50 protein-coding genes (1 of these 50 cut by a window edge) are annotated in these 57,671 nt (G+C 65.3%); 30 read left to right on the top strand and 20 right to left on the bottom strand.

Going from position 1 to position 57,671, the window contains the following annotated elements:
- Positions 1–25: 25 nt before the first annotated feature.
- The 4 genes from WDO72_12975 to WDO72_12960 form a co-directional block, all read right to left on the bottom strand.
- Positions 26–3,214 carry an efflux RND transporter permease subunit gene (locus WDO72_12975; GenBank protein MEJ0086593.1) on the bottom strand — a complete coding sequence of 1,063 codons (3,189 nt, stop codon included), beginning with the start codon at positions 3,212–3,214 and terminating at the stop codon, positions 26–28.
- Positions 3,211–4,356 carry an efflux RND transporter periplasmic adaptor subunit gene (locus WDO72_12970; protein ID MEJ0086592.1) on the bottom strand — a complete coding sequence of 382 codons (1,146 nt, stop codon included), beginning with the start codon at positions 4,354–4,356 and terminating at the stop codon, positions 3,211–3,213. Before WDO72_12970 ends, WDO72_12975 begins: the two co-directional genes overlap by 4 nt.
- Before the next feature lie 80 nt (positions 4,357–4,436).
- Positions 4,437–5,303 carry a methylated-DNA--[protein]-cysteine S-methyltransferase gene (locus WDO72_12965; GenBank protein ID MEJ0086591.1) on the bottom strand — a complete coding sequence of 289 codons (867 nt, stop codon included), beginning with the start codon at positions 5,301–5,303 and terminating at the stop codon, positions 4,437–4,439.
- Between the two features lie 40 nt (positions 5,304–5,343).
- Positions 5,344–6,498, bottom strand: coding sequence for a serine hydrolase domain-containing protein (locus tag WDO72_12960; GenBank protein MEJ0086590.1), 1,155 nt, complete (start codon positions 6,496–6,498; stop codon positions 5,344–5,346).
- Positions 6,499–6,554: 56 nt separating this feature from the next.
- Between WDO72_12960 and WDO72_12955 the strand changes: the two genes are divergently transcribed.
- Positions 6,555–8,063 (top strand): glycogen synthase, encoded by a 1,509-nt coding sequence (locus WDO72_12955; protein ID MEJ0086589.1) that lies wholly within the window; start codon positions 6,555–6,557, stop codon positions 8,061–8,063.
- Here WDO72_12955 and WDO72_12950 read toward each other — a convergent pair.
- Both WDO72_12950 and glgC read right to left on the bottom strand, forming a co-directional pair.
- Positions 8,001–8,465 (bottom strand): LEA type 2 family protein, encoded by a 465-nt coding sequence (locus WDO72_12950; protein ID MEJ0086588.1) that lies wholly within the window; start codon positions 8,463–8,465, stop codon positions 8,001–8,003. The genes WDO72_12955 and WDO72_12950 overlap by 63 nt on opposite strands.
- Complete coding sequence (gene glgC, locus WDO72_12945; GenBank protein MEJ0086587.1) at positions 8,458–9,720, bottom strand: glucose-1-phosphate adenylyltransferase; 1,263 nt, start codon at positions 9,718–9,720, stop codon at positions 8,458–8,460. Before glgC ends, WDO72_12950 begins: the two co-directional genes overlap by 8 nt.
- A gap of 48 nt (positions 9,721–9,768) precedes the next feature.
- Between glgC and WDO72_12940 the strand changes: the two genes are divergently transcribed.
- From WDO72_12940 to WDO72_12930, 3 genes are all read left to right on the top strand, one after another.
- A complete protein-coding gene (locus WDO72_12940) occupies positions 9,769–10,380 on the top strand; it encodes a hypothetical protein (GenBank protein ID MEJ0086586.1) in 612 nt (203 codons plus the stop codon).
- A complete protein-coding gene (locus WDO72_12935; GenBank protein MEJ0086585.1) occupies positions 10,358–10,858 on the top strand; it encodes a DUF192 domain-containing protein in 501 nt (166 codons plus the stop codon). Before WDO72_12940 ends, WDO72_12935 begins: the two co-directional genes overlap by 23 nt.
- Positions 10,859–10,933: 75 nt before the next feature.
- The gene (locus WDO72_12930; GenBank protein MEJ0086584.1) at positions 10,934–12,217 is read left to right on the top strand and encodes an OmpA family protein; all 1,284 of its coding nucleotides are present in this window, start codon (positions 10,934–10,936) and stop codon (positions 12,215–12,217) included.
- Here WDO72_12930 and WDO72_12925 read toward each other — a convergent pair.
- Positions 12,214–13,863, bottom strand: coding sequence for a sulfotransferase (locus WDO72_12925; GenBank protein MEJ0086583.1), 1,650 nt, complete (start codon positions 13,861–13,863; stop codon positions 12,214–12,216). The two genes, WDO72_12930 and WDO72_12925, sit on opposite strands and share 4 nt — an antisense overlap.
- A gap of 260 nt (positions 13,864–14,123) precedes the next feature.
- On the opposite strand from WDO72_12925, the gene WDO72_12920 reads away from it, so the two are divergent.
- Positions 14,124–17,102, top strand: a complete 2,979-nt coding sequence (locus tag WDO72_12920; protein MEJ0086582.1) for a TonB-dependent receptor — start codon at positions 14,124–14,126, stop codon at positions 17,100–17,102.
- A gap of 69 nt (positions 17,103–17,171) precedes the next feature.
- Positions 17,172–17,831: a putative 2OG-Fe(II) oxygenase gene (locus tag WDO72_12915; GenBank protein MEJ0086581.1), complete on the top strand. Its 660-nt coding sequence runs from the start codon at positions 17,172–17,174 to the stop codon at positions 17,829–17,831.
- 10 nt (positions 17,832–17,841) lie between these two features.
- Here WDO72_12915 and WDO72_12910 read toward each other — a convergent pair whose 3' ends face one another.
- Entirely contained in the window at positions 17,842–18,327 is a 486-nt protein-coding gene (locus WDO72_12910) for a hypothetical protein (GenBank protein ID MEJ0086580.1), read from the bottom strand.
- A gap of 164 nt (positions 18,328–18,491) precedes the next feature.
- Here WDO72_12910 and WDO72_12905 point away from each other — a divergent pair, with 164 nt between their 5' ends.
- Positions 18,492–18,869: a hypothetical protein gene (locus WDO72_12905; protein MEJ0086579.1), complete on the top strand. Its 378-nt coding sequence runs from the start codon at positions 18,492–18,494 to the stop codon at positions 18,867–18,869.
- Between the two features lie 96 nt (positions 18,870–18,965).
- On the opposite strand, the gene WDO72_12900 is transcribed toward WDO72_12905, so the two are convergent.
- On the bottom strand, positions 18,966–21,968 hold the full coding sequence (locus WDO72_12900) for a TonB-dependent receptor (GenBank protein ID MEJ0086578.1): 3,003 nt from the start codon (positions 21,966–21,968) through the stop codon (positions 18,966–18,968).
- Positions 21,969–22,379: 411 nt separating this feature from the next.
- Here WDO72_12900 and WDO72_12895 point away from each other — a divergent pair, with 411 nt between their 5' ends.
- Complete coding sequence (locus tag WDO72_12895) at positions 22,380–24,602, top strand: PAS domain S-box protein (GenBank protein ID MEJ0086577.1); 2,223 nt, start codon at positions 22,380–22,382, stop codon at positions 24,600–24,602.
- A gap of 119 nt (positions 24,603–24,721) precedes the next feature.
- On the opposite strand, the gene WDO72_12890 is transcribed toward WDO72_12895, so the two are convergent.
- Entirely contained in the window at positions 24,722–26,248 is a 1,527-nt protein-coding gene (locus tag WDO72_12890; GenBank protein ID MEJ0086576.1) for a fumarate hydratase, read from the bottom strand.
- Positions 26,249–26,326: 78 nt separating this feature from the next.
- On the opposite strand from WDO72_12890, the gene WDO72_12885 reads away from it, so the two are divergent.
- The 6 genes from WDO72_12885 to WDO72_12860 all read left to right on the top strand — a co-directional run bounded on the left by WDO72_12885 (position 26,327) and on the right by WDO72_12860 (position 31,014).
- Positions 26,327–27,601 (top strand): NAD(P)/FAD-dependent oxidoreductase, encoded by a 1,275-nt coding sequence (locus WDO72_12885; GenBank protein ID MEJ0086575.1) that lies wholly within the window; start codon positions 26,327–26,329, stop codon positions 27,599–27,601.
- On the top strand, positions 27,573–28,574 hold the full coding sequence (locus WDO72_12880) for a ParB N-terminal domain-containing protein (protein ID MEJ0086574.1): 1,002 nt from the start codon (positions 27,573–27,575) through the stop codon (positions 28,572–28,574). Before WDO72_12885 ends, WDO72_12880 begins: the two co-directional genes overlap by 29 nt.
- 14 nt (positions 28,575–28,588) lie before the next feature.
- Positions 28,589–28,945, top strand: coding sequence for a DUF4180 domain-containing protein (locus WDO72_12875; protein ID MEJ0086573.1), 357 nt, complete (start codon positions 28,589–28,591; stop codon positions 28,943–28,945).
- Positions 28,946–29,056: 111 nt separating this feature from the next.
- Positions 29,057–30,094: a DNA topoisomerase IB gene (locus WDO72_12870; protein MEJ0086572.1), complete on the top strand. Its 1,038-nt coding sequence runs from the start codon at positions 29,057–29,059 to the stop codon at positions 30,092–30,094.
- A gap of 201 nt (positions 30,095–30,295) precedes the next feature.
- Positions 30,296–30,484: a hypothetical protein gene (locus tag WDO72_12865; protein MEJ0086571.1), complete on the top strand. Its 189-nt coding sequence runs from the start codon at positions 30,296–30,298 to the stop codon at positions 30,482–30,484.
- A gap of 194 nt (positions 30,485–30,678) precedes the next feature.
- The gene (locus WDO72_12860; protein MEJ0086570.1) at positions 30,679–31,014 is read left to right on the top strand and encodes a UrcA family protein; all 336 of its coding nucleotides are present in this window, start codon (positions 30,679–30,681) and stop codon (positions 31,012–31,014) included.
- Between the two features lie 29 nt (positions 31,015–31,043).
- Here WDO72_12860 and WDO72_12855 read toward each other — a convergent pair whose 3' ends face one another.
- From WDO72_12855 to WDO72_12840, 4 genes are read right to left on the bottom strand one after another with little or no spacing between them, the layout of a single operon-like run.
- Positions 31,044–32,249, bottom strand: coding sequence for a DUF1343 domain-containing protein (locus WDO72_12855; protein MEJ0086569.1), 1,206 nt, complete (start codon positions 32,247–32,249; stop codon positions 31,044–31,046).
- 36 nt (positions 32,250–32,285) lie between these two features.
- Positions 32,286–32,858: a DOMON-like domain-containing protein gene (locus WDO72_12850; protein ID MEJ0086568.1), complete on the bottom strand. Its 573-nt coding sequence runs from the start codon at positions 32,856–32,858 to the stop codon at positions 32,286–32,288.
- A 49-nt stretch (positions 32,859–32,907) separates the two neighbouring features.
- On the bottom strand, positions 32,908–33,888 hold the full coding sequence (locus WDO72_12845) for a cytochrome c peroxidase (GenBank protein MEJ0086567.1): 981 nt from the start codon (positions 33,886–33,888) through the stop codon (positions 32,908–32,910).
- Between the two features lie 7 nt (positions 33,889–33,895).
- Positions 33,896–34,591: a tetratricopeptide repeat protein gene (locus WDO72_12840; protein MEJ0086566.1), complete on the bottom strand. Its 696-nt coding sequence runs from the start codon at positions 34,589–34,591 to the stop codon at positions 33,896–33,898.
- A 107-nt stretch (positions 34,592–34,698) separates the two neighbouring features.
- Here WDO72_12840 and WDO72_12835 point away from each other — a divergent pair, with 107 nt between their 5' ends.
- Positions 34,699–35,457 (top strand): methyltransferase domain-containing protein, encoded by a 759-nt coding sequence (locus WDO72_12835; GenBank protein MEJ0086565.1) that lies wholly within the window; start codon positions 34,699–34,701, stop codon positions 35,455–35,457.
- 73 nt (positions 35,458–35,530) lie between these two features.
- Here the strand turns inward: WDO72_12835 and WDO72_12830 are convergent, their stop codons facing one another.
- The gene (locus WDO72_12830) at positions 35,531–36,004 is read right to left on the bottom strand and encodes a cytochrome c (protein ID MEJ0086564.1); all 474 of its coding nucleotides are present in this window, start codon (positions 36,002–36,004) and stop codon (positions 35,531–35,533) included.
- A complete protein-coding gene (locus tag WDO72_12825; GenBank protein MEJ0086563.1) occupies positions 36,001–37,236 on the bottom strand; it encodes a PQQ-dependent sugar dehydrogenase in 1,236 nt (411 codons plus the stop codon). The genes WDO72_12830 and WDO72_12825 overlap by 4 nt, the downstream gene beginning before the upstream one ends.
- Before the next feature lie 467 nt (positions 37,237–37,703).
- On the opposite strand from WDO72_12825, the gene WDO72_12820 reads away from it, so the two are divergent.
- The 4 genes from WDO72_12820 to WDO72_12805 all read left to right on the top strand — a co-directional run bounded on the left by WDO72_12820 (position 37,704) and on the right by WDO72_12805 (position 41,050).
- Positions 37,704–38,315: a class I SAM-dependent methyltransferase gene (locus WDO72_12820; protein MEJ0086562.1), complete on the top strand. Its 612-nt coding sequence runs from the start codon at positions 37,704–37,706 to the stop codon at positions 38,313–38,315.
- A gap of 73 nt (positions 38,316–38,388) precedes the next feature.
- The gene (locus tag WDO72_12815) at positions 38,389–40,215 is read left to right on the top strand and encodes a glycoside hydrolase family 2 TIM barrel-domain containing protein (GenBank protein MEJ0086561.1); all 1,827 of its coding nucleotides are present in this window, start codon (positions 38,389–38,391) and stop codon (positions 40,213–40,215) included.
- Between the two features lie 307 nt (positions 40,216–40,522).
- Complete coding sequence (locus WDO72_12810) at positions 40,523–40,846, top strand: hypothetical protein (GenBank protein MEJ0086560.1); 324 nt, start codon at positions 40,523–40,525, stop codon at positions 40,844–40,846.
- A 66-nt stretch (positions 40,847–40,912) separates the two neighbouring features.
- A complete protein-coding gene (locus WDO72_12805; protein MEJ0086559.1) occupies positions 40,913–41,050 on the top strand; it encodes a hypothetical protein in 138 nt (45 codons plus the stop codon).
- A 38-nt stretch (positions 41,051–41,088) separates the two neighbouring features.
- Here WDO72_12805 and WDO72_12800 read toward each other — a convergent pair whose 3' ends face one another.
- Positions 41,089–42,723 carry a DEAD/DEAH box helicase gene (locus tag WDO72_12800; GenBank protein MEJ0086558.1) on the bottom strand — a complete coding sequence of 545 codons (1,635 nt, stop codon included), beginning with the start codon at positions 42,721–42,723 and terminating at the stop codon, positions 41,089–41,091.
- A gap of 558 nt (positions 42,724–43,281) precedes the next feature.
- Between WDO72_12800 and WDO72_12795 the strand changes: the two genes are divergently transcribed.
- The 7 genes from WDO72_12795 (at position 43,282) to WDO72_12765 (ending at position 50,930) form a co-directional block, all read left to right on the top strand.
- Positions 43,282–45,753 (top strand): DUF4394 domain-containing protein, encoded by a 2,472-nt coding sequence (locus WDO72_12795; protein MEJ0086557.1) that lies wholly within the window; start codon positions 43,282–43,284, stop codon positions 45,751–45,753.
- Between the two features lie 43 nt (positions 45,754–45,796).
- Positions 45,797–45,937 (top strand): hypothetical protein, encoded by a 141-nt coding sequence (locus WDO72_12790; GenBank protein ID MEJ0086556.1) that lies wholly within the window; start codon positions 45,797–45,799, stop codon positions 45,935–45,937.
- Positions 45,934–46,623 carry a hypothetical protein gene (locus WDO72_12785; GenBank protein ID MEJ0086555.1) on the top strand — a complete coding sequence of 230 codons (690 nt, stop codon included), beginning with the start codon at positions 45,934–45,936 and terminating at the stop codon, positions 46,621–46,623. Before WDO72_12790 ends, WDO72_12785 begins: the two co-directional genes overlap by 4 nt.
- A 12-nt stretch (positions 46,624–46,635) precedes the next feature.
- The gene (locus WDO72_12780) at positions 46,636–47,154 is read left to right on the top strand and encodes a demethoxyubiquinone hydroxylase family protein (protein ID MEJ0086554.1); all 519 of its coding nucleotides are present in this window, start codon (positions 46,636–46,638) and stop codon (positions 47,152–47,154) included.
- 27 nt (positions 47,155–47,181) lie between these two features.
- Entirely contained in the window at positions 47,182–48,750 is a 1,569-nt protein-coding gene (locus WDO72_12775; protein ID MEJ0086553.1) for an amidase, read from the top strand.
- A 64-nt stretch (positions 48,751–48,814) separates the two neighbouring features.
- Entirely contained in the window at positions 48,815–49,492 is a 678-nt protein-coding gene (locus tag WDO72_12770; GenBank protein MEJ0086552.1) for a winged helix-turn-helix domain-containing protein, read from the top strand.
- Positions 49,493–49,523: 31 nt separating this feature from the next.
- The gene (locus tag WDO72_12765) at positions 49,524–50,930 is read left to right on the top strand and encodes a HAMP domain-containing sensor histidine kinase (protein MEJ0086551.1); all 1,407 of its coding nucleotides are present in this window, start codon (positions 49,524–49,526) and stop codon (positions 50,928–50,930) included.
- Positions 50,931–50,988: 58 nt separating this feature from the next.
- Here the strand turns inward: WDO72_12765 and WDO72_12760 are convergent, their stop codons facing one another.
- Positions 50,989–51,216, bottom strand: a complete 228-nt coding sequence (locus tag WDO72_12760) for a PsiF family protein (GenBank protein ID MEJ0086550.1) — start codon at positions 51,214–51,216, stop codon at positions 50,989–50,991.
- A gap of 136 nt (positions 51,217–51,352) precedes the next feature.
- Between WDO72_12760 and WDO72_12755 the strand changes: the two genes are divergently transcribed.
- The 4 genes from WDO72_12755 to WDO72_12740 all read left to right on the top strand — a co-directional run bounded on the left by WDO72_12755 (position 51,353) and on the right by WDO72_12740 (position 54,448).
- The gene (locus tag WDO72_12755) at positions 51,353–52,099 is read left to right on the top strand and encodes a glutathione S-transferase family protein (GenBank protein ID MEJ0086549.1); all 747 of its coding nucleotides are present in this window, start codon (positions 51,353–51,355) and stop codon (positions 52,097–52,099) included.
- A 282-nt stretch (positions 52,100–52,381) separates the two neighbouring features.
- Positions 52,382–53,275 (top strand): LysR substrate-binding domain-containing protein, encoded by an 894-nt coding sequence (locus tag WDO72_12750; protein ID MEJ0086548.1) that lies wholly within the window; start codon positions 52,382–52,384, stop codon positions 53,273–53,275.
- Positions 53,276–53,363: 88 nt separating this feature from the next.
- Entirely contained in the window at positions 53,364–53,684 is a 321-nt protein-coding gene (locus WDO72_12745) for a hypothetical protein (protein MEJ0086547.1), read from the top strand.
- Between the two features lie 146 nt (positions 53,685–53,830).
- Positions 53,831–54,448: a lysophospholipid acyltransferase family protein gene (locus tag WDO72_12740; protein MEJ0086546.1), complete on the top strand. Its 618-nt coding sequence runs from the start codon at positions 53,831–53,833 to the stop codon at positions 54,446–54,448.
- 88 nt (positions 54,449–54,536) lie between these two features.
- Here the strand turns inward: WDO72_12740 and WDO72_12735 are convergent, their stop codons facing one another.
- Together WDO72_12735 and WDO72_12730 are read right to left on the bottom strand one after the other, a co-directional pair.
- Positions 54,537–55,439 carry a transglutaminase family protein gene (locus tag WDO72_12735; GenBank protein ID MEJ0086545.1) on the bottom strand — a complete coding sequence of 301 codons (903 nt, stop codon included), beginning with the start codon at positions 55,437–55,439 and terminating at the stop codon, positions 54,537–54,539.
- A protein-coding gene (locus WDO72_12730; protein MEJ0086544.1) for a circularly permuted type 2 ATP-grasp protein crosses the window boundary here: on the bottom strand, positions 55,436–57,671 show its 3' portion. 191 nt of this gene lie beyond the right edge of the window; 2,236 of the gene's 2,427 nt are visible here — the last part of the coding sequence; the start codon falls outside the window, past its right edge; the stop codon is at positions 55,436–55,438. The genes WDO72_12735 and WDO72_12730 overlap by 4 nt, the downstream gene beginning before the upstream one ends.

Raw genomic sequence — 57,671 nt, 5'->3', positions numbered from 1 at the left:
CGGGCTCGTGACGCCGCAGCTGCGCTCAATGCGCTTCTTGCTGAGCAGGGCTGGCCGTTGTGGCCGTGCCACGCGCGCCCGCGATTGCACCTTTGCCGAGCAGCCCCTCGATGAGCCGCGTCATGTATTCCGGCGAGCGCGTATTGCGCGCGATCAGCAGGTACAGCGCGGGCACCACGTACAGCGTCATGCCGAGCGAGACGATGGTGCCGAAGAACACCGCCGCACCGATCGACTGGCGGCTTTCGGCGCCCGCGCCATGGGCCAGCATCAGCGGAACGGCGCCGAATGCCGTGCACAGGCTGGTCATGAGCACCGGGCGCAGGCGGGTGGCCGACGACTGGATGATGGCTTCGAGGAACTCGACGCCGCGGTCACGCAGCTGGTTCGCAAACTCCACGATCAGGATGCCGTTCTTGCAGGCGATGCCGATCAGCATGATGCAGCCGATCTGGCTGAAGATGTTCAGCGTGGAATTGAACAGCCACAGTCCGAGCAACGCGCCGGAAAGCGCCAGCGGCACCGTCACCAGGATGACGATGGGGTGGATGAAACTCTCGAACTGCGCCGCCAGCACGAGGTAGACCACCAGCAGCGCGAACGCGAACGTGATCCACAACGCGTCGCCAGATTTCTTGTACTGGTACGTCTCGCCGTTGTAGATGAGCTGGGCGCCGGGCGCTTCCTCGTGAATCACCTTCTCCATGTAGGTCACCGCTTCGCCCAGCGTGTAGTCAGGCGCCAATGAGCCCGCGACCTCGATCGCGCGCATGCGGTCGGTGCGCCGCAGCTCGGTCGGCCCCGCGCGTTCCTCGATCCGCACCAGCGCCGACAGCGGCACCAGTTCGTCGTTCTTGTCGGAGCGCACGTACAGATTGTCGAGGTCGCCGATCGAGGCGCGCTGGGTGTTGCGCGCCTGGAGCATCACGTCATATTCCTCGCCGGCACGTTCGAACGTGGTGACGATGCGCGCGCCCAGCATGGTTTCGAGCGTGCGCCCCACGGTCTGCAGCGAAACGCCGAGATCGGCGGCCTTGTTGCGGTCGATCTGCACGATCACGCGCGGCTGCCGCTCGAGGTAGTCGGACTCGAGATTGAGGATCTTCGGATTTTCCGCGGCGACGCGCTGCATGACCTTGTCGCGCCATTCGACGATCTCCGCGTAGTCGCCGCCACCCATGGCGATCGCGAGCGGCCGCGTGCTGTTGCGCGTGAGCGGACTGCCCACCGGGTTCACGTTGATGCGTGCGCCGGAGATGCCCTGCGTCTCGTGGCGCAGGCGATCGGAGATCGCGCTGGCACTCTCGTCGCGCTGGTCCCAGAGATTGAGCGGCAGGATCACCATGCCGGTGGTGACATCGCCACCGCGGCCGAAGCCGCCGGTGCGTACGTTGACGCGGCGCGCGTTGCCGTTTGTCACTTCATCCGCCGCGATCTCCTCGACCTGGCGCAGTTGCCGGTCGAGATACCCGATGCTCGACCCTTCCGGCGCGGTGACGAAGATGCGCAACATGGCGCGGTCTTCCTGCGGCGCGAGTTCCGTCGGAATCCGCAGCGCCTCGGTCGGCCAGCCGCGCACCAGCAGCAGTACCAGCAGGCCGAACAGCGCGAGTGACGAACCGAGGATCCACAACGGACGGCGTCCCAGCAGCACGCGGCGCAATCCCGCCGCGTACCGGTCATCGAGATTGTGGAACACGCGGTCCACGCCGCCGGCCACGCGCGATTTCGGCATGCCGTTGGCGAACAGCTTCGACGCCATCATGGGTGTGAGGCTCAACGCGACGAAGGCCGAGAATCCGACGGCCGCGGCCACGGTCACGCCGAACTCGCCGAACAACCGGCCGGTGTCGCCCGTCATGAACGACACCGGGATGAACACGGCCATGAGTACGAGCGTGGTCGCGACGACCGCGAAGCCGATTTCCCGCGATCCGTTGATCGAAGCGAGCAACGCATTCTCGCCGCCCTCGATGCGCCGCACGATGTTCTCGAGCACGACGATGGCGTCGTCGACGACCAGACCGATGGCGAGCACCGCCGCGAGCAGCGTCAACGTATTGATGGAGTAGTCGAGCGCCAGCATCACGATCGCCGCGGCGATGATGGATACCGGGATCGTGACGGCGGGAATCAGCGTCGCGCGCGCGGTACCAAGGAACAGGAAAATCACGATCAGCACGAGGATCAGCGTTTCCGACAACGCCTTGACCACGTTCTGCAGCGACGCGGCGATGAACTCGCCGTTGTCGATGTTGATCTCGATCGTCATGTCCTTCGGCAGCGTGTTGCGCACCTGGACCAGCCGTTCTTTCACCGCGTTCGACGTCGCGAGCACGTTCGCCTTGGATTGCGGAATGATCGCCATCGACAGGCCGATGAGGCCGTTGGAACGCGAGATGCTGCGATCGTCGTCGGAGGCGAGGCGCACTTCGGCGACCTCTCCGAGCCGCACGAGATATCCGTCCGGACCCCGGCCGACTACCAGGTTGCGGAAGTCCTCCTCGGTGCGCAGGTTGGTGTCGGTACGCAGCGTGAATTCGCGTTCTCTCGATTCGAGCCGGCCGGCGGGAATCTCCACGTTCTCGCGCAGCAGCGAACTCTCTATGTCCGTCACGGTGAGCTGACGCGCCGCGAGGTTCTCGCGCGACAGCCACACACGCATCGCGTAGCGGCGCGCGCCGTTCAGGCGCACCGAGGCCACGCCTTCGAGCGTCGAGAACTGGTCGACGAGATAACGCGACATGTAGTCGGTGAGCTCGAGCACGTTGCGCTCGGTGCTCGTGACGTTGAGGAAGATGATGGGTTCGGCCGAGCTATCCACTTTCGTGATCTGCGGCGGATCGGCTTCGAGCGGCAGGCGCGCGGCCACGCGCGACAGGCGCTCGCGCACGTCGTTGGCCGCGCTGTCGAGATCGCGCTCGAGCGTGAATTCGACGTTGATCTGCGAGCGCTCGTCGCGGCTGGCCGAGTTCAACCGCTCCACGCCCTCGATGCCGGAGATCTCGTTTTCGATGATCTGCGTGATGCGCGACTCGACCACGTCCGAGGAGGCGCCGCGGTAACGCGTCTCGATGTTCACCACGGGCCGCTCGATGTCGGGAAATTCGCGCAGCGACAGGCGCGTGATGGCGCCGAGACCGAGGATGAACAACAGCAGCGACAGCACCGTCGCGAACACGGGCCGCCGCACCGATACATCCGAGAGCATCATTGCCGGATGCTCGCGGGCGTCGCGTTGGCCTCGTGTGCTTCGTTCGCCGCCACCGGTTCGGTGGGCGCGCGCTCGTTGGCGGTGACCAGCGAACCGTCGCGGATCTTCTGCGTGCCTTCGACGACCACGCGTTCGCCGGCCTCGAGCCCGGTGATGATCTCGACCGTGCCGGGCTGGCGCCCGCCGATGTGCACCTCGCGCCGCTCGGCCTTGCCGTCGGCCACCACGAACACGTACTGCCGCTCGGCTTCGGGAGTCAGTGCCTCCTCGGGAATGAGCAGCGCCGCGCGTTCATCGTTGGCCAGCGACACGTTGAGGAACATGCCGGACTTGAGCGCGCCGTCATCGTTGGCCAGCAGCGCGCGCACGGTGACGGCGCGTGTGGCCACGTCGACACGTGAATCGATGCTCGCGACCTTGCCTGCGAAACTGCGGCCCGGAAAGGCAGGCGCGGTTGCGCGTACCGACAATCCCTCGCGCAACGAGGCGAGGAAATTTTCCGGCACCGAGAAATCGAGCTTGATCACGCTGGTGTCGTCGAGCGTGGTGATCACGTCGCCGGGACTGATCAATGTGCCGACGCTGACGCGCCGCAGGCCGACGCGCCCGGAGAACGGCGCGCGGATGACGGTGTCTTCGAGGCGCGCGGTGGCGGCGCCGAGCCGCGCGCGGTTGGCCTTGAGCGTGCCTTCGAGCTGATCGAAATTCGATTTCGACAGGGCCTGCGTGTTCATCAATTCGCGGCTGCGGTTGTACTGGCTTTCACTTTCGGTGAGCACGGCCTGCGCCGCGGCGACGTCGGCGCGCGCCTGCGCGTCATCGAGCTGCACCAGCACCTGCCCGCGCTGCACGCGTTCGCCGTCGCGGAAGCGGATCGCGGTGACGATGTTCGAAATCTTGGTGCTGATGTCGACCGATTCGTTGGCGCGCGCGTTGCCGAGCGCTTCGAGCCTCTGCGAAACGCGTTCGCTGCGCACCGGCGCGAGCGTCACGCGCACCGCCGCGCTGCCGCGCGCGGCGCCGCCCGGCGTGGCACCCGCACCCGCCGCCGGCTTGTGCTGGGTCGCGTAGATAGCCCAGCCAGCGCACAGGACCGCCACGGCAATACTGATAGGCGTTACGAAATTGCGCTGCTCTGACATCGTGTAACCGGCGGGCCCTGTTTTTGCGGGCGGCAATTATGGCACCGCCAACATGCCGGCACATCAACGGAATCAAAAAGTTATGACACCCCGACGCGCCGTTCTTCCCAGCGGCGAATCATCTGTTTACGCGCGACGCCCCAGCGATATCCGCCGGGCGCACCACCCGTTCGCAGCACTCGATGACAGGGGATGACCCAGGCGATCGGGTTGGCGCCCACCGCATTACCCACGGCGCGTGCTCCCTTCGAAACTCCGAGCTGCCGGGCCAACGCGCTGTATGAGACCGTAGCGCCCGGTTCGAGTTCGAGCAATGCGCGCCACACCTGCACCTGAAAATTGGTACCGCAGACCGCGAGCGGCAAGGTTGCAGATTTGTTACCCCAGATGATCTGCGAGAGCTCTGCCGCGTGCGCGTCATCGCGCTCGAACCGCGCCTTGGGAAACATATCGCGCAACTCGCGCAGCTCGGCCGCCGCGCCGCGCCCGTCCACGAACGCCAGGCGGCTCAAACCTCGCGGAGTTTCCGCTACGAACACCGAGCCGAAGGGCGAGTCGGTAACTCCATGCCGGATGTGCACGCCCTCGCCATGCGCGCGGAATTCGCCCGGCGTCATGGCGTCCAGCGTCACGGTCAGATCGTGCAATCGTCCGCCGCCGGACAGGCCCACGGCGTGGGCGGCATCGAGAACCGAGGGCTCACTGTGCAAGGCGGAACGGGCCGCGCGGCTCGTGACCTCACCGAGATATTGCTTCGGTGTGAGTCCCGTCCAGCGGCGGAACAGCCGGTTGAAATGAAATCCGGAGAGGCCGACGTGTCTGGCGATTTCAGCGAGCCGGGGCTGGCGCTGGAATTCGTGCTCGATGAATTCGATGGCGCGCGTCATGCGCGCGAATTCGCGGCTGTCGACAAAACCATCGGTGACGGAAGTGGCTCTCATATCCATGGCCCACATTCTGCGGACCGGCGCGCCGGGGCGCGACCCGTTACTTGCGCAGCGCCCCGAGCAGCGGCGCAAGCAATGCGTCGCCCAGGCGTACGTCGCGATCCGCGAGAGCCACCACCGTGAGATCCCGCGATGGCACGATCCACACGGCTCCGCCGAGTTCACCGCCCAGATGCCAGATCTCCAGTTGCGCGCCGTTCATGCGTTCCAGCTGCAGGCCAAACTCCGGATTCGCGCGCGATCCCTTGAGCATTTCCTTCACCCAACCCACGGGCAACACGCGCCCGCCTTGCGCGGCCGCGCCGTCATTGCGCAACAGCTCGCCGATGGCGAGCACGTCGCGCGCCACCGCGCGCAGGCAGCAATGCGCGGCCGGCATGCCGCTGCGGCGGTCCATCTGCAACTGGATGTGGAACAGGTGGGCCGGCGCGAGCAGCCGCCGTTCGAGGAATCGTTCGTACGGCAGGCCCGCGGCGCGCTCGACGATGACGGCCGCGAGTTGCGTGTTCACCGCCGACAGGTTGAAGAATCCGCCGGGTTCGTGGTGCAGCTCGAATGCGAGCGCGGTGCTCTCGAAATCGTTGCCTAACAACAAGCGCACGCCGCGCGCGGTCGCGAAATCCGGCAGCCGCGACCAGTCGGCAAACGGATGCGATCCGAGCACCCGTGCGGCGTCGGCGCCTTGCGCGAGACCGCTGGTTTCGTTCAACAGCTGGCGCAGCGTGATGCGGCCGCGCGGATCGCCTTGCCACTCGGGCAGGTATTTCGCGAGCCGATCGTCCAGCGATTTGACGCGCCCATCGGCGAGCGTCATGCCCACCGCCAACGCGGCCAGCGGCCGGGCGAGGAAGTCGGCCGGCCGCAGCGCGCGCCAGCCGTCACCGCCCTGGAAATATTCCTCGTACTGCAGCTCCCCGCGCCGCGCGACTAACAAGGCGGCGGCGCCGGCCGCGCGCGCGGAGTCCGCCGCGGCCGCGAGGGCCGCGGGCTCCACCGAATTGCGCGCCGGGTCCACGGCCGTGACCGCGCCCGTGGCGGGCCGGCCGACATCGAGGGTCGGAAAGTAGTTCTCGCTCGACGCCAGCGGCAGATCGAAGGCGCGTCGCCAAAACGGCAGGTCTGCCGTCAGGGTACCGACGGCGAGAGAGCCCACCACGAGCACGATCGCCGTGAGGATTATGAGTACGCGATGCATGGGAAGAGACTTGGCGCCATGCTACCAGCGGGCTTACATGGCTAGAATGCCCGCCCGTGAAACTATCCATCTGCGCCATCGCGTCGGAAGTCGTTCCCCTCGCCAAAGCCGGCGGGCTGGCCGATGTCGCCAGCGCCCTGTCACGCAAGTTGACCGCCAATGGCCACGATGTACGGCTGTTCGTGCCGTTTTATGCGCAGATCGCCCGTGCCAATCTCGACGTCAGGCGCGTCGAGGGTCTGCAGGGCCTGGCCATTCGCACCGGCAGCCGGGAATACATCGTGGACATCTGGCGCGCCCTGCTGCCTGGCTCGGCCACGCCCGTCTACCTGATCGAATCCGACGCTTTGTACGCCCGCCCCAAGCTCTACACCAACGACCCTGACGAACATCGCCGCTTCCTGGTGCTGACCCGCGCCGCGCTCGAATGCTGCCGGCGCATGAATTTCAAACCCCACATCGTCCACTCGCACGACTGGCATGCCGCCTTCGCGCCGTTGTGGCTGCGCTCGAACTACCGGAACGATCCGGTGTTCGCCGGTACGAAATCCGTGATGACCATCCACAACATCGGCTACCAGGGCGGCTTCTCCGCCACCGACGTCGGCGATCTCGATCTCGGCGCCGATGTCTATCTACTGCACCAGGACGACCTCAAGGCCGGCGGCATCAACGCCTTGAAAACCGGCATCCTGCATGCCGATGCGGTCACCACGGTAAGCCCGACCTACGCGCGCGAGATCACCACGCCGCGTTACGGCATGGGGCTGGAACAGGCGCTCGCCTCGCGCGGCGGCGCGGTGCGCGGCATCCTCAACGGCGTCGACTACGAAGAGTGGGACCCGCGCCACGATCACTATCTGCCGATCCATTTCGATCCGGCAACCCTTGTGAAAAAGGCCGAGCTCAAGCGCAATTTCCTGCTGCGCCAGAGCATGACTCCCACGCGCGGCCGCGTGCCGCTGTTCGGCATCGTCAGCCGCCTGACGCCGCAGAAGGGTTTCGACCTGCTGACCGATACCTTGCCGAAGCTGCTGCAGGACAACGACGTGCGTGTCGCGGTGGTCGGCAACGGCGATGCCGTCTACGAGAAATTCTTCTCGGGCCTCGCTACCCGGTACAAGGGCCGCGCCTGGTTTTACGGCGGCTACGATGAAAGCCTGGCGCACTGGATCGAAGGTGCGAGCGACGCATTCCTCATGCCGTCTCAATACGAGCCCTGCGGGCTCAACCAGATGTACAGCCTGCGCTACGGCACGGTGCCGATCGTGCGCCACACCGGCGGGCTGGCGGATTCGGTGACGCACTTCGACCCGGCGACGGGCACCGGCACGGGCATCGTGTTCAACGACTTCGATGCGACGGCGATGGCCTGGGCGCTCGACACGGCAATGAAGTGGTACCTGCAACCCGCGTTGTGGGAACGCATGGTCCAGAACGCGATGGTCTGCGATTTTTCCTGGGAGACCCAGGCCGACGAATACCTGAAACTCTTCGCCGAGCTACTTCAGCTTGACGCTGCCGCGCTCATCGAACGGAATCCGCCGCAGCAAGCCGCTCGATAACGCGACGCTGCCGATCAGCCGGTAGTCGAGCGTGTCCTGCGATCCGCCGCGCCGCGCCAGGAACTTGGCCAGAGCGCCGGCGAGATTCGCGGTTACCTGCACATCGAACTCCGCCTCGCCCATCGCCGGCACCACGAAAGGTGTGTCGGTCAGGCCCTGCGCCAGCTGCGCATCGTTGACCTCGATCCGGTATTCGATGCCCTTGATCGGCAACTCGCGCGCGTTGGGATTCAGCACGCGCATGCGTACCTGCAGCCGTTGCGAAAAAATGTCCGCGCTCTGCATCTTCATCGACACCACCGAAAGCTTCGGCGCCTCGAGTTTGGGTAACGCACCGCAGCCGGCAAATGCAAGGCACGCGATCGCGAGCAGAGCCGCCCGGCGCGGCAGGCGATCACGCATGCAGCATGTCCGGCGTCACCAGCACGACACCCTTTTCGGTCACGAGAAAACGTTTGGCGTCTTCTGCGGGATCGAAGCCGATACGCGTTCCGCTCGCCAGTTCGCAGCCCGCGTCGATGATGGCGTTGCGGACCTGGCAGTTCTGACCGATCAGCACGTCAGGGAGGATGACCGAGCGTTCGACGACCGAGCGCTCCTCGACGCGTACACCCGAGAACAGCAGTGACTCGCGAACCGTGGCGCCGGAGATGATCGCGCCGCCCGACACCAGCGAATTGATCGCGACTCCGCGGCGGCCGTCTTCATCGAGCACGAACTTGGCCGGCGGCGTCTGCGCCTGGTAGGTCCAGATCGGCCAGTCTTCGTCATAGATGTTGAGTTCGGGATTGACCCAGACGAGCTCGAGATTCGCCTCGTAGAAGGCGTCGATTGTTCCAACATCGCGCCAATAAGACTGCGCACGCGTCTTAACGTCGCGAAATGGATAGGCAAAGACCTGCAGCTTCTCGATGGCCTTGGGGATGATGTCCTTGCCGAAATCGTGCTTGGATTTCTCGTCCGCGGCATCTTCGAGCAGCAGCTTCTCGAGCAGCTCCGGGTTGAACACATAAATGCCCATCGAAGCCAGGGCGACATCGGTACGGCCCGGCATGGGATCGGGAGTCAGGGATTTTTCGACGAAGCGCGTGACGCGATTCCACTCCGTCACGGTCAGCACGCCAAACTCCTTGGCTTCGACGATCGGCACCTCCACCACTCCGACCGTGATGTCGGCGCCCTTCTCGACGTGGTAGGCGATCATCGGACCGTAGTCCATCTTGTAGATGTGATCGCCGGCGAGCACGAGCACGTGTTTCGGCCGATGCGAATGCATGACGTCGATGTTCTGGTAGACCGCATCGGCCGTGCCCCGATACCAATGCGCGCCGGTCTTCTGCTGCGCGGGGATCACCTCGACGAACTCGCCGAACTCGCCGCGCATGTAGCCCCAGCCGCGATGGATGTGCTGGATGAGCGACTGCGCCTTGTACTGCGTGAGCACGGTGATCTGCCGGATGCCGGAGTTCACGCAGTTAGACAGCACGAAATCGATGATGCGGAACTTGCCGCCGAACGGCGTCGCGGGTTTGGCGCGATGTTCGGTGAGTCCCTTGAGGCGTTCACCACGACCACCCGCCATGATGACGGCGAGTGTGCCGCTGGTGAGCCGGCTCACGTAGCGGCCGGAAGTTGCGCGTGCGGGACGTTTGGCCATCTGAACCTCTGTTTTTTTGCAGTATAGAGCGCGTGCTACCGTACACGCATGCCTCATCGCGCTTGGTATCTCGGTCTCGCAGCGGCGCTCATTTTCACTCACGACGCGTCGGCCATTCCGCCTGCAAATTCGTCCGACGCGCCGGCCCCGGCGGCTGACAACGGCGGCTGTTTCGCGGCGGGCGACGGCTATCTGCGCGCGCGCATGCGCGGCGCGCTGACACTCGATCTCGACTGGCAGAACGCACAGATGCAATGCGAAGGCGGCCCGAGGCCTTCCGGCAATGGCGTACGCGTCAGCATCGCCGGCCCCGACCGGGGCGACGGGCGGCGCATCCGCATGGTGTTCGGCATCGGCGGCGTCGGCGAAGGCCGCGATGGCGAGGCGCTACGCACCAACGTCACCATTCTGTTCGAAGGCGAAAAACGCGTCTTCGCCACTCAGGGCGACGACAAATGCACGGTGGACAAACTGATGCAGCAGCGCGTTGAAACGCTCGGCGAGGGCCGGGCCATCTACCGCGTGGTGGCGCGCGGATTCTGCCTGGGGCCGGCCACGAGCCTGTCGCGCGGGGAGCGGGTCTTCCTCACCAGTTTCGATTTTGCAGGTCGCATAGAATTCGGAGACGATGACCGCGATGCGACAACCAAGACACCCTGATCTGCTGCGCCGCGCGCTGCTCGGCGCGTTCTGCCTCGTCCTGGGTGCGGGGGCCTTCGCGCAGAGCGGACCGATCGAAGACCTCGCGTCATTTCCGAGCGGCAAGCTCGAAATCAGCGAGGGCAAGAAGGTCAAACATGTTTTCCAGGTCTGGCTGGCGGACAATCCGCAACGGCAGTCGCAAGGACTCATGTTCGTACGCGGCCTGCCCGACCTGCGCGGCATGTTGTTCGTGCATGAGTCGCCGCAGCCCATCAGCATGTGGATGAAGAACACCTACATCCCGCTCGACATGGTGTTCATCGATGCGCGCGGCCACATCCAGCAGATAGTCGAACAGACGAAGCCACATTCTCTTGACATCATTCGCAGCAAGGATCCCGCGCTCGCGGTGCTCGAAATTGCGGGTGGTGAGGCGCGCAGACTCGGACTGCACCCGGGGCAACGAGTAATCCATTCCGCGCTCCTGACTCACTAGAGCTCATATCCCCTGCAAGGGGGTGTCGGATATGATCGCCGCCACTTCACCAGGGATTATTAGGGGAGCAAAACCATGAAGAGAATCGGCACTCTGATGCTGGCAGCGTGCGCCGCCGCATTCACGACCGGAACTGCATCGGCTGGCGCGCCGGTTGGCAGCTGGTACATCGCTCCCGAGGTCAATGCACTGTGGCTCGATGACGCACGCGTCGCGGACGACGACGCCGGTTACACGCTGGCATTCGGCCGCACGCTCAATCCGGACTGGGATCTGCAGCTGTCGGGCTTCGCGTCCAAACACGACCAGCCGGGGAACGCCTCGCTGGACCTGCGCGGCCTCGCGCTGTCGCTCAATCGCGTGTTCTATCGCGAAGGCCGCGTGAATCCCTTTCTCAGCGTCGGAGTCGGACACGTCAAGAGCGACGAGAGCCCGGGCGATGACGATTCCAATCTCGCCGCGCTGTACGGCGTCGGCCTGTTGATCGATCTCGGCGCTCCGCGCAGCGACGGCACGGCCATCCAGCTGCGCGCCGACCTGGGTGCGCGCCGCAGCATCACGGATCACAAGTCCTCGGTCGACAATCCCGTCGACTACGTCGCCGGTCTCGGCATCCAGTTTGCGTGGGGCGGTACACCCGTGCGCCGCGTGCTCGACACCGACGGCGACGGCGTCACCGACGATCTGGACAAGTGCCCCAACACGCCGGCCGGCACCGCGGTCGACAGCAACGGCTGCCCGCTGCCGCAGGATGACGATGGCGACGGCGTGACCAACGACATCGACAAATGCCCGGGCACATCCGCGGGCGCCAAGGTCGATGCCACCGGCTGCGAACTCGACAGCGACGGCGATGGGGTCGGTGACAGCCGTGACCAGTGCCCCAACACACCCGCCGGCGCGAAGGTCGACGAGAAGGGTTGCGAACTCGACAGCGACGCAGACGGCGTCGTCGACAGCGCGGACAAGTGCCCGGACACGCCCAAGGGCGATCGCGTGGACGCCATCGGTTGCTCGTTCAAGGAAGAGATCAAACTACCCGGCGTGGTGTTCGAGACCAACAAGGCCGACCTGCTGCCGGAAAGCATTCCGGTGCTCGAAGGCGCCATCGCGACACTCAAGCGATATCCGGATATCCGGATCGAGGTTGCCGGTCACACCGACAGCCGCGGCTCGGACGCCTACAATCTCGAGCTGTCCGCGCGGCGCGCCGCGACGGTGCTCAAGTACCTGCAGGATGGCGGCGTGGCGAACACGCTGACCTCGCGCGGTTACGGTGAGCGGCAGCCGATCGCGAGCAACACCACGGATGCCGGGCGCCAGGACAATCGGCGCGTCGTCCTGCGCGTGCTGAACTAACCAGTCGGCTTCGAGGGGGCGGCGCCCGTGGCCGCCCCGTAGCCGAAGTGCGCGACCCATCGCTCGAGCACCGGCAGGACCGGGGCGAGCTGCGTGGCATATCGGCGCCATTCACCCGTGCCCGCGGTGTTGAGCCCGCGCGCGATCTGCGCGCCGCTCGCCGTCGCCACGCCGCGGGCGCGTGCCGCGAATTCACGCATCTGCGGGTTGAATTCGAGGCCGAGGAAATCGCAAACACCCGCGGCTTCACGATCGAAGTCGGCAACCAGCGCTTCGAGCCGGATGGAATACGCGCGCAGCTGCAGCGCGGGAATCAATTCCTGGGTCAGATCCATCACCGCGTCATACAGACCGGCAGCTCCTTCGAGCGTGAGCAGTTCGTAGTACGGCGCGCTCATGCGGAAGCGCCGGCGAAAACAGCTCCAGACGACGTCGCGGGGATCGCGCAAGGCGACCACGATGCGCGCCCCGGGGAACAGCCGCGCGATGAGCGGTAGTTTGAGCCCGTTGAGCGGATGTTTGTCGACGAACACATTGCCCTGCAGGACGACACCGGCCTGCGCGACGCGCCGCCAGTAGTTTTCACGCAGCGGAGCAAGCTGCGCTTCGGTCGCGAGGCCGAGCCGCGCGAGGTCGGCCGGAGTCCGCATGAACTCGCGCACGGCCTCCGCCAATGTCTCGCGCTCCTCGAGCGCTGCCACGAACGGGTGGGCCGCCAGCACCTGCTCGAGCAGCGTCGTGCCGGATCGGGGGAATCCGATCAGAAAGACGTGTCCGCTCGCCGGCGAAGGCGGCAACTCGGGTGGCACCAGAGACAGCAGATCGCGCGGCGGATGTCTGCGGAACCAGGCACGCAGGTCATTGGCGTACTGCAGGGTGCCGCGTGCGCCGAACCTGGGTGCGTAGTGTGCGTGCCGCAGGCGGTTCGACTCCGCATACGTGGCAAACGCCTCTGCCTCGCGCCGTTGCCGGTCGAATGCATCTCCCAGGACGCTCAAGGCCAGCGAGCGCTCCACCGCGTCGAGTCGCGGATCCGCCAGCAGGCGCTGCAGCGCGGTTTCGGCCCGGGCGGCTTCGCCGAGCGCGATGTCGGATTCGGCCGCCACCAGCGCGGCGGGCGGATAGTTAGGCTGCGCGGACAGGACGCGATGCGCGCACTCGCGCGCCGCGGCATGCGCGCCGCGCCGCCCGAGAATGGCCGCGAGCCCCGCTTCGGCGAGCAGATTGCCCGGCTGCAACGCCAGCGCATGTTTGAACCGCGCCTCGGCCGCCGGCAGTAATCCCGCGGTTTCCAGTGCCTGGCCCAGGCCGACGTGGGCAGGCGCGAATTCCGGCCGCAGCTCGACGACCCTTTCGAAACAGGCGCGCGCCTCGTCCGGCTCCTCGAGCCGCAGCGCAAGCAGACCGAGCGCATGCAGGCAACCCACGTCGTCGTCGGCCAGCGCGAGACCGCGCCGCAGGTTCTCCGCGGCGTCTGACAACTTCCCGTCGGCTTCCAGTTGTAACGCGACCACGTTGAACAGGAACGGATGCACCGTGCCCTGACCGATGGCGCGTTGCGCCAGTTCGGCGGCAACGCTGGCGCCGGATTCCCGCAGCGCGTCCCTGACCGCGCGCAGCGTTCCGACATCGGTTGATGAATTCATCAGCGGCAATTCCGTTGGCAGGAAATCGACCGGTATGAGACGGCCGTGACGTCTATCTGATCGGCAAGAGTCGACGAGCCGTCGAACATTTGCGCCAGACCGAAGCGTTGTACCTTAACAACAGTGTTTACTATTTCGCCACTAGGATCGGCAATTAATGCATGCGTCGTACAAGGGGACTAGTTGTTGAAGCGCAACGACTGACCGTCGGCTGCGCGGCGACACGCTTTCCAATTCATCAAAAGTTTCAGGAGATTACCGTGACTCACAACTCCGAGATCGCCCGCGCCGTTCGCCGCGCACTCTTCATGGGTGCCTGCGTGACCGGCGGAATCACCAGCGCCGTGGCGCAGGATCAAGCCGCCGAAAATGCCGATGTGGTCGAAACCGTCGTCGTGACCGGATCGCGCATCGTCTCGCCGAATCTGCAGAGCATCAGCCCGGTCACGTCGATGACGGCCGAAGAGGTCGCGCGCACGGGCCGCAGCACGATCGAAGACATCATCAACGAACTTCCGCAGGTGTTCTCCTCGCAGGGCGCCAATGTTTCGAACGGATCGAACGGTACCGCGACCGTCAACCTGCGCGGCCTCGGCTCCAATCGCACGCTGGTGCTGATCAACGGCCGCCGTCTTGGCCCGGGCGATCCGGGTAGTTCGGGTACGAGCACCGGCTTCGCCTCGGACATCAACATGGTCCCGACGGCACTGGTGGAGCGCGTCGAGCTGCTGACCGGCGGCGCTTCGTCCGTGTACGGCGCCGATGCGGTCGGCGGTGTGGTGAACTTCATCATCAACAGGAAGTTCGAAGGCGTGCGGATCAACGGCGGCTACAGCTTCTACAACCACAGGAACGACGACAAGAAGTCGCAGGAGGTCGTCGAAGAGGCCGGCTATCAACTGCCGGGCGGCACCGTCAACCGCGGCTACGACAAGACGTTCTCTTTCACGGTCGGTTCGAATTTCGCGGACGACCGCGGCAACGCCACGTTCTACGCCACGTATCGCGATACCGACCCGGTGCTGCAGAGCTCGTACGACTACAGCTCCTGCACCTACAACTCGGGCGATACGTTCGAATGCGGCGGGTCGAGTACCGCGTTCCCGGTCCGCTTCCGCTCGGTCGACCCGAACGATCCGCTGCATCCCTTCGTCACGAACTACACGTACGACGAAGACTTCAACTTCGGCGAAGGCACTCCGATTCCGTACAACTTCGGCCCGTTGAATTACTACCAGCGCCCGAATCAGCGCTACACCGCCGGCACCTTCCTCAATTTCGAGATGAACGAACACGCTGAGGTTTACGGCGAGTTCATGTTCCTAAAGGACGAATCGAATTCCCAGATCGCGCCGAGCGGAATCTTCCTGCAGAAATACACCGTGAGCTGCGCCAACCCGCTGTGGGGCGACGCGGAATTCGCGGCATTCTGCGGCGACTTCGGCCTCACCGCAGACGACGATACGCAGATCGAATTCCGCCGCCGCAACATAGAAGGCGGCGGCCGCGCGCAGGAATTGAATCACGAGGCGTACCGCGGCGGCATCGGTGTCAAGGGAGCGCTGACCGGAGCGTGGACTTACGACGCGTCGTTGTTCCAGGGAACCTCGCGCATCAGCAACACGTACAACAATGACTTCTCGATCGCGCGCACGGGCCGCGCTCTCGATGTCATCACCGATCCGCTCACCGGCCAGCCGGCGTGCCGCTCGGCCGTGAACGGAACGGACCCGCTGTGCGTTCCGTACAACGTGTACACACCCGGCGCCATCGACCAGGCGCAACTCGACTACGTACAGATTCCGCTGATCTCGGTCGGTGAAGTCACCGAGCGCGTCGTGCAGACCTCGTTCACCGGCGACCTCGGTCAGTACGGCCTCAAATTCGGCTCGGCCGAGGACGGCGTGATGATCAACATCGGCGCCGAATACCGCGAAGTCGAAACCGACTTCCAGCCGGACGGCAACTACATCGCCGGCGATGGCGCCGGGCAAGGTGGCGCGACCCTGCCACTCGCGGGTTCCTACAACGCGAAGGAAATCTTCTTCGAGGGCCGCGTGCCGATCACCAAGTCGCTGTCGGCGGAGCTCGGTTATCGCTACTCGGACTATTCGGGTGGGTTCGAGGCGAGCACCAACACGTACAAGGCTGGCCTCGAATGGTCGCCGATCGACTCGATCCGCCTGCGCGGCAGTTTTCAGCACGCCGTGCGCGTGCCTAACATCTACGAGTTGTTCGCGACGCAGCAGGTGTCGCTCGACGGCACGATCGATCCCTGCACCGGCGATGACCCGGGCCTCACACCCGAGCAGTGCGCCAACACGGGCGTGACCGCCGGCCAGTATGGCAACCTCGAGGCCAACCCGGCCGCGCAGTACAACGGGTTCATCGGCGGCAATGCCGATCTGAAACCGGAGGAAGCGGACACGATTTCCTTCGGCATCGAATTGCAGCCGGACTTTGCGCCCGGGCTGCGCGTGAACCTGGACTGGTACTCGATCAAGATCGACGACCCGATCCAGCAACCGAACGCGGACCTGACACTGCTGACCTGCGCGTTGACCGCCGATGCGACGGCCTGCGGCAAGGTCAATCGCGATCCGCAGGGATCGTTGTGGGAGTCCACCGGGGGCTTCGTCGTCGACACGCTCGAGAATCTCGGCAAGATCGAAACCAGCGGCGTGGATGTCGACGTGAGCTACGGCTTCGAAATCGGGAATGCGGGCAAGCTGCGCCTGTCGATGGTCGGCACGTATCTCGACAAGTTCGAGACCACGCTGGGCGGCGGCTTCAGCTACGACTGCGTCGGTCTGTACGGCGGCATCTGCACTTCGGGCACTCCGAATGGCGCGCCGGTCGCCGAGTGGCGCCACAAGGCGGATGTCACCTGGACGACGCCGTGGAGCGGAATCGACGTGAGCCTGGGGTGGCGCTATTACGGTGAGGCGAAACGCGACATCGAGTTCAGCCCCGACCTCGCATTGTTCGGTGAGCTCAGCACAGGTCCGCTGCCCACCGACCAGGTGCTGGGAGCGCGCAGCTACGTCGACCTGTCGGCTGCGGTGACGCTGTTCGAGAAGTACACCGTGCGCCTGGGCGCGAACAACCTGCTCGACAAGGATCCGCCGCTCAACGGCAGCAGCACCTGTCCGACCGGTCCGTGCAACGGCAACACGTGGCCGCAGGCCTACGATGCGCTCGGCCGCCAGGTGTTCCTGACAATCGGCGCGGAGTTCTGACCGGGAATTCCTCGCTCGAACGGCGGGCTCCGGCCCGCCGTTTTTTCTCACTCTGGTTAAACTCGGTGCATGGCCGACATTGTCCCGTTTTTCGCCGTCCCCTTTGCGTTCGCGCGCCATCCCGATCCGGCGTCCCTGAATGCCAGGCTGCGTGCGCTGTTCCTGGAGCGCTCAAGCGGGGGCGCGACGTATGCGAACTCGCGGCCGATCACGCAGCGCAACGCGGCGGTTTTCGAAAGCCGTTTCGATCTGTTCCGCTGGCCGGACGAACCGGTGCAGGAACTCAAGGAATTCTGCTGGTCGGAACTGCTGCGAGTGGTCTGCGACCTCAACGGATATGACGCGGCCTTTCGTGCGCAGCTCCTCATCTACAACGATGCCTGGTTTCACGTCACGCGGCGCGGTGGCTTCTTCGGGCTGCACAACCATCCAAACGCAACTTGGTCGGGCGTGTACTGCGTCGATCCAGGCAGCTCGGGCGCGGAAAAACGCGACAGCGGAGCACTGACTTTCGTGAGCCCGATGCTGGCCGCGCACATGCATGTCGATGCCGGAAACGCGCGCTTCAGCGGCGGCTTTGCCAGCGGCTTGCGCAGTCTGCGCATGGAAGCCGGCCATCTGGTCCTGTTCCCATCCGGCGTGCTGCACGACGTCAAGCCGTTCGAAGGCGACGGCGAGCGCATCACCGTGGCGTTCAACTGCTGGTTCGGAACGAAGGAAACGCTTTGACCGTCGCGACCTAGCGCACGCGCTTCACTTTCGCCGTCCGGCCGTTGGGAGTCGACAGTTGAAACGATCCGAGCGCCGCGCGCCGGATCACCACGGCGTCGCCGATCTTGAGCAACAGCGTGGCGCTGCCGCTGATCTGGCGCCAGCTCTGGTTGTTGTCGAGCTCGAGGATGGCGGACCCATCGGCGGCTTTCGCGATCGCCACGACGCGTGCGCCCAGTGCTTCTACATCCGCGCGCGCGGGGCCGTCGGCATTCCCCTGCGTCCGCGCCTGCGCGAACAGTCCGAAACTCGATTCTGCGCCCGGTGCGTCAGCGCTTGCGATCGCCAGCCCCCGCAAGGCTTCGATGCCACGATCGAAACAAGCCAGTCGCTCGGTATTGCGCTTGATGGTGATGCAACTGCGCAGCTCCACCGGAACCTGCGCATCCGTCGCATCGGCCCTGGCGCCGGCAGCTGACAAGATCGCCGCTACTGCAATCGCGTGCTTACGCATGAAAACTCCCGCTACGCATGCCATCCGGCGCTGCGCGGCATGGTAGTCCGGGCTGCCCGGGACCACCAACCGCCCTGGTCGCGAGCCCACTGGTTTGCGCCCGTCGGGTCACACGTTGCGACGAGCCGTTCCCGGTCCTCTCCCGACGGGCGTACGCTGCGGAAATGCGTTCTTCCACGCACGTGGCGGTCTTGTTCCTGGGGCTCTGTATCACGCCTGCCGATGCCCTCGCGGGAGAAAATCCGCCCCCGGGTGTATTACAGCCGCGTACCGGGGAGGGCTGGACTCGCGAGGAGGCTCGCAAGGAAGAACGCGTGCCGTCGTTCACGGTCATTCCCGCGACGGTCGTGCAGTTGAGTGTGCGCAGCAACGGGCGGTTCATCGTCACTCTCGACAACGGTACGGTCTGGTCGCAGTCGCAGAACAAGAGCGACGTGCGCGTCGCGGTCGGCGACAACATCACATTGAGGAAGGCGACACTGGGCTCGTACGTGCTCGTCACGCGGGACGGCGTTTCGACCCGGGTCAAGCGCGACCGTTAGATGGACCGGCCAGTCCGCCGCGCGCGAGGAAGGCCGGGACAAAAAAAGGGGCGGCTCACTAAAGAGCCGCCCCGGTCAACATCAACTAACTATTGCTTACAGGTCGAACTTCACGCCGACGCGGAAGTAACGGCCCATGATGTTCGGGCCACTCCACGCCGGGTTGAACCCGAAGATGCCGTAAGCAGCGGCGGGATCGAAGTCCGGCTCGATGTCGAACACGTTGAGGATGTCCGCATACACCGTGTACTTCTCCTGGAACGTGTGACGAACGGTCAGATCTGCGTTCCAGATCGCCTTCGTCTTGCACGCCACGGGCGACCCGTCGGCATACCCTGCAGTCTCGGCGCCGATATTGCTCTCGCATTCACCCGGGATGCCGCCAAGGTCCAGCGCGACGGTGTCGACGCCGCTGGTGTAGTACCCCGTCAGCGTCACGTCAGTGCTACCGAATGACACCGTGTTCTGCCAGGTGGCGCGATATTTCGGCGCGCCCGAGCAGGACGTGATGTTGCAAGGACTCAACGTACCGGCGTACTCATCCGTTTGACCGTCATGCGTAAGGTCGAACTTCTGCAGGTAAGACACCTCGAGAGCGCTTCGCAGCGTTACCGTGTCGCCCAGCGGGAACGTGAAGTTCGCTCCGAGATCGATGCCACTGAGCTCCTCTTTGTTCTGGTTGGCAAACGACGTCTGGACGAAGCCGAGCAACGGCAACGCGTTCGGGAACGAAGGATCGGGAACGCCCGGACGGACTGAGATACCCGGGATATCCACCTGACCGTCGGTGCTCGAGTAGTACGCCTCTTCTGCAGGGGTCGTATCCGTAATGCTCGTAATCAAGTCCCTGACTTCGATACGCCAGAAATCAAGCGTGAAGCTCACGTTTCGGATCGGCTCGTAAACCAGGCCCGCCGTGAAGGACGTCGACTTTTCCGGATCGAGCTCGGGGTTGCCGACCGACGTCAGACCCAAGCTGTAAGTGCCGGTCACATACGGCGAATCGGGGCCTCCATGCGCGTCGCAAAACGCCGCATAAGCCTCGCAATCCACCGCTGCCGTGACGTATCCCGTCGTGGGCAGACCGAAGCTCTCATTGAAGCTCGGAATACGGAAACCCTTGGACCAGGTGCCACGAATCGCGAGCTGCTCGAACGGAGTGAACTTGAATCCGAACTTGGGCGAAAAGTTCGACTGGCCGCTCGAGTAGTCGTCGAAACGACCTGAGGCAGCCAGTTCGAGCTGCTTGAGGACAGGCGCGGACAACTCGAAGAAGCCGGACTTCACTTCGCGCGAACCCGCCGTACCCACCGCATTGACGCTGTAGTAGCGCGTATAGGGCGCCGACGGAGCTCCAGGATTGGCGCTCGGCTGATCAATGGATTCCTCACGATACGCGACACCAACCGCCGCCTGCAGCGGGCCTCCGGGCAGGTCGACGATTTCCTTGCTGATCGTGCCCTGGAGTTGCCAGAGTCTCGCCACGGAGTACGTGTTGTTCTCGGGTGCAATGTAATCCCAAACATCCTGCGGGGTGGCGTCGGGATCGGCGAAGTTGAACGTACCCTGTGCCGCCACGTCCCAGATCCGCTGCGGGATCATGTAGTTGTTCTGGATGAGCGTGAGACCCACCTCGGATGTGGTGAAAGTGCCCGAGTAGTGCCACGAATCACCGAAGGAACCATCGATACCCGCGACACCACGAACGGCGCGAGAGCTGGTTTCCACGGTGCGGCCATTCTTGTTGCGAAGCAGGATTTGCGCCCGTTCACCCGCCCCGGCGTAGGGGTTGTAAGGATTGAGCGAGCCGTTGGTTGCGTCGCAACCGGTGCCGACGGCGTTGAACGTGCCGACGCCCGCAGAGCAGACGTACGTCGGCAGGATCACATTGGCTGCGCCCGCGGTATCCGGGCTCGGCGGCGGTAACGCTCCGTTGAACGCCAGCGGCGTCAGCGACGCGAATGTGTCGGTCTTGTAGAAATTGCCCATGGCGTAAAACTGCGCGTCTTCGCCAATGTTGGTCGTGAAACGCATGGAGAGGCCTGTGCGTTTGATTTCCGGCTGCAGCATCAGGTAATCGTGTTGCTGGTCGAACGTGCAGACGATCGGCGGCGCAGGCTGAGTGCCCTTCACCGCAGTGATGTTCTGCGCAACCCCGCCTTCGCAGGCCGAATCGGCCGGATTCAGGAAAGCGTAGTCGCCCGCACCGACGTTACCGGCGGCCGAGGTCACGTGCCGGACCATGCTGATGCCCGGAACGGAAGTGAACAGGAATCTTCCGGTCTCGGCAGTGATGCCGTTGTAATTGAGATTGAGCATGCAGCTGCCGGTCGGTCCGCACTGGCGGCTCCAGTCGGTGCTGTTGAACGGGTAACCGCGGTCGCGCGCCCAGAGCACATCCTGCTTCTGGTACTCGCCGCTGATGTAGAAGTTGTAGCCGTCGCTCTCGAGGTCACCGTGACCCCAGGTGAGATCGATCCGGTTTTCGTCTCCGCCGCCGTCCTCGGACAACGCCGTCGAACCGCCGAAATGCAACCCCTGAACTTCTTTCTTCGTGATGACGTTGATCACGCCCGCGATCGCGTCTGCGCCGTAGGTGGACGATGCGCCGTCACGCAGGATTTCGATGCGATCGACGATCGCGCTCGGAATCGTGTTCAAGTCGACGAAGTTGCGCTGGCCGTCATCCGCGAACGGATAGGGCGCAATGCGCTGGCCGTCGAACACGGACAACGTCGACTGCACGGTCAAACCACGCAGGGCCGGCGCAGTCGCGCCGCTGGCGAAGTTGAAACCGGTGTTCCAGCCCGCCTGGATGGTTCCGGCGTTGTTGGCCGAAAGACGCTGCAGCGCTTCGGAGACGGTATTGATACCGCGCTCTTCGAGCGAGTCGGCGCTGATGACGGTGACCGGCGACGGGGTTTCCGCGTCGGTGCGCCGAAGGATCGAACCGGTAACGATGACTTCTTCGAGCGCCTGCTCCTGCGCGAAGACCTGCGAGGCAGGCAACGCGCCGGCAGCCGCGGCGGCTACCAGCAGCGCGCGGCGAACCCCGACGCTGACCAGTCGATTACGAGGGAAAGATTTCAGACTCTTCATTGTTTTCGTCCCCAAATTTTGTTCCCGGTGCGCACCGCGCACCGGGTTACAAGAGGGATTGAGCCGAATATGGATTTCCGAGAACCCGCACGGAATAGCTCACGCAGCCACCGCGTGATCGATGGCCTGCGTTTCGGAACCCACGAAACGCGTCAAACTCCTGCAATGGCGGCGAGACTAGCACGAGTTGCGCGGAGAACAACACACCCGGCAGATTTGCGCGCATGAATTTATCTAAGTTCATCCGTATACAAATCATGCAGTTGGTCGGCAAGGGCACCTTAATAGGGCATTCCCCGGCGGCACGTGTCGTAAGGAGGCAACCGGCATGATCCGCGTTGCCGACGCGATTTCAGAGGCCCGTAAGGCGCCCATTACCCATGGCGTTCATCGATAGAATTGCCGCACACCATGATCGCGCTCACGCCAGCAGATCTTCGCGCGGCTCCCCAATCAGCGGATGGGGCAGATGCCAGGCTGCGCGCGCTCACCGAATATGCCCTTGAAATCATCACCGTACAGGATGCGACCGGCGCGATTACCTATGCCAACGAGGCGGTGGGGCGTTATCTCGGCTACAGCGTCGCCGAGTTGTTAGGGCGGAACGCAATAGATTTTTTGCACCCGGATGATGCAACGCCCATGCGTGATCGTTTTCGCAGCATTCTGACGGCGAAGCACAACCAACCCGAGCTGAATCGTTTCGAATACCGGTTTCAGCATCGCAACGGAAGCTGGATCTGGCTCGAGAGCGTCGCGGTAAACGCGCTGGCCAATCCCGCGGCGCGCGGCGTGATCGCCCACTCGCGCGACATCAGCCGGCGCAAGGCCAACGAACGCATCCTCGCGCTGCACCACGCGCGTTATCGCAGCGTCGCCGACCTGTCGGCCGGTGCTGTGCACGAATATTTCGTCAACGCGCAGGGACAATACGAACTCGAGTGGACGCTGGGCGCGGAACGCGTCTACGGCTGCAGCGACGAGGAATACCGCCGCCGCGGCTGGCAGAGTTTCGTCGCCGGCGAGAATTGGGAAGCGCAGAGCCAGTCGCGCGCGCAACGATACCTGACCGGCGAGACCATCGAGTTCACCGCGCAGATCCGTCGCGCCGATGGGCTGGTGCGGTGGATAGAGGTGAAGAATCGTCCGATCGCGGACCCTGCCACCGGCAAATTCACGCGCCTGGTCGGCGTGGCGACCGACATCACCGAGCGGAAGCAGGCCGCCGATGCGCTGCGCGAGAGCGAATTCCGTTACCGCACGGTGGCCGAGCTCACATCCGGTTTCGTTTACGAAGCCACCGTGGATGAGAGAGGCGAGACGCAGATAGTTTGGGCAAGCCCGGGCTGGGACAAATTCTTCGGTGGCACTTTCGAGGATCTCAACCGGCTCGGCTGGCGGCACGTGTTCCTGCCCGCCGATTATGCCGGGGCGTTGCAGCGGCGGCAGAAGCTGCGGCGCGGCGAACGGACCGAGATGGAGTTGGCGCTGAAGACCATGTACGGCGCGACCCGCTGGGTCCACCTGGCCAACCAGCCGGTAGTCTCCGCCGACGGCCACGTGACACGATTCATCGGCGTGGTGCACGACGTCACGGACCGCAAGACCAGCGAAGAAGTGCTGCGCAGCCAGGCGCTGGCGATCGAGGTCATGCAAGAAGGCGCGGTGCTTTCGGACAGCGGTGGAGTCATCCGCATGACCAACCCCGCCTTCGACCGCATGTTCCGGATCGTTTCGGGTTCGTTCATCGGCAAACATCTCGACCAGTTGCCCTGCGATCCGCCGCTCGATCGGCGCATTGCCGAATCCGCGGATCAGGCCGGCGCGCGGTCCGGCGCGCCGCTAGTTAGCGAGCTCACCGTGCATGGCGCGCGCGAGGGCGAAAACGCATTGTTCGTCGAAGCGGCCATCACGTCGCTGGTGCTGCGCGGCGAACGCTTCTGGCTGACCATGTTGCAGGATGCGACGGCACGACGGCAGCTCGAACGCGAAGTGCTCGAAGCCAGCAACCGCGAGCAGCAACGCATCGGCAACGACCTGCATGACGGATTGGGACAGGAACTGACCGGCATCGCGCTGCTGCTGCGCGGGCTCGAAAATCGCGCCGAACGCGAAGCGGCCGCCTTGTCGCCCGCCATCGAGGAGGTGGCGCTGCTGGTGAACGACGCGATCTTCACAACGCGCGCGCTGGCGCGCGGTTTGTCGCCGGTCACTTTCGATCGCGGCGGATTGTCGATGGCGCTCGACGAATTGGCGCGCCGGCTCTCGGCGATGTTCCATATCGACGTTCGATGCGAAGCGGATGAAAAGCTCGATAGCGGGCTCGAATCGGTGAATGCGCTGCATCTGTACCGCATCGCGCAGGAGGCCGTGACCAACGCCGCCCAGCACGGGTCGGCGCAACAGGTGCACATCGCGCTGCGCTGCGATGGCGAGCGCGGGCTGCTGCGGATCGAAGACAACGGCGCGGGGTTCAATCCGGCCGTGCACCAGTCGAAGGGACTGGGCCTGCGCATCATGCATTACCGCGCGCAGATGATGGCCGGGTCATTGCGCATCGAGAGCGCGCGCTCGCACGGCACCGTGGTCAGCTGCTGGTTCCCGCGGCTGCACGATGTTCCGGAGGGTAGCTAGCGGTTCCGGAGGAAGTGGTGCCGGGGTGCAATTCTCGTAATTGAACCGGCGTCCGCGCTTGCCGAAGCGCTGGCTCAATTACGAGAATTGCACCCCGGCACCACTTCCTCCGGAACCGCTCATCTGACGCGCACTGGGATTCCGGCGGCGATCTTCCGGCTCCACTCCGCCGGCCCGGTCTGATGCACGGAGGTCCCGTTCGCATCCACCGCCACGGTCACGGGCATGTCCTCGACCGTGAACTCGTAGATCGCCTCCATGCCGAGCTCCTCGAACGCGACCACGCGCGACGCCTTGATGGCCTTTGACACTAGATAGGCGGCGCCGCCGACGGCCATCAGATAGGCCGCGCGATGTTTGCGGATCGCCTCGATGCCGAGCGGACCGCGTTCGGCCTTGCCCACCATTGCGATCAGGCCGGTCTTCTCGAGCATCATCTCGGTGAATTTATCCATGCGGGTGGCGGTCGTGGGGCCGGCGGGCCCAACCACTTCACCGCGCACCGGATCCACCGGACCCACGTAATAGATGACGCGATTGCGGAAATCGACGCCCGGCGGCAGTCCTTTACCCGACGCGAACAGGTCGGCGATGCGCTTGTGAGCCGCATCGCGGCCCGTGAGCATGCGGCCATTGAGCAGCAGCGACTCACCCGGCTTCCAGCTGGCGACTTCCGCGGGCGTGAGCGTGTCGAGATTCACGCGCCGCGCGTCGGCCGCGGGCGCCCAGTCGACCTTCGGCCAATCCGACAGCTTCGGCGTCTCGAGCACCGCGGGGCCGCTGCCGTCGAGCGTGAAGTGCACGTGGCGCGTCGCGGCGCAGTTGGGGATCATCGCCACCGGCTTCGAGGCCGCGTGTGTGGGGTAGTCGAATATCTTCACGTCGAGCACGGTAGATAGGCCGCCGAGCCCCTGCGCACCGATGCCGAGCGCGTTCACCTTGTCGTACAGCTCGATGCGCAGCTCTTCGGTCTGGTTGGCGGGCCCGCGTGCCTTGAGTTCCGTCATGTCGATGGGCTCCATCAGCGATTCCTTCGCGAGCAGCATCGCCTTCTCGGCGGAACCGCCGATGCCGATCCCCAGCATGCCGGGCGGACACCAGCCCGCCCCCATCAGCGGCACCGTCTTCAGCACCCAGTCCACCAGCGAATCCGACGGGTTCAGCATCACGAACTTGGACTTGTTCTCCGAACCGCCGCCCTTCGCCGCCACCGTGATCTCGAGCTCGTCGCCTGGCACGAGCTGCGTATGGATGACGGCGGGTGTGTTGTCCCTGGTGTTCTTGCGCGAGAAGTTCGGGTCGGTGACGATCGAGGCGCGCAGCTTGTTGTCGGGATGTAGATAGGCCCGACGCACACCTTCGTTGATCATCTCCTCGAAGGAGAGCTTCGCGTCCCAGCGCACGTTCATGCCGACCTTGGCGAACACCATCACGATGCCGGTGTCCTGGCAGATCGGCCGGCGCCCTTCCGCGCACATGCGCGAATTGCTGAGAATCTGCGCGATCGCGTCGCGCGCCGCCGGCGACTGCTCCAGTTCATACGCACGCCCGAGCGCGCGAATGTAGTCCGGCGGGTGGTAATAGGAGATGTACTGCAAGGCGTCCGCGACGCTTGCGATGAGATCGTCCTGGCGTATGGCTTTCATGATTTTTGCTTCATGGCTATTAAACATTTTAACGCGGCGGGCACGTCTCATATCGGTTAACTTTTCCCCATGAGCGGGATGAAAAAAGTCGTGGTCATCGGTGGCGGTTTCGCCGGCTTGTGGGCGGCTCGCAAGCTGCGCAAGGCGCCGGTCGAGATCACGCTGATCGATCGCAGCAACCACCACTTGTTCCAGCCTCTGCTCTACCAGGTCGCGACCGCGGGCCTGGCGGCGCCTTCGATCGCCGCGCCGCTGCGCCACATCCTGCGCGACCAGCGCAATGCCACCGTGATCATGGGAGAAGTGCAACGCATCGATCCCGCGGCGCGCAGCGTGGCGCTGGGCGATCGCGAGATTCCTTATGACTATCTGCTGGTGGCGAGCGGCGCGACCCACGCCTACTTCGGCCACGATCAATGGGCGCCGTTTGCGCCGGGGCTCAAGACTCTCGACGATGCCTTCGTGATCCGGCGGCGCATCCTGTCCGCCTTCGAACGCGCCGAGGCCGCGACCACCGAGGCGGAACGCGAGGCCTGCCTGACTTTCGCCGTGATCGGCGCGGGCCCGACGGGCGCGGAGCTGGCGGGCACGCTCGCCGAGATCGCGCGTCACACGCTGGCCGGAGATTTTAGGCACATCGACTCGCGCAAGGCGCGAGTGCTGCTGATCGAGGCCGGGCCGCGCGTGCTGGCTGCCTTCACCGATGCCCTTTCCGACAAGGCGCGCCAACAGCTCGAACGTCTCGGCGTCGAAGTGCACACGGGCAAACCGGTCACGGACATCGGCGACGGTTACCTCGTCTTCGGTGGCCGGCGCGTCGCGGCCCGCACCATCCTCTGGGCGGCCGGCGTCGCCGCCTCGCCGCTCGGCAAACAACTCGGCGCCGAGACCGACCGCGCGGGACGCGTGCGGGTCGCGCCCGATCTCAGCCTGCCGCAGTACCCGGAGATTTTCGTCGCCGGCGACCTCGCCACCCTCGAGCAGGATGGCCAGCCCGTGCCGGGAGTGGCACCCGCGGCCAAACAGATGGGCGCGCGGGCAGCGCGCAACATCCTCGCGCGCATGGCCGGCCAGCCCACCGCGCCGTTCCACTACACCGACTTCGGCGCGCTCGCGACCATCGGCCGCCATTCCGCCATCGCGCAATTGCCGCGGCTGCGTTTCTCCGGCGCGCTGGCCTGGTGGTTCTGGCTGGTGCTGCACATCTATTTCCTGATCGGATTCCGCAGCCGGCTCATCGTGCTCATCAACTGGGCCTGGGCCTATTTCACCTACGCCCGCGGTGCGCGCATCATTCTCGGCAACGAACCGGAACGAGTGACCCATGGCAGCGAAAAAGAAAACGCCGGCTAAGAAGGCGAAAACCAAACGCGCGAAGCTCGCGCCCAATCTCGTACCACGCGGGCTGTCCGCGACCGAAGTTGCCTTGCCGCTCGATCATCCGGACATCGCCGCCGTCGTCGATCTCGTGCGCAAGGCCGGCGGCGCGCCGATCGGCGCCTATCGCGAGCCGCTCGGTGGACGGCCGCTGCTGGTGGCATCGCTGCCGTTCGGCGCGGTGCAACCGACGCCGTTCCAGCGCGATCTGTCGCCCACGCATGCGAAGCGGCTGGCCGTTGCCATCGAGGCGACCGCGGCCTTTCTCGATCCGCTGATCGTCGTGCGCGGCGAAGACGGCCGCTTCTGGACGCCCAATGGCCGCCATCGTCTCGCCGCGGCCAAGGTGCTCGGCCTCAAGCAGATCACGGTGTTGATCTCGCCCGACGAATCGCTGTCGTATCGCATCCTCGCGTTGAACACCGAGAAGGCGCACAACCTCAAGGACAAATCGCTCGAGGTCGTGCGCATGGCACGCAACCTCGCCAAGCGCGAACCCACGCGCACCGAGGCGTCGCTGGCCGCCGAATTCGAAGCGGCGGAGCTGCTGACGCTCGGCCTCGTCTACGAATCCAACCTGCGTTTTGGCGGCGGCGCGTACAGCCCCGTGCTCAAGAAAGTAGACCGGCTCACGACCAAACCACTGCCCGCCGCGCTGCGCGAGCGCAGCGCCTATGCGTCCCGCCTGCAGGAGATAGACAACGAGGTGAAACGCATCGTCGCCGAACTGCAGGCGCGCGGCATGAAGTCGCCGTACCTGCGCAGCTACGTGGTGGCGCGGATCAACCCGGTGCGTTTCCACAAGATGAAGGCCGGCGACAAGAAGCCCGCGATGCCGATTGCGCAGGCGTTGCTGCGCATGGTGGCCGCGGCGAAGAAGTTCGATCTGGGCAAGGTGAACATGAGCGACCTCGCATTTGTCGCCGCGGGCGCCGAGTCGGCAGAGTGACCACACCAGGTTTCATGAACGACGACGCCCCGACGGTGGCAGCGGGCGCCGGCCCTGAAATGGAAATCCGTGCGCTGAACGACATCTCCGCTGCGCTCTCGGCCAGCGTCGAAAGCGGCGGCCTGGTGCTCGACGAGAAACAATTGAGCCCGGACTTCTTCGACCTGCGAACGGGCTTCGCGGGCGAAGTCCTGCAGAAGTTCGTCAACTACCGCGCCCGGCTGGCCATCGTGGTCGCCGACGCATCCGCGTATGGCAGTCGTTTCAGCGAACTGGCCTACGAACATCGCACGAACCGTGCGGTGCGTTTTTTCAGTTCCGCGCAACAGGCGCGGCAATGGCTGGCGTACAACCCCGTCGCCAGATGCTGAGCGCAACGAGTCCCACCCTGGGAATTCGCCGTCAGGCCTGACGAGTTTCTTTTCCGCCGCACGTCGCCGGCACCTACAGCGGCTGCCCACCGCGGCCATCAGGCTCGCCGCATGCCGCCCGTACCCCGAGGTCTCGTCTACGTCACCGATCGCGCGCCCGGCATTCAACGCGTGCGACTACCCGGCCCCAGAAAGGCGGCGCCGCGCTTTCGCTACGTCGGACCATCGGGGCGGCGCATTCGCGCTGCACGCACGCTAGCGCGCATCGCGAAGCTCGCGATCCCGCCAGCTTATGAAGAGGTGTGGATCTGCGCGAGTTCGCGCGGTCATCTGCAGGCCACGGGCCGCGACGCCCGCGGCCGCAAACAGTACCGTTATCACCCGGACTGGAGCAGCGCGCGCAACGACCGCAAACATTCGCGCATGTCGAGTTTCGGCCGCGGATTGACCCGGCTGCGCGCCGCCGTGCGCCGCGACCTCGGGCTTCCCGGATTGCCGCGCGAAAAAGTTCTCGCGCTCGTGGTCAAACTGCTCGACACGACGCGGGTGCGCGTAGGTAGTGCCGAATACGCGCGCAGCAACAACAGCTTCGGCCTGACGACCCTGCGCGATCGTCACGCGCGCTTCACCGCGCGCGGGAAGGCGTCGCTGCGCTTCCGCGGCAAGGGCGGCGCGGAGCACGACGTGCCGATCGACGACGCGCGGCTCGCGAAACTCGTCCGCCGCTGCCAGGAGTTGCCGGGCCAGGCCCTGTTTCAGTACCAGGACGATGACGGCAGTCATCGCGCGATCGACTCGGGCGCGGTGAACGACTATCTACGCGAAAACATGGGCGGGGAGTTCACGGCGAAGGACTTCCGCACCTGGCACGCGACCCTGCATGCACTGCAGCTGCTCGTCAAGACTCCATTGCCGGAACGGCGCAGCGACGCCGCGTTACGCCGCTGCATGAATGCTGTGATCAAGGATGTCGCCACCGGCTTGCGCAACACTCCCGCGGTCTGCCGCAAGTCGTACATCAACCCCGCGGTCTTCGTTGCCTGGCAGGACGGCAAGCTACGCCGGCCCGCGCGTGGAAAATCGACCAAGGTCGCATCGAGTGGAGCCGCCAGGATGCTGCTGGCCCTGCTGAAACATTCCCAGATATAGGCACCGGTTTCCCGCCGCGGGCGATGGCTGAAGACGGCGGCCTGCCGTGAATCTTTCGTTACTCATTGCAACCCTCACGCGGGCTCGTGCGTCTATATGGCACGACGATAGACAAGCCCCGGATTCATCTCGCAGGCAGTTTGCGAAGAGTGAAAAACGTGTCCGGGACGCCCATTCCGACCCTTTTCCGGAGTTTTCGCCATGTCACGCTCTAGTTTTGCCTATCTTTTGCACCGCGCGCATGAACACCTGATCGCGAGCGCGGCCGCCATCGCCATCACCGCGGTGATGCTGCTGAGCGTCAACGCCCATGCGGTAACGCGCGCTTCCTTCACGCCCAGCGTCACCATCCTGGTGCCCTCGGTGACCATCGAACCGGTGGCGGGTTAACTAAAAGCGGAGTGCGGCCGGATTTTTCGGCCGCCCCCTTTCTACCCGTCGATGCGCCAGGGCGCTTCGTCGCTTATCACGGTCCACGCATGCAACGCTTCTACAGGTCCATGCGTCTATCCATTCGATCCGCGGAGCCGTACCGGACTCGCTTCGAGCCGGCGGATTCCGCTCTTATAAACGGAGGAGTAGCCATGACCCGTTCCAGTCTGACCGCGGCGCTGGGCGCCGCCACGATCGCCGCGCTGTTGTGCGCGCCCGCTTCATTCGCCGCCAACGCGCAGACCGACGGCATCGCCGTACGTTTCTCGCAGGAGGCGCTCGACAATCCGGAAGATGCGGCCAAGGTGTACGCCAAGCTCAAGCTCGCCTCACGCAAGGCCTGCGGTCTCGTCGGTGGATTCCTGAACATGTCCGAACGCACGCGCGCGTACCGCTGTTACGAGCAGACCCTCGCGGACGTCGTGAGCAAGATCGATCGGCCGATGCTCACCTCGGTGCACGTTTCGAAATCCAGCAAGGTGGGGTGAGCGCACGCTGCGGCGCCGGCATCCTGCGGTCAGCGGTACAACAGGATGTCGGAGCGCTCTTCTTCCCATTCGTTTTCATCGCGCGAGGTGATGCGATCGAGATCCGCCGGTGTCGCGGCCGGGTCGTCCACCCACTCGCGCAGCAGTTCACTGCCGTTGATGAGGTCGATGGCGAGCCGCGTGCGTTCGTACTCGTAGGGAAAATCGCGCCACAGCGGGTACTCGCCGCGCAGCCGGCGGATACATTTGAATGCGCCGGCGATCAGCCGCCAGGGGCGGAACTCGCCGTGACGATAGGCGCCGTCATCGACATGGATCTGGAAGCCGGAGCACAACTTGCCGGAATGTTTCTGGAACGTCGGCTCGAACCAGCACGGCCGCAGGCGGCAGCCGCGCAACCATCCCGGCATGATGCGGTGCATCGCCGTCAGCAGCGAGCGCGGATCGAGCCCCGGCGCGCCTAACAACTCGAGCGGCCGCGTGGTGCCGCGGCCTTCGGACAACGTGGTGCCCTCGAGCATCACGGTGCCGGCATAGGCGCGGGCCATCTGCACGTTGGCCGCGTTCGGGCTCGGGTTCACCCAGCTGCGCTCGTCGAGCGGCCAGCCGTAACCCGGCGCCTCTTCCGGCTGCCAGCCTTTCATCGGGATCACGCGGTAGTCGACCGCGAGATGGAAGTGGCTCACGAACCAGATGCCGAGCTCGCCGAGTGTGAGGCCGTGGCGCATCGGGATCGGGCCCGCGCCGACGAAACTCTCCCAGCCTTCGCGCAGCTTGAGCCCTTCGATGGGCCGGCCGGCCGGATTCGGCCTATCCAGTACCCAGACCGTCTTGCCGTACTGGGCGGCGGCTTCCAGCACATATAGAAGAGTGGTGATGAAAGTGTAGATGCGGCAGCCGACGTCCTGCAGGTCCACCAGCAACACGTCGAAATGCGCCAGCATCTCCGGTGTGGGGCGGCGCACTTCGCCATACAGGCTGAATACGGGGATGCCATGCACCGGGTCGCGGAAATCCTGCGACTCGACCATGTTGTCCTGCTTGTCGCCGCGCAGTCCGTGCTGCGGACCGAACGCCGCGGTGATGTCAAGGCCGCGCACCGCGCGCAGCGCATCGAGCGAATGCTCGAAATCCGCGGTCATCGAGGCCGGATGGGCCAGCAACGCAACGCGCCGCCCCTCGAGCTCGCCGAGCAGATTGCGGTCAGCCAATAAACGATCGATACCGAATTGGATCACGGGCCTAGCTTAACCTGCGCTGCGCCGCGCCTCTCAGTCGAGCGCGACCACGAAGCTGTCTGCATGATGGAAATCGGGTTTCCCGGTCGGGTGTTTGAGTGCCCAGTATGACAGCACCCGTGCCCGGTCTTCGATGACGGCGGCAAGTCCCAGGCGAAGCCCGATACCCGCCGACGATTTCGCGAGCCACGATAAATCGAGCGTCGCCAGCACTTCGCAGGAATCGCTGCCGATTTTTTGCGTGATCTGCGGCGCGGCTCCTTTCATCAGCGGTGCCATGCCTTCCCGGTATCCAGTGAAGTGGTAGGCAGCCCATGCGCCCGACGGCGAGAAGTTGTACTCCCAGTAGTCGTTGGCGCCGGCATGACCGACGAACCCCTCGAAGCAGCTATGGCGCCACAACCCGTCGGAGCGCACAGAAGACCGCGGTTCCGGCAGCCGAAGCGAAGCAAGGTCGCCGACGAGCCGATAGTCGAGCGTGAGCTGGTCTTGCGAGGGACGGGAGATCTTCACCGACAGTTCCTGCACGAGGTCCTGCGCGGCGCCGGATTGCGCACCGGGGTGGGCCAGCAGGAAATGACGGGCGACGGATTGTCCTGGGTTCATGCTGGATCCCAAGCATACGCGCGTTGACCGACATTATGTCAGGTGACTTTTACGTAGCGTCGTTAAGGGAAAGTAGGAATGCCGTGAGCTCGCGCCGCTCGTCGGTAGTTAGCTGAGCGCGGCGCAGGCGCGTTTCGGCGCCGGGATCCACGGCGAGTTTCTCGTAGTGATCGAGCACCGCATCGAGTGTGGCGAAGCGTCCGTCGTGCATGTACGGGGCGGTGGCAGACAGGTTTCGCAAGGTCGGCACGCGCACGAATTGCCCGGTGCCGGTGTCGGCAAATACCGGCGTCGCCGACCTGTGTTCGCTGTCGATCCAGGCATTGGCGAAATTGATGCCGGAATGACAGACCGAACAACCGCTGCGAGCGGAAAAAAACAGCTCCATGCCGCGTTTCTGCACGGCATCGAGCGCGTCGTGTTCGCCCGCGAACACGTACCGGTCGAAAGGCGACGACGCCGACAGCAAGGTGCGCAGGTAAGCCGCGATCGCGCGGATGACGTTGTCGACCGTGACGGGCTGCGTCTGCTGCGGAAACGCCGCGCCGAACGCACGCGCAAGCGCGGCGTTGCCCGACAAGGCGCGCGTCAGCGCAGGCTCGCGCCCGGCCATGCCGAGCTCGGCCGGATGTTCGTTGAACAGCGGTCCGCGCATCTGCTGCTCGAAGGTGCGCACGCGCGCATCGCTCCAGCCGAGGGACGCGTTGTAGACGGCGTTCAACAGCGTCGGCGCGTTGAGCGGCAATGTCTCTCCGGTCGCGCCGCGCGAACGTGGCAACCCGTCGGTGAATGCACGTTCGGGCGAGTGGCAGCTCTGACAGGAAAACCGGCCGGTGCTCGAGAGGCGTGTGTCCGCGAACAACTGCCGCCCGAGCGCGACCTTCGCGTCGCTCATCGGATTGTCCGCGGGCACGGCGGGCTCTGGAAACCCACGCGGCAGTTTCCACTCGTAGGCATTGCCGGCATGCGCGGGCGCAAGCGCCCACGCCATCATGCACAGCAACACCCCGGCAGTACCGCGAAGGTTCAAGTCCGGTTCACCAGGCGGCGGGTGCGCCCTCTCGCGTCAGGCCTGCGGTCTGACCCGCGATCGTGCTGCGCTCGCTGACCCACGCCGCGAACGACTCGATCATCGCGCCGTCGACGCCGGCCGCATTGGCGCGATGTTCGCCGACCCAGCCCTGCATCGCGGCGAGCAGCTGCGCGGCCAGCTTGCGGTTGCCGGCGTACAGCGCCAGATACGCTTCCTTCGCCTCGCTCAGACGGTCCAGAGCTAGATAGGCGTGCCCGCGATACTCGATCGCCTCCGGATAGCCGGGCTTGAGCGACAACGCGCGGTCATATGCGAGCAACGCGTCGTTGTAGTTGCCGAGTTTGCGACTGGTGTAGCCCAGGTAGTTCCAGGCCTCGTGCATGCTGTGATCCAGTTCGGTAGCTTTCACGAACCTCTGCAGTGCCGCCGAATACGCGGTCCTGGCCTTGGCGAGTAGTTTGGCCCGCTTCTTCGCGTCGGTTTGCCGCGCCGCGCCGGCGTCTATTGCGTCGGCTTTCCCGACTGCGCGGACACCATAGTTGTATTGCTGCCGCGCCTGATCCTCCTGCGACAAGACCCGGCCGCCGTTGGGGTCCGCGCCCAGGGTCCGCGGCGGCGTTTCACCGCCGCCCGCCCCGAATGCGGTACACGCCGCGCAGAGAATCAGACCGGCCGCGAAAAACTTGATCGAAGTACGCATGGGAGCTCCCGAAGAAAAACACGGCTCGCCAGGATGAGTATCCGGCGCGCCAGATCTGGTTCCTTTGCCCGTGAGGGCGTTCGCATAATGCCCGCAAGGAGAACCCCATGAAAATACTGGCTTCCATCTGCCTGGCGTCACTGGTTTTGCTGGCGTCCAACTCGCGCGCCGCCGCGGACGCGGCCCCCATCGAAAAATCCATTTCGAATCCCGAACGCACGGCCGCCGATCGCGAACGCGACGCGCGCGAAAAACCTGCCGAGGTCCTGGCGTTCGCCGGCGTGAAACCCGGCATGGTGGTCGCGGACGTCCTCGCCGGCGGCGGCTACTACAGCGAGTTGCTGTCCGGCGTGGTCGGCGGCGGCGGCAAGGTGCTCGCCATCAACAACGTGCCGTATCTCAACTACGCAAAGGACGACATCAAGGCGCGTTTCAGCGCGGGACGGCTCGGGAACGTCGAGCGCCGCCTGGTGGAAGCGAGCTACATGCAGATCGCGCCGCACAGTGTCGACCTCGCGATCATGGTCATGTCGTACCACGACGTGTACTGGGTCGACGAGAAGGAAGGCTGGCCGGAAATCAACACCGATGCCTTCATCGAAGGGTTGAAACGCATGCTCAAGCCCGGCGGCAAACTACTGATCGTCGATCACAACGCCGCGGCAGGAACCGGCCCGGAGATGGCGGGCAAGCTGCATCGCCTGAACGAGGACTGGTCGAAGCGCAGCCTCACCTCGCATGGCTTCGTGTTCGAGAAGTCGTACGACGGCCTGCGCAACAAGGACGACGCTCTGGACAAACACGTCTACGATCCGGCGATCAAGGGCAAGACCGATCGCTACGTGCACCTGTACAGCGTGAAATAAATACTCTCGCGAACAACAAGATCGTGAGCGTGCAGATCACGGCGCCGCCGGTGGGCTGAACGCCCGGAAAATCTCAGGGCAAGGTAGCGCGCGCCTCGGCGACCTGCGCCTCGGTGACGGGAGCGGCACCGTTACCGAACTTCGCGCGGATGAAAGTCAGGATCTGCGCGAGTTCGGCATCCGGCAACTGGCGAAACGGCGGCATCACGTTGCCCACGTCGCTGTCCTTGCGCGAGGCAGAATCGAATCCGCCCGTCATCACGAACAGCGCCAGCGCGCGTGCATCACCTTGCACCCAGCTGCCGCCCTTGATCGCCGGCTGCATGTTGGGCACGCCGCCGCCGTCCGCCTGGTGACAGCTGAGGCAGTGGCGTCCGTACAGCTGCTGCCCCACGGGCCGTGAATCCACGGGCGCGGGCGCCGCGCTCGCCACGGGTTCGGTGGCGGGTGTCGCGCCCGGCGCAGGCGTGTCCATCGCGGACGCGCAGGAGATCACCGCGGTGGCGGCAATGAGCGCCACCGCGATGCGCAGCTGGCGCTGCCTCACTTCTTGAACGAGATGTGCCAGACGCGCCCCTTCTGCGAATCGGAAACGTACAGCGAACCATCCGCTCCGACGGCGAGGCCCACGGGGCGATACCGCGCGTTGTTCGGGCTGTTGTCCGCCATGTCGCCGGCGAATCCGTCGGCGAATACTTCGTACTCGCCGCTGGGTTTGCCATCTTTCATGGGCTGGAATACGACCTTGTAGCCGGCCTGCGGCTCCGGGGCGCGATTCCAGCTGCCGTGGAAAGCGATGAATGCGCCGTCCTGGTACTTGGCCGGGAAATTCTTGCCGGAGTAAAACAGCAGATCGTTGGGCGCCCAGTGCGCCGGATACGCGACCAGCGGATCCGGATACTTGCCGGCCTCGGGCGTCTTCTTCGTATCGCCACCGTATTCCGGAGCGAGCACGCGATGACCCAACTTCGTGTCGAAGAACGTGTACGGCCAGCCGTAATCGCCACCGTCGACGATCTTGTGGAATTCCTCGCCCTGGCGGGTCGCATTGTCCTGCGCGTTGTAGAGCGCGGGGAACAACGTGTCGATGGAGTCGCGGCCGTGGATCGCGGCGTACAGCGCTTTCTGACCGACGTTGTATTCGATGGCCACCGCATTGCGCATGCCGGTGGCGAAGCGCCGGCCGTTCGCCGGCGTCTGGTTGAGCTTGGTGCCGTCGAACACCCACACGCCGCCGTATTTCTCGAGCAGCGGGCAGGGATTCCTGCCCAGCGAACCTTCCTGCCGGTCTTTCTGCTGGCAGGAGTTCGAGGGAGCGCCCACGTTCACGTACAACGTGCCTTTCGGATCGAGCGCAAACGTCTTGTCTGCATGCTGACGCTCCTTGGGAAACCCGGCCACGACGGTTTCACGCGCCCCCGGTGGCACGAGTTCGCCTTTCTTGAGCGCGTAGCGATACACACCGACATCGTCGGAGACATACAGCCAGTCGCCTAACAGGCGCACTTCGGTGCCCGACACGTCGCCGAACGGAGTGACGACGTCCGCCTTGCCGTCGCCGTTCGTGTCGCGCATGGCGGTCAAGCCCTTGCGGCTGGCGAGGTAGATGTCGCCGTTGGCGGCCACCACCAGGTGACGGCCGGTGCCGAGGCCTTCCTGGACCACCGTGGCGGTGAAGCCCGCCGGCAGCTTGAGGCCATCGTCGGCGGCCACGGCCACGCCCGCGATCAACGCGGCGCATCCGATACTAACTACCCGAGCGAGACTGATCTTTCGCATGTTCGTTCCTTGTTTCGAATATTGGCGCGCGGCGGCCGGGGCTGGTGCAGTGCACCGGATGAAACGGAACCGGCCCTGGAATCGGCGCACGCTGGTGTTACCGCAACACCCGCTCCTGGCAGGTTCCGCGGCACCTGCCGGCCGTTTGGCCGGAGGCAGGATAGTGCGTGCGAACGTGCGGCAACGCAACGGCCGAAAACCCCTGCGCCCGCCCGGATGTCGGATCATTCCTGCCGTGCGCGCCGATACCATGCACGCGCTGCGAATACCAGCGCCCGGCATGCCGGCCGGCGCGGCGGTGATACAAACCCCGGCGTGGCGCGCGGCCACCTTGTTTGGCCGGCCTAGCAAGACCGCGCGGCCCCCGGGGCTCGCCAACGGTTTCGCAACCGGGCAATATTTCGCCCGCGCGGTGCGCGCGCACTCGCAGAAAACCCCCTCTCCCGTCGGTCCGCACGTGGTGAACAATGCCGCTCGTCGATCCCGTCATTGAACGCGTCCTCGCGGATTTCGAACGCCGCGCCGAAGACGAGCAGCGCCGCACGCTCAACCCCGCCACGAATCTCGACGAGTTGTTGCTGTCGGTGGGCCGCGACGTTGGCATGCTTCTCTATCTACTGTCGACCGGCGCGCAGGCGCGCCGCATCCTCGAACTCGGAACTTCGTACGGCTATTCCACGGTGTGGCTGGCCGCGGCGGCACGCGCCACCGGCGGCAAGGTGCTCTCGCTCGAGCTCCGGGATTTCAAGATCGAGCATGCGCGGCAGGCGCTCACGCGCGCCGGCCTTTCCACCCGCGTCGAATTCCATGCCGGCGACTGCCTCGATACACTGAAGTCGCTGGCCGGGCCGTTCGACTTCGTGCTGCTCGACGTGTGGAAGGATCTCTATTTACCCTGCTACGAGCTGGTCCATCCCAAACTCGCGCCCGGCGGGGTCATCATCGCCGACAACATGCTGCTGCCCGCGGCGGTTCGTCCGCAGGCCGAGGCGTACCGCGCGCGCGTGCGCCAGAGCGGCGACATGGATTCCGTGCTGCTCGACATCGGCAACGGCATCGAGGTGAGCCGCAAGCGCTGAGCCGCGTGGCGCGGTGGCACCGCAGCATCAGCCGAAAACGAACGGCGCGCAAAACCTGGCTACACTTGCGCGCATGAAAACCGCCGCGACCTGCCTCGCTACCCTGCTCGGCTTCGCTGCCGCCACCGCTTGCGCAGCGCCTGCGCTCCAGAACGTCAACGCCCGCCCGGCGCTCACGCTGAACGGCAAGTGGCACGTCATCGTCGATCCCTACGAGAACGGCTTCTATAACTACCGTCGCGAGGCGTTCGACGCCGCTCCCAAACCGACGGGCGGCTACTTCCTCGATCACAAGCCGGCCGACCGCAGCGAACTCGTCGAATACGATTTCGACACCAGCCCCACGTTGATGGTGCCGGGCGACTGGAACTCGCAGGACGACCGTCTGTTCTGGTACGAAGGCACGGTCTGGTACCGCACCACGTTCGACTTCGCGGCCCAGGCCGGCGCGCGGCAGTTCCTGCATTTCGGCGGCGCCAACTACCAGGCCGACGTCTACCTCAACGGCGCCAAGCTCGGACGGCACGTCGGCGGTTTCACGCCGTTCGAATTCGAAGTCACGGGCAAGCTCAAAGCCACCGGCAACTCGGTGGTAGTGAAAGTCGACAATACGCGGCACGCCGACGCGGTGCCCACGGTCAATACGGACTGGTGGAACTACGGCGGGATCACCCGCGACGTCGCGCTGGTCGAGACTCCCGCGCTGTTGATCCGCGACTACCGCGTGTCGTTGAAGAAGGGCGCTACCGACCATATCGAGGCGACGGTGCAGCTCGACGGCGCGCACGAACGCATCGAAGTCGAATTGGCGATCCCGGCCGCGGGAATCCGGTCGCGCGCCTGGTCGACCGCCGAGGGCTTGGTGACCTTCGACCTGCCGGCCCGCGGCCTCAAGCTCTGGTCGCCCGAGCAGCCGCATCTGTACGACGTGCGTATCTCGATCGCCGGTGGCGGCGACGCGATGAAGGACCGCATCGGGTTCCGCAGCGTGGCGGTGCGTGGCGCCGACATCCTGGTGAACGGCAAGCCGACCTTCCTGCGCGGCATTTCACTGCACGAGGAAAACCCGCTGCGCGGTGGACGCGCGTATTCGGCCGATGACGCGCGGACCCTGTTGGGTTGGGCGAAGGAGCTGGGCTGCAATTTCGTGCGTCTCGCGCACTACCCGCACAACGAATACATGGCGCGTATCGCCGACGAGATGGGGCTCATGTTGTGGGAAGAAGTGCCGGTGTACTGGACGATCCAGTGGCAGAACCCGGAAACACTCGCCAATGCCAGGAACCAGCTCACCGAGCTCATCGCGCGCGACCGCAACCGCGCCAGCGTCATCGTCTGGTCGGTGGCGAACGAAACGCCGGTCAGTGAGCCGCGCACGAAATTCCTCGAGTCGCTGGTAGACACCGCACGCGCGCTCGACGCCACGCGGCTGGTATCGGCCGCCATGGAAGTGCACGTCGATCCCGCCGATCCGGATCACCGCATCGTCGACGATCCGCTCGGCGCGTACACCGACCTGCTGAGCTTCAACCAGTACATCGGCTGGTACGACGGCCTGCCCGACAAGCTGCCAAACATCCGCTGGACCTTCGCTTACGACAAGCCAGTGATGATCAGCGAATTCGGCGCCGACGCGCTGCAGGGCAAACACGGCGACCGCCTCACGCGTTTCAGCGAGGAATACCAGGAAGACCTCTACCGCCAGACGTTGGCGATGCTCGGCAAGATTCCGCAGTGGCGCGGCACCACGCCGTGGATCCTGGTCGACTTCCGTTCGCCGCGCCGCCCGCTGCCGAACATCCAGGACGGCTGGAATCGCAAAGGCCTGATCGGCGAGAACGGCGTGAAGAAGCGGGCGTTCTTCGTGCTGCAGGATTTCTACCGGCAGAAACAACGATGAGCGGTCGCCGGGAGCCCACCGGGCGCACATCCGTCCTGCCATGTCCGCGTCGGTCCCATCCGACGTCACCGATCGCCGACCGCCAAGTGATTGTTTGTAGTTAGGTTGGCAGCGGCTGTCGCGGATCGCCGCCGCGCGGCTGCGCGATTGTCGGGTGAGCGCGACTCGCGCCGCCGGAATTCTTCATGCGGCCGCCTCGTTGGGCGAAAACGCAGTGGCACGTGGCTTGCAAACTCCGGTGCGTGGCCAGACGACGAAACGAGGTTTCGGGCGTCGCCGCCATTACCTGAAACGCGAGGAGTACCTTATGAAGAAATCTCTCATTGCCATCACCATCGCAGCGCTGATTCCGCTGGGCGCGGCGGTCGCCGGCGACAAATCCGGCAAGGCGCCGTCATTCGATTCGCTCGACGCGAACAGCGACGGCCGCATTTCGCAGACCGAAGCGGCGGTCGATTCGAAGATCGTGTTCTCGAGCGCCGACGCGAATGGCGACGGCTATCTCGACAAGGCCGAGTGGAAAGCGAGCCTGAGAGGCAGCGCCGCGCCGGCACCGGCACCACAGTCCGAGCCCGTGTCGCCGACGGACCCGAGCACTCCCCAGTCCGACACTGAGACCCCGCGGCAATAGTCCGCATTCAGGCCGGACGAGCGCGCGGCCCATCGGGGCCGCGCGTTTTCCAAGGTTTGCCTGACCATGGCCACGCGCTTTTTCACCCAGCACGTTGCGATTGCCGCGCCGGAACTGTTCACGGCCGCGGTGTGGGTACTTCGCTCGCTGGCCGTCGGGGCGAGCTTGTTCGTCGCGCTGCGCGTCGCCTCGTGGGTGATCTGACCCAGACTCCCTGCGAATGACCGCTTGCGTGCTGCCGGTCAACCCATCCGCGAAAAGCCACCGCCACTCGAGCCGCCGTTGCCACGCCCACCGCCGCTGGTGCCGGAGCGCGCGCCACGCGCGAAGCCACTCTGGCCGCCGCGGCTGCCGCCGCGCGGAGCTCCACCGGGACGTCCGCCGTGCGGCTTGCTACCCGGGCGACCGCCCGGTTTGCCGCCTTGCCCGTGACGTTGACCGCCACCACGGTGATCGGCACCGCGTTGTGGCCGCGGCGCGTCGGTTGCCGGCTGCCCCGAGCCTGTGCCAGCCGCCGCTGCATTCGTTCCTCCGGCCGGTAGATAGGCATCGTGGCTGGCGCGGCCGGGCTCGCGCCGGCCCCCACCACCGCCACCGCCGCCGCGACGGCCACCGCCACCACCGTGACTCCGGCCGCCCCCGCCATGCGAGCGTTGTTCCGGACGGCGCCGCGGATCCTGGTGCGGCTGGTACTCGCCCGCATCGGCGTTACGCGGGGCGTGTGTTCCTTCCTTGATCTCGAACTTCGGCGGCTCGATGAAATCGATCTTCCGCTTGAGCAACTTCTCGATGTCGCGCAGGTAGCTCACCTCGTCGGGCGAGACCAGCGAGATCGCTGCTCCCGTCGACCCGGCGCGCGCGGTGCGGCCGATGCGGTGGACGTAATCCTCCGGCACGTTCGGCAATTCGTAGTTCACGACGTGCGGCAGCTCCTTGATGTCGAGCCCGCGCGCCGCGACCTCGGTTGCCACGAGCGCGGTGATGCGGTTTTCCTTGAAGTCCTGCAGCGCCTTCACGCGTGCGTTCTGGCTCTTGTTGCCGTGGATCGCCATGGCGTTGATGCCGGAGCGCTCGAGCTGCTGCGTGAGCCGGTTCGCGCCGTGTTTGGTGCGCGTGAACACCAGCACCTGGTGCCAGTTACCCTCGTTGATGAGGTGCGCGAGCAGATGCCGCTTGTGGTCCTTCGGCACGCGGTAGGCGCTCTGCTCCACCCGGTCGGCGGTCGCGTTGCGCGGCGTCACCTGCAGCGACGTCGGGTTGCGCAGGAAGCCATTCGCCAGCTGGCGGATGTCGTCCGAGTAGGTAGCCGAGAACATCAGGTTCTGGCGCTGCTGGGGCAGCATCTTCAGGATGCGCTTGATGTCGCGGATGAAGCCCATGTCGAGCATGCGATCGGCTTCGTCGAGGATGAAGATGCCGACCTCGGAGAGCGAGATCGCGCGTTGCTCGCACAGGTCGAGCAGGCGGCCGGGCGTCGCGACCAGGATGTCGCAGCCCTGGCGGGCGCGATCGATCTGCGGCTTCTCGGAAACGCCGCCGAATACGACCTGCGTGCGCAGGTCCACGTATTTGCCGTAGTCGGTGATGCTCTGCGCGACCTGCGCGGCGAGCTCACGCGTCGGCGTCAGCACCAGCGCGCGCGGGTTCTTGCCATGGCGGGCGCCTAACTTCTGCAGCAGCGGCAGCGTGAAACCGGCGGTCTTGCCGGTGCCGGTCTGCGCGCCGGCCAGCACGTCGCCGCCCGCGAGGACGGCCGGGATGGCCTGTTGTTGGATGGGGGTTGGCGCCGTGTAGCCCTTGTCTGCGATGGCACGCAGCAATTCGGGCTTGAGGCCGAGCAGGTCGAACGAACCCGCCAATGAGGAATGGGGAGAAATGGACAATTGAATACCTTCCAGAATGGAATGAAGAGACTCGCAGTCCCATCGCCATGGCGATCGGAGCGGTCATTAGCGAGAAGTGTGTTTGCGAATCGTTACGTCACGAATGACGCTGTCGGACTTGCTGGCTTTAGGGGGCGATGACCGCGCGACCCTGGATAAGCTGCACGCGACTATACAGGTCGGTGCCGGGTGGGGAAAGCCGGCAGCCGCGCGAATCCGCCCCCAGTCGCCGGAAATGAGCGGCCACGCACAGCGAAATCAGGGAAAGAGACCGGAAAGGCGCGCAGAAAGGGTTGAAATCGACCTGGCGCAGTCCACCTGCCAAGGCGCAGCGCGAACTCCGCAGCCGGCGGTTCGCGAGCGGACGAAGCCGTTCCTTCCGCATCAGACGCTCTAACTAATCGATGTCGTCCGCGTGCAAATGCGTAGGCGGCGGCTGACCGCAGACCGCAGAAATTTCGTGCATGGGTGTCGGGATTTGTCTGCATTCGCAGACGATAAGCATCCGTAGTCTGACACCGAACGGATTCATACGAATACCCGAGGGAACCCATGACTACGCATCGTGTTGGTCGCAACCTACTCGCGACATCGCTCATTCTTTCTGCTCTCAGTGCCTGCGGTGGCGGCGGTGGCGGCAGTCCCCCGCCTTCGGGTAACAATCCACCGCCGGTCAATCCGCCGGCAAATCCCCCGGCGGAGGTTCCGGTCCCGGCGCCCGGGGCAGGCGTCACCTCGGGAGACACCTACGCGGTTACCAGCACCGGCCGGCTCGTGACGTTCGATCGTGCCGCCCCGGCACTCGATACGGCCGTCGCCATCACCGGCTTGCAAGCGGGCGAAACCGTGCTCGGCGTGGACATCCGCGCCGGCGGCGCCACACCGGGCGAGTTGTACGCACTTGGCAGTACCGGCCGCATCTACACGATCAATACGACCAGCGGCGTGGCCACGCAGAAATCCGTGCTGGCCGCCGACAGCGGCGACAGCACCGATGCGTTCACGGCCCTGTCCGGCACCGAATATGGCGTCGACTTCAATCCGGTCGCGGATCGCCTGCGCGTGGTCAGTGACACGGGTCAGAACCTGCGCATCGACGTCGACACCGGCGCGACGATCACCGACGCCCCGCTCTCGAGCGGCGGCGCGACCCGCACCGGCGTCAACGGCGCCGCTTATTCGAATGCGTTCGCCAACGCCTGCCGCTCCACGCTGTACTACATCGACGCGGCCACCGATCAGCTGTTGACCACCACGGATCCGAACGGCGGCGCGGTCAGCGTCGTCGGCGCGCTCGGCGTCGACACCACCGCGGTCGGCGACTTCGAGATCGCCACGGCGGCCGACGGCACGAACACCGGCTATGCCGTGCTGGTCGTCGGCGGAGTGCCAACCTCGTACCAGGTGGATCTAACTAGCGGCGTCGCCGCCACCGCGGGCGCCGTGACACGCCTCGATGCCAACGAGCTGGTGCGCGATACCGCCATCGCGCCGCCTGCCACCGCCCCGGCGCAACTTGCCGGCGATATCTACGCGCTGACCGAGTCCAACAAGCTGATCTCGTTCAACGCCGCGCTGCCACAGAAGGCCTGCACCACCGCGACGCTGAGCGGACAGCAGAGCGGCGAGAACATCGTCAGCATCGACGTGCGTCCGGCGGACGCGACGATGTACGCGCTCGGCAGCAGCGGCAACCTGTACACCGTCGACACCGCGACCGGCGCGCTGACGGCGAAGGCCACGCTCGCGGCGCTGCTCGGCGACGACCTGCCGTTCACGGCGCTGACCGGCACGAACTTCGCGTTCGACGTGAACCCGGGCCAGGACCTGATCCGCGTCAACACCGATCTCGGCGCCAGCTTTCGCGTGACGCCCGACACCGGCGAGGTCAAGACGGATCCGGATCTGAACCCGGCCGGCTCGGTATTCGGCGACGCGGCGTACGGCAACAGCTTCGTCGGCACCATCCTCTCGAACTACTACGCCATCGACGCGACCACCGATGCGCTGCAGATCGTGGGCCGCACGTCGGGCAGCACCATCAATGGCGACGTCCAGACCGTCGGCCCGCTCGGCGTCGGCGACGTCGGCCCGGTCGCGGGCTTCGACATCTCGGGTCTCGACAACCGGGGACTGGCGGCGCTCAACATCGGCGGTGCGGCCACCTCGGACCTGTTCACCATCAACCTCACGAACGGCGCGGCCACCCGCATCGACACGATCGCGGGTGGAGAAAAGGTGCGCGGTCTGGCGTATGGGCACCTGCCGGTGGCCACCGTGTTCGCGCTCACCTCCGACGACCACCTGGTAAGTTTCAAACCGCTGACGCCCGGCACGTTCGATACGGATGTGCCGATCACGGGCCTGCAGGGCAGCGAGGCCATCGTCGGCTTCGACGTGCGTGCGTCGAACGGCGTGTTGTACGCGCTCACCGATGCAGGGCGTATTTACACCGTGGACACGGCGACCGGTGCGGTATCGGGCAGCGTGACGCTGACCGCCAACACACTCGACAGCACCGACGCATTCACGGCGCTTGCGGGCACGCACTTCGGTGTGGACTTCAGTCCGGTCGACAACGTGTTGCGGGTGCAGAGCGACACGGGCCAGAACCTGCGCATCGACGTGGATGCCGGGACGGTCATCACCGACGGCGCGCTGAATCCCGCGACGCCGCTGGTGGTCGGAACCGCCTTCAACAACAACTTCGCCGGCGCCACGGCTGCGACGCAGTACGCGATCGATCTGGCCGCGGGCGGTCAACTCGTGCGCCAGACCTCGATCAGCGGAGCGCTGGCCACGGTCGGCAGCCCGTTCAACGTCGACGGCGGCTTCCTGACCGAAGGCGGCTTCGACATCGCAGGCGGCGAGAACGGACTTGCGCTCGCCGCGCTGCAGAAAACCGCGGACACGCGGTCGACGCTGTACCGTGTCAATCTCTCGACCGGCGCGTTGACGTCGCTTGGCTTGTTAGGTTCGAACGCCACCACGGTGATCACGGCCCTGGCGGTGCGCCTGCAATAATGCGGATGTGACATTGGGGCGGCGGCTGTTACCCTGCCGCCCCATGTCGAAACTCGCCCTCCGCGGCCGCCCGCGCCGCCGCTCCATGAATGCCGCCCTGCTGCGCGCGCCGACACGGCGCGCCCCGGCCGGCCTGCGGGTCGAAATCCTCCGGCAGCTCGCGTCGCAGGAGCCCGCCGCATGAAATGGATCGTCATCATTCTCGTCCTGATCGTCGCCGCGGCGGTCGGCAGCTACTGGTACGACGGCTACAGCGCCAGGCAGGTCCTGCTCCGGCAGCCCATCTACCACGTGCTCGAGAAACATGAGCCGCAGTTGTTCGACAAGATCGTCGAGGAATACAAGGTGTTCCAGCGCAACGAGTCGCGCCGCGAGGATTTCGTGAACTTCGCGAATCACGAGATCAGCCTCGCGGCCACGCAGCACCTGGCGCATGCCTCGCAGGAATCGGTGCTCGCGCTGGTGCACGACATGGTGACGACCGCCCGCACGCTCGAGAAACAACCCGGCGACACCTGCTTTCGCTACTGGTTTCCGCTGGTTGCAGGGCCGCCCGATGTCGCGAAGTACATCGACGAGAAATCGCAGGCGCACACGCTCGAACTGATGGGAGATGTCATTCGCAGCGCGGAGGAGAGCCCCGTCGAGCTGCCGGAGGCCGACAAGGTGAAGGACAATCTCGCCAACGTGATCAACGCCACCTACGAGCAATACGGTGCGGACGCGCAGATGATGGCGCACGCGGACGACCCGCGTGTCGATCGCACCAAGGTATGCACGATCACGATCTCGGTGTACGACCGGATCCTCTCGTTGCCGCCGCAACAGGCGGCCGAGCTGATCCGTGCGATGACGCAGGTGCGGAAATAGGCTCCGACCTCGATGCGTCCGAGCCACGCCGATCGGATCCTCAAGGTGAATCACGCCGGTGAACATGGCGCGGTGAACATCTACCGCGGCCAACGACTGGTGTGTTTCTGGCGCGATCCGCAGCTCAAGCGGGAGCTCGAAGAGTTCCGCGCGCACGAAGAAAAACATCGCGCGATCTTCGCGGCGGAGCTCGCACGGCGCGGCCTGCCGCGTTGCCGCAGCTACCACCTGTGCGGACTCGGCGGCTTCCTGCTGGGCGTGACCACAGGCATCTGCGGGCGCGCATCGATCGCCGCGGTGACGGTCGCGGTCGAACGCGTCGTCCTGCGGCATCTGCAGGCGCAGTTGCGCGAGCTCGACGGCGTCGACCCGGCCGCGTATGCGGCGATCGCCGCGATTCACGCGGATGAACAGGCGCACCACGATCGCGCCGCGCAGGAGCCGCGCCAGGGCATCTTCTGGCCACGCGTGCTGCGGCCGACGGTCAGTGCGATCACCGAATTTGTCATCTGGACGGGAATGAAGCTTTAATTGGCCCCCGTGCCTCTGGGAGACCATGTGCGTAATCCAGCCTGTTTCGCGTTGTTGTTAGGCATGGCCCTGCACACGCCGTGTTTCGCCCAGCAGCCGCCTGCGCTGCACGAGAAATCCGTCGCCGAACTGGGCGCCGACCTCGCGGCCGGGCGCACGACCTCGGTGGCGCTGGTACAGGCGTACCTCGCGCGCATCGAGGCCATCGACCGGAATGGCCCGGCGCTGCACGCGGTACTGGCGGTGAACGAACAGGCGCTGGAACAGGCGCGCCAGCTCGACGGCGAACGCAAACGCAGGAAACTGCGCGGCCCGCTGCACGGCATCCCGGTGCTGCTCAAGGACAACATCGAGACCATCGAACTACCGACGACGGCGGGCTCGCTGGCGCTGCGCGACAATCACACGCAACGCGATGCACCCATCGTCGCGAATCTGCGCGCCGCGGGCGCCATCATTCTCGGCAAGACGAATCTCTCCGAGTGGGCCAACTTCCGTTCCACTCATTCCACCAGCGGCTGGAGTGGCCTGGGCGGCCTGACGAAAAATCCGCACGTGCTCGATCGCAGCGCCTGCGGGTCGAGTTCCGGCAGTGGTTCCGCAATGGCGGCCGGGCTCGCGGCGGCGACGGTGGGCACGGAGACAGACGGATCGATCGTCTGCCCCGCATCGCTGAACGGCATCGTCGGCGTGAAACCGACGCTCGGGTTGCTGTCCGGCGAGCGCATCGTGCCGATCTCGCACAGCCAGGACACGGCGGGTCCGATGACCGCAACCGTGACCGATGCCGCGCTCATGCTGACGGCCATGGTCGGCAAGACGCCCGCCTGCAAGGACTGCGTCGTTCGCGACTATGCGGCGAGTCTTTCCACCGCTTCGCTCGCGGGCAAACGCATCGGCGTGCTGCGTTTCAAAGCCGGCCGCCTGCCTGCAGTCGACCCCGTATATGCCGCGGCGCTGGAGCAGCTGCGCGCCGCCGGGGCGACACTCGTCGAAGCGGACTTCGGCGACACGGACCCGGTCGACGCCGCCGAAGAGATCGTGTTGTTCACCGAGTTCAGGCCGGACCTCGAGGCCTATCTAGCCACGACGCCCGCCGCGGTGAAGACGCGCACGCTGGCCGATCTCATCGCGTTCAACGCGGCGCAGCCGCGCGAGCTGGCATTGTTCGGCCAGGAAAACTTCGAGCGCGCGCAGCGCATGCCCGGCCTCGACGACGCTGCTTATCTCAAGGCGCTGGCCGATTCCAAACGCCTGGCAGGCGCGGAAGGGATCGACAAGGTCCTGAAAACGAACCGGCTCGACCTGCTGGTCGCGCCAACGACCGGCCCCGACTGGCGCTTCGATTTCGTCAACGGTGACAACTACACCGGTTCGTTCAGCACACTGCCCGCGGTCGCCGGTTATCCGCACGTGACCGTTCCCATGGGCACCATCAAGGGAATGCCCATCGGGCTGTCGTTCATCGGCACGGCGTTCAGCGAATCGCAATTGCTCGATGCGGCCTACGTCTACGAACAGCGCAGCAAGGCGCGCCCGCGGCCCGGGTTCATTCCTTCGGTAGACGTCGCGAGCGAAGCAACCGCGCCACTGTGAGCTTTCGAAGTTAAGTATTCGTAAGCGCAGGAACTTCCGCAGCCATGCTAACTTCCCGCCTCAAATGCATCTGCTGCTGATCGAGGACGATGCGGAAGGCGCCAAATTTCTCGCCAAGGGACTGCGTGAAAGCGGCTACGTGGTCGATATCGCGTCCGACGGCCGTGAAGGCCTGTTTCGCGCCACCGAGGGCAGCTACGACCTGATCGTCGCCGACCGCCAGCTGCCGCATTTCGACGGCCTGTCGATCGTCGCGATGCTGCGCAAGAACGGCAGGCGCACGCCGGTGCTCATCCTGTCGGCGCTCGGCTCGGTGGACGACCGCATCGAAGGCCTGCGCGCCGGCGGCGACGACTACCTCGCCAAACCCTTCGCCTTCGGCGAACTGCTGGCGCGCATCGAGGCATTGCTGCGCCGGGGCAACTTGCCCGACGTCACCACGCGCATTCGTATTGCCGATCTCGAGCTCGACCTGCTGGGCCGCAAGGTCACACGCGCCGGCAACCCGATCGACATCACCTCCAAGGAATTCCAGCTTCTCGAGTTCCTGGCGCGCCGCGCGGGCCAGGTGGTCACGCGCACCATGCTGCTCGAGGCGGTCTGGGATCTGCACTTCGATCCGCAGACTAACGTCATCGATGTGCACATCAGCCGGCTGCGCGCCGCAATCGACAAGGGATTCGAACGTCCGCTGCTGCATACCGTGCGTGGCGCGGGTTACGTGCTGCGCGATGCCGGCTGAACCACCCGCCCCGCCGCACCGGTCCATGCGTATGTCGTCGGCGCGCCTCGCGCTGCTGTACACCGCGCTGGTGACCGTGCTGACCAGCGTGCTGCTCGGCACGGTCTATCTACTGACGCGCAACGCGCTCGAGCGCGAGATCGGCGCGGTGGTGCGTGCCGAGGTCGACGATCTGTCGGACGACCTGCGGCTCGGCGGCGTCGAACGCGTGGCGCAGACGCTGCGGCTGCGCGCCGACAGCTGGGGCCGCACCGGCGCGGTGTTCCTGCTGGCGGACGAGCAGTTCCGTCCGGTGGCTGGCAACCTGTCCGCCTGGCCGCGCGATGTTTCGACCAATTCCGCATCGCTGGTCGAGTTCGACATCGCGGCGCAGGAACTGGGCGAACCGGTGCTGCACCCGGTCGAGGCGCGCGTCGAGCGCCTGTCGAACGGCTACTGGCTGCTGGTCGGCGCGGACACCAGTGAACGTCAGAAGGTGTTGCAGCGTTTCGGCCTCGCCACGCTCTGGGGCATCGCGCTGACCGCGCTCGCCGTCTGGCTGCTGGGCGCCGCCTACGCGCGGCGCACTGCGCGCCGCGTGCGCGACTACGCCACGACCTGCGAGACCATCGTGCAGGGCGACCTCACCCAGCGGCTGCGCGTCGACGGTTCGCGCGACGAGTTCGATGCGCTGGCCGGCGCGGTGAACACCATGCTCGATCGCATCGAGCAGCAGACCACGACGCTGCGCGCCGCGTTCGACAGCATCGCGCACGACCTGCGCACACCGCTGTACCGGCTGCGCGTGCGTCTGGAAGAAGCCCAGCTGCGCGCCGGCGGCACCGAGGCGTTGCAACGCGAGACCCACGAGCTGGTGGCGCCGGCGCTCGAGGAGCTGGACCGCGTGCAACGGACTCTGGCCACGCTGCTGCAGATCGCGCGCGCCGAGGCCGCGGGTGTCACCACACACGGGGACGAAGTCGATCTCGCGGCGCTGGCGGCGAACATGGTCGAGCTGTACGCGCCCGGCATGCGCGCGGCCGGCCTCGAAGTGACGCTGGATGCGCCGCAACCCGCGCCGCTCACGGGTAATCGTCAGCTGCTCGCGCAACTCATCACTAACTTGCTGGAAAACGCGTTGAAGTACGTGCCCGCCGGCGGGCACGTATCCGTGAGCGTGCGGAACACGGCGGGCGGCATCTCGATGTCCGTTGCCGACAACGGACCGGGGATCGCGCCCGCGGAGCGCGCGGCCGCGTTACGCCCGTTCGTGCGGGTGGGCGACGCCGCGGCAAAGGCCACCGGAAGCGGCTTGGGATTGAGCCTCGCGGCGGCGGTGGCGCGGCTGCACCGCGCCCAACTCACGCTCGGCGACAACGCGCCGGGCCTCATCGTCCACTGCGAATTCCCTGCTGGCACCCGGCGCGACGCACACGGTGGCGTCGCACAGGTCGGATGAAACGCCATTCGTTGGGGCAGGCGTTGCACATCGCGCCGGGCGCAGCACGGGAAAGTTGTTAGTTGGCCTTCTTGGCTTCCTTGCATTCCTTGATGAAATTTTTCTCCGCGTCGCCGGTCAGCTTCTTCTCCTTGGCTTGCTTCGCGCAGTGCATGCCGCCTTCGTGTTTGGCGGGCGCGGCGGCCGGGGTCGCGGTGGCGCCGGCGGTGGCCGTCGGGGTCGAAGCGGCGAACGCGCTGCCCGCGGTCATCAGGGCGGCGATCGTGAGGGTCGAAAGCAGTTTCATGGCGGTGTCCGGAAGAGTCGCTGCCGATTGCAGCGAGAGACAGTGTGCGTGGACGGGAGTGAGGCACCGATGTCGGCGCGATTAAGAAAGCGTCATTTCGCTGCGAGTCGAGCCCGGCGCGCGGGTTGGGGCTGAAATGGCGGCCATGACAATCGAGCTCTATCACGGTGGCGCCGCAGCAAACTCCCTGAAAGCCTTGCTGCCGCTGTACGAGAAACAGGTGAAGTTCGAAGGCCGGCTGATGCGGCTGGTGGATTTCGAACAGCATGAGCCGTGGTTCGTGAAGATCAATCCGCTCGGCCAGGTGCCGGTGCTGGTGCACGACGGACTCGTGCTGAATGAATCCACGCTCATCAATGAATACGTCGACGACACGTTTCCCGGTCTGCCGCTCAAACCTTCGGATGCCTACGGCCGGCACCAGATGCGGCTGTGGACCAAGTTCGTGGACGAATATTTCTGCCCGGCGCTGTCGTTCCTTGGCTGGCACGCGATGATCAAGAACGCGGTCGCGCATCTGTCGAAGGAAGAATTCGAGGCGAAGGTGGCGCGTATTCCGTTGAAGGAACAGCAGGACAAATGGCGCGAATCCGCCGCGCAGAAATGGACGCCCGAGCAGCTCGACGACTGGCGCCGCAAGGTGCGCGTGTCCATCGAGCGCATCGAACGCGGCATGCTGGGTCGCTGGATGATGGGCGAGCAGTTCACGCTCGCGGATGTCAGCGTGTTTTCCATGCTCATCAACATGCCGGTGCGTTACGCGGACATCGTCAACGAAAAGGACAGCCCGAAGGTGATCGCGTGGTACGCACGCATGCTCGAGCGGGATTCGGTCAAACAGGCACTGGCCATCGGCCACCCCGGCTCGAAGTTCGTGAAGTAAGTCGGTGCCGGGTCAGACTTAGCGGAATCAGCTTGATTACCGCGTGATGACAAATTACCCCGCACTGATTCCGCTAAGTCTGACCCGGCACCGACTTACCCCCGACTTCCCGGCACCGGTGCAACGCGTGGAAATACGCGCCATCGACGAACATTTCTGACAGTCCGTCACGGTGCGTGGCGAATAAGAACATGCACTTACGTCATTTCCCGAGATGGCACGCAGCTTGCTTTACTCCTGGCATCGCAGCTTTGTCGCTGAGTCCTCGGGTGATCCAATGGAATGCGTACCCCTTCGCTGAAGGCCATCAAGACCTTTCAGATCGCCGCCAAACATTCGAGCTTTGCCGTCGCGGCCGATGAGCTTTGCATCACGCCGTCGGCGGTGAGCCACCAGATCAAGACGCTGGAAACGCAGCTGGGCCTGCCGCTGTTTTCACGTGCTGCCCGGGCGCTGGCGCTCACCGATGCCGGTGCGCGCTACCTCGAGCAGATAGACGATCTGTTCATGCGGCTCGACTCCGTCACCGAACAGTTGCGCGCGCGTTATGGCCGCAACAGCGTGCGGCTGCACGTGCCTGCCTACTTCGCGAGCGAGATGCTGCTGCCGCGGCTCTCGGAGTTCTCGAAACTGCACGACGGCATCGACCTGCGCATCGAAACGCAGGGCGTCCACGGCCGTACACACGCGGCCGAAGCCGACATCTCCGTAGTGGTCGGCACCGGCCCGTGGAATGGCCTGGTCGCGCACAAGATGTTCGCGCAGACGATGGTGCCAGCCTGTTCGCCGGAGCTTTTTTCCGAGCGCCCGGTGCGGCGTTACGAAGATCTCAATTCACACACGCTGCTGGTGCACGAAGCGCGGCGCGACGACTGGGACCGCTGGGCCACCGCCGTCGGCATGAAAAACCTGCAGCCCGCACAGATCGTGCGCATCGATTCGATGTCCGCGGCCACGCGTGCCGCGGAAAAGAGCATCGGCATCGCGCTGCTGCCCGCCGAGCTGTCGCGCCGCAAGTTCGCCTCTGGCCGCTTGAAGCGCGTGTTCGATGACGAATTGGTTACACAGGAGGACTACACCTTATTAGTCCGCGCCGAAGACGAAAACCGTGACGACATTCGCGCTTTGTGCGCGTGGCTGATCGAGTCCTGCCGAACGGCGGTTGAGGAAAACTGATGACAGGTCCCAATCTTCTCGTTTGTTGTGGCACGCCCTCTCAAGTAGTTTGACGATCGTGGAATTCAAAACTTGTCAGGAGTGCAACATGATTCGTCGAACCTCTAAATTTCTCGTGGCGTCCGCTCTCGTGAGCTTCGCCGCCTATTCCAACGCGGGCTCCGCCACGGTGTCGCCGGCGCTGGCCGCCTGCAGCAAGGCCCTCATCGAAACGATCGCCAAGACGGAAACGCTGCCGTCGTACAAGGTGAAGTCGCCGAGCACGTTCGTGTCGGATCTCGTCGACAAGAACTCGTTCACGGTGCTGGCGCATAGCACCAAGACGAAGGAACTGCTGGCGAAAGCGTCGTGCAAGGCGACGCCGGCCGGCGAGATCGTCTCGTTCAAGCAGATTTATCTGAAAAGCTGAGGAACTAACTATCGGTATATCCCGAACGCGGCGAGGTGCGGACACCGGTCCCCCATCCCCCCTCTAGCGGGGAACGGTGTCCGCCTCTCGGCCCGCAAAGTTGATTTGCGGGATCGAAGGCACGTAATCGGCTAGCATCGCGCGCGATGTCGACATCGCCCGATCTGCCCCTGCAAAACGGGGGCTTTCCCACGCTTCCTCCCCGCGCACCCCAGGTGCGGGCGCGCTGGCGCCGCTACCTCGGCGTCCTGCTGATGCGCATCAGCGGCTGGCGGATCGCCGGCAATATCCCCAACGTTCCCAAATACGTGCTGATCGTCGCGCCACACACGTCGAACTGGGATTTCTTCCACGGTTTCTGCGCATTTCTCACGCTGCGTCTCGACAACACCTGGCTCGCCAAACACACCGTGTTCTTCTGGCCGCTCGGGATACTCGCGCGCCGCTTCGGCGGCATGCCCATCGACCGTTCACGCGGCAGCAACGTGGTTCGCATGTGCGTCAGCGAGTTCGCGAAGCGCGAAAGGATATCGTTCACCATCACGCCCGAGGGCACGCGCTCGCGCGTGAAGGAATGGAAGCTCGGCTTCTACTACATCGCGACCGAAGCCAACGTGCCGATCGTGCCGGTGGCGCTCAACTACGCGCGGCGCCTCGTCATGATCATGCCGCCGTTCACTCCGACGGGTGATGCCGAAGCGGACCTGCCGAAGATCAAGGCGCTGTACAGCGCGGAAATGGCGCGACATCCGGAGAGCTTCTAAGTCGGTGCCGGGTCGGACTTAGCAGGATTGAGAGGATCTCAAACTACACCGCCCCCTTCGATCCTGCTAAGTCCGACCCGGCACCGACTTAGCCAGGCGCCAACGGCTCCACCAGCACCGTGACGGCGAGCTGATGATCGGCGCCGCCGAGGATCACCCCGCGCAGCGGCGACACATCCCCGAAATCACGGCCCCACGCCACAGCGATGTGATCGAGCCCGGCGAAGCAGCCGTTGGTCGGATCGAATTCCACCCAGCCGTACGGCGGGCTCCACACCGACACCCACGCGTGCGAGGCGGCATCACCGACCAGCTTCTCGCCATCCTTCGAACCCGGTGCGTTGGTGCGCAGGTAACCGCTCACGTAACGCGCCGGCAGCCCGCGCGAGCGCATGCAGGAGATCATCAGGTGCGCGAAGTCCTGGCACACGCCTAACTTCTTTTCGAGCACCTCGGTGACCGCGGTGCTGACGGTCGTCTCGCCGGGCGCGTACTTGATGTCCCGGTGCAGCTTGGTGCTGAGCTTCTCCGCGCAGCTCAGCAGCGGCTCTCCGGTCGGAAAACATTCCGCCGAATAGTCCGTGAACGATTGCTTGAGCCGCACGTGCGGCGACTCGTGCCGGAAACGCGCGGCATCCAGCTGATCGCGCGCCGGCCATGCACCGTGATAAGCGAACGAATCGCGCACTTTTTCCCAGCTCTCGGTGGTCGACACCGGCACCACCGGCCGGTGATGCACTTCGATCTCCATGCGCGACACCACGTTGAGCTCGCGGTGTGGCGTGGCGAGTTCGACGCGGATCATGGGATTGCCGAACGCGTCGAATTCGTTCACCCGCCGGTGTGCATCGGGAACGATGTCGATCTCGTGTTCGAGGCATTCCTGGTAAGGCGTGGGACGCGGCACGAGGTGCAACAGGTGATGCGAGTGCACGACGTCGGCCGCGTACTTGTAGCTGGTCTCGTGCCGGATGCGGTATTTCCTGCTCATGTGGCCAGCGCGTGCGCGTCCGAATCGATCAACGCGAAGTAACGCCGCGACAGGCGGTCCGACAGTTCACCCGCGCCATTGGCAAGGCCGACCAGGTCGTTGGCGAGCTCCGCGCGCGCCGCGTCACCGGCCTCGCCCGCCGCATCCAGCAGGTCCGCCGATCCGCTCGGCAGCAGCGGCACGTCCGGCACGCCGCGCTCGCGCTCGCCGCCCAGCGATCGCGCCAGGTCTTCGAGGTCGCGGTCGATCGAGCGGCGATGGAACGCCAGCGCCATCGGGTGCCCATCGTCGTACAGCAACAGGTTGAGCATGGTAGACAGCCGCGGCGTGCCGAGATAACGCGCGCGGTAGATAGGTGTGCTGTCGCACACGTCGAGCAGCCACTCCACCGCCTCGGGCCGCGTGGCATGCGCGCTTTCCAGCTGGCGCACCAGGATGCCGGACACGAACTGGGTACGCTCGAGCCGGCGGCCCAGGCGCATCACGCGCCAGCCCTCGTCGTGCATCATGTCTTCTTCGGAGAATCCCGTGAGTGCCGCGAGCGACAACAGCAGCTTCTCGTAGACCTCGCGGCTGCTGCCGCGCGTCGCCACGGCTTCCTGCATCTGGCGCTGCAACCCGACCACGCCGCGCCAGTAACGCGCGGACAGGCGATTGCGCACCTGCGAGGCGCACCAGGCCAGATGTTTGACATCGGTGTGCAACCCCTGCGAATCCGGCTGGCGCAACGCGTCGAATACTTCGCCTTCTTTCGCAACGGCGCCAAGATCGCGGCAGATCTGCTGCGCATGCGCCCAGACGCGCGCGTCACTGCGCGCGCCGAGCGTGCGCAACAGCAGGCGCGCGGTGTTTTCGCAGCGCACCGTGTAACGGCCCAGCCAGAAGAGGTTCTCCACCAGCCGCGAGGGAATGTAGTCCTGGCGCTGCAGGCTGGCCCATTTGCCGGACTGGACCGTGTTGATCGTTTCCTCGTGCGGATCGTCGGCCAGCACCCAGATGTCTTTCGCGCCACCACCGCGCTGCGTGGACACGACGTCCGCGGCCGCTTCGTTGGCCACGCGCGCGAGCCCGCCGGGCATCACGCGGACACCCTCCGGAGTCACCACCGCGTACACGCGGATCGTCAATGCGCGCGAGGTCAGCTCGGGCGACGCAGCGGATTTCCATACCGGCGCCTGCGAGAGGCGCACGTGCTCCTGCGCCACGTATGCATAGGGCCGGTTGCGCAATCGCGCGATCAGCAGGTCACGCGCCTTGCCGGCGAAATCGCGGCCGAACATGGGCTCGAAGCGCTGATTCGGGTAGGTGGGCTTGATGACCAGGCGATCGAGGTTCGCCAGGACGTATTCGAGCGCCGGCCGCTCGCCTAACCACCAGGTCGCGACCTCGGGCAACACGAGTTTCTCGCCGATCAGGCGTTCGGCGATCGGCGGCAGGAACCCGAGCCAGGCGGCCGACTCCAGCACTCCGGTCCCCAGCGCGTTCGACACCATGACGCGGCCCGCCCGCAATGCGCCGATCAAGCCCGGCACGCCGAGCGCGGAATCGCCGCGCAGCTCGAGCGGATCGCAGAAGTCATCATCGAGGCGGCGCAGGATCGAGTGCACGCGGCGTAAACCGCCCAGCGTCTTGAGGAACACCGTGTCGCTGCGCACCGTGAGATCGGAACCCTCGACCAGCGGCATGCCGAGTTGCCGCGCCAGGTACGCGTGTTCGAAATACGTTTCGTTGTACGGGCCGGGCGTGAGAATGACGGCCAGCGGAGATTCGTCGCCGGCCGCGTCGAGCATGCGTTCGCGCAGCGAACCGAAGAATCCGCGCACGCGCCGCACCGACATGTCGGGAATCGCTTCCGGGTGCACCTGCTCGAGGATCTCGCGATTCTCGAGCGCGTAACCCGCGCCGGAAGGCGCCTGCGTGCGGTCGGCCAGCAGCCACCAGCGGCCGTCCGGGCCGCGGGCCAGATCCGCCGCGTACACGTGCAGCCACGTGCCGTCGGCGGGCCTGAGGTCGTGGCAGGGCCAGAGGTAGTTAGGGTGGCCGAACGGCAGCTCCGCGGGTATGTGCCCCTCGGCGAGCAGACGTTGCTGGCCGTACAGGTCGCCGAGCACCGCGTTCAGCAGCCGCGCGCGCTGTGCCACGCCGGTTTCGATCGTCCGCCACTCGGCGGCCGGCAGCACGAACGGCAGCGGATCGAGCGCCCAGGGCCGGTCGGCACCCTGCGGGTCTGCG

The organism is Pseudomonadota bacterium (assembly GCA_037200975.1).
In the GTDB taxonomy this organism is placed as follows: domain Bacteria; phylum Pseudomonadota; class Gammaproteobacteria; order Steroidobacterales; family Steroidobacteraceae; genus CADEED01.
This window is presented reverse-complemented; position numbering and strand designations above follow the sequence as displayed.

Coding starts and splice junctions, on each gene's coding strand:
- WDO72_12935 (MEJ0086585.1), top strand. CDS start 10,358: ATGCGACAACCAAGACACCCTGATCTGCTGCGCCGCGCGCTGCTCGGC.
- WDO72_12825 (MEJ0086563.1), bottom strand. CDS start 37,236: ATGCGAAAGATCAGTCTCGCTCGGGTAGTTAGTATCGGATGCGCCGCG.
- WDO72_12835 (MEJ0086565.1), top strand. CDS start 34,699: ATGAAAATACTGGCTTCCATCTGCCTGGCGTCACTGGTTTTGCTGGCG.
- WDO72_12960 (MEJ0086590.1), bottom strand. CDS start 6,498: ATGCATCGCGTACTCATAATCCTCACGGCGATCGTGCTCGTGGTGGGC.
- WDO72_12770 (MEJ0086552.1), top strand. CDS start 48,815: ATGCATCTGCTGCTGATCGAGGACGATGCGGAAGGCGCCAAATTTCTC.
- WDO72_12785 (MEJ0086555.1), top strand. CDS start 45,934: ATGAAATGGATCGTCATCATTCTCGTCCTGATCGTCGCCGCGGCGGTC.
- WDO72_12850 (MEJ0086568.1), bottom strand. CDS start 32,858: ATGAACCCAGGACAATCCGTCGCCCGTCATTTCCTGCTGGCCCACCCC.
- WDO72_12780 (MEJ0086554.1), top strand. CDS start 46,636: ATGCGTCCGAGCCACGCCGATCGGATCCTCAAGGTGAATCACGCCGGT.
- WDO72_12805 (MEJ0086559.1), top strand. CDS start 40,913: ATGGCCACGCGCTTTTTCACCCAGCACGTTGCGATTGCCGCGCCGGAA.
- glgC (MEJ0086587.1), bottom strand. CDS start 9,720: ATGGCCAAACGTCCCGCACGCGCAACTTCCGGCCGCTACGTGAGCCGG.
- WDO72_12880 (MEJ0086574.1), top strand. CDS start 27,573: ATGGCAGCGAAAAAGAAAACGCCGGCTAAGAAGGCGAAAACCAAACGC.
- WDO72_12860 (MEJ0086570.1), top strand. CDS start 30,679: ATGACCCGTTCCAGTCTGACCGCGGCGCTGGGCGCCGCCACGATCGCC.
- WDO72_12895 (MEJ0086577.1), top strand. CDS start 22,380: ATGATCGCGCTCACGCCAGCAGATCTTCGCGCGGCTCCCCAATCAGCG.
- WDO72_12735 (MEJ0086545.1), bottom strand. CDS start 55,439: ATGAGCAGGAAATACCGCATCCGGCACGAGACCAGCTACAAGTACGCG.
- WDO72_12970 (MEJ0086592.1), bottom strand. CDS start 4,356: ATGTCAGAGCAGCGCAATTTCGTAACGCCTATCAGTATTGCCGTGGCG.
- WDO72_12810 (MEJ0086560.1), top strand. CDS start 40,523: ATGAAGAAATCTCTCATTGCCATCACCATCGCAGCGCTGATTCCGCTG.
- WDO72_12900 (MEJ0086578.1), bottom strand. CDS start 21,968: ATGAAGAGTCTGAAATCTTTCCCTCGTAATCGACTGGTCAGCGTCGGG.
- WDO72_12840 (MEJ0086566.1), bottom strand. CDS start 34,591: ATGCGTACTTCGATCAAGTTTTTCGCGGCCGGTCTGATTCTCTGCGCG.
- WDO72_12975 (MEJ0086593.1), bottom strand. CDS start 3,214: ATGATGCTCTCGGATGTATCGGTGCGGCGGCCCGTGTTCGCGACGGTG.
- WDO72_12795 (MEJ0086557.1), top strand. CDS start 43,282: ATGACTACGCATCGTGTTGGTCGCAACCTACTCGCGACATCGCTCATT.
- WDO72_12745 (MEJ0086547.1), top strand. CDS start 53,364: ATGATTCGTCGAACCTCTAAATTTCTCGTGGCGTCCGCTCTCGTGAGC.
- WDO72_12790 (MEJ0086556.1), top strand. CDS start 45,797: ATGTCGAAACTCGCCCTCCGCGGCCGCCCGCGCCGCCGCTCCATGAAT.
- WDO72_12910 (MEJ0086580.1), bottom strand. CDS start 18,327: ATGCGTAAGCACGCGATTGCAGTAGCGGCGATCTTGTCAGCTGCCGGC.
- WDO72_12965 (MEJ0086591.1), bottom strand. CDS start 5,303: ATGGATATGAGAGCCACTTCCGTCACCGATGGTTTTGTCGACAGCCGC.
- WDO72_12765 (MEJ0086551.1), top strand. CDS start 49,524: ATGTCGTCGGCGCGCCTCGCGCTGCTGTACACCGCGCTGGTGACCGTG.
- WDO72_12885 (MEJ0086575.1), top strand. CDS start 26,327: ATGAAAAAAGTCGTGGTCATCGGTGGCGGTTTCGCCGGCTTGTGGGCG.
- WDO72_12915 (MEJ0086581.1), top strand. CDS start 17,172: ATGGCCGACATTGTCCCGTTTTTCGCCGTCCCCTTTGCGTTCGCGCGC.
- WDO72_12870 (MEJ0086572.1), top strand. CDS start 29,057: ATGCCGCCCGTACCCCGAGGTCTCGTCTACGTCACCGATCGCGCGCCC.
- WDO72_12815 (MEJ0086561.1), top strand. CDS start 38,389: ATGAAAACCGCCGCGACCTGCCTCGCTACCCTGCTCGGCTTCGCTGCC.
- WDO72_12750 (MEJ0086548.1), top strand. CDS start 52,382: ATGCGTACCCCTTCGCTGAAGGCCATCAAGACCTTTCAGATCGCCGCC.
- WDO72_12865 (MEJ0086571.1), top strand. CDS start 30,296: ATGTCACGCTCTAGTTTTGCCTATCTTTTGCACCGCGCGCATGAACAC.
- WDO72_12950 (MEJ0086588.1), bottom strand. CDS start 8,465: ATGCGTGATCGCCTGCCGCGCCGGGCGGCTCTGCTCGCGATCGCGTGC.
- WDO72_12905 (MEJ0086579.1), top strand. CDS start 18,492: ATGCGTTCTTCCACGCACGTGGCGGTCTTGTTCCTGGGGCTCTGTATC.
- WDO72_12740 (MEJ0086546.1), top strand. CDS start 53,831: ATGTCGACATCGCCCGATCTGCCCCTGCAAAACGGGGGCTTTCCCACG.
- WDO72_12760 (MEJ0086550.1), bottom strand. CDS start 51,216: ATGAAACTGCTTTCGACCCTCACGATCGCCGCCCTGATGACCGCGGGC.
- WDO72_12925 (MEJ0086583.1), bottom strand. CDS start 13,863: ATGAATTCATCAACCGATGTCGGAACGCTGCGCGCGGTCAGGGACGCG.
- WDO72_12890 (MEJ0086576.1), bottom strand. CDS start 26,248: ATGAAAGCCATACGCCAGGACGATCTCATCGCAAGCGTCGCGGACGCC.
- WDO72_12755 (MEJ0086549.1), top strand. CDS start 51,353: ATGGCGGCCATGACAATCGAGCTCTATCACGGTGGCGCCGCAGCAAAC.
- WDO72_12940 (MEJ0086586.1), top strand. CDS start 9,769: ATGCCTCATCGCGCTTGGTATCTCGGTCTCGCAGCGGCGCTCATTTTC.
- WDO72_12820 (MEJ0086562.1), top strand. CDS start 37,704: ATGCCGCTCGTCGATCCCGTCATTGAACGCGTCCTCGCGGATTTCGAA.
- WDO72_12930 (MEJ0086584.1), top strand. CDS start 10,934: ATGAAGAGAATCGGCACTCTGATGCTGGCAGCGTGCGCCGCCGCATTC.
- WDO72_12875 (MEJ0086573.1), top strand. CDS start 28,589: ATGAACGACGACGCCCCGACGGTGGCAGCGGGCGCCGGCCCTGAAATG.